Origin of the sequence: Facklamia sp. P13055 (genome assembly GCF_050409445.1) — a bacterium.
GTDB lineage: Bacteria > Bacillota > Bacilli > Lactobacillales > Aerococcaceae > Facklamia.
Map to the genome: position 1 here is coordinate 1 of NZ_JBNUPL010000012.1, position 52,491 is coordinate 52,491.

Annotated in this window: 53 protein-coding genes, 1 tRNA gene, 2 pseudogenes and 1 other annotated feature; of the genes and pseudogenes, 38 read left to right on the forward strand and 18 right to left on the reverse strand. The window is 36.7% G+C overall.

Annotated elements, in window-relative coordinates; translation table 11 throughout:
• The 3 genes from ACQV2O_RS05725 to ACQV2O_RS05735 all read left to right on the forward strand — a co-directional run.
• A partial coding sequence (locus ACQV2O_RS05725) for a transposase (RefSeq protein ID WP_428875223.1) occupies positions 1 to 191 on the forward strand: 191 nt, incomplete at its 5' end.
• Positions 192 to 727: 536 nt separating this feature from the next.
• The gene (gene tyrS, locus ACQV2O_RS05730) at positions 728 to 1,915 is read left to right on the forward strand and encodes a tyrosine--tRNA ligase (RefSeq protein WP_428875224.1); all 1,188 of its coding nucleotides are present in this window, start codon (positions 728 to 730) and stop codon (positions 1,913 to 1,915) included.
• A 41-nt stretch (positions 1,916 to 1,956) separates the two neighbouring features.
• Positions 1,957 to 2,649, forward strand: a complete 693-nt coding sequence (locus ACQV2O_RS05735) for an ABC transporter ATP-binding protein (RefSeq protein ID WP_428875225.1) — start codon at positions 1,957 to 1,959, stop codon at positions 2,647 to 2,649.
• Between the two features lie 249 nt (positions 2,650 to 2,898).
• Here the strand turns inward: ACQV2O_RS05735 and ACQV2O_RS05740 are convergent, their stop codons facing one another.
• From ACQV2O_RS05740 to sufC, 6 genes are all read right to left on the reverse strand, one after another.
• On the reverse strand, positions 2,899 to 3,099 hold the full coding sequence (locus tag ACQV2O_RS05740; protein ID WP_428873104.1) for a cold-shock protein: 201 nt from the start codon (positions 3,097 to 3,099) through the stop codon (positions 2,899 to 2,901).
• A gap of 197 nt (positions 3,100 to 3,296) precedes the next feature.
• Complete coding sequence (gene sufB / locus ACQV2O_RS05745; protein WP_428873105.1) at positions 3,297 to 4,691, reverse strand: Fe-S cluster assembly protein SufB; 1,395 nt, start codon at positions 4,689 to 4,691, stop codon at positions 3,297 to 3,299.
• Entirely contained in the window at positions 4,691 to 5,200 is a 510-nt protein-coding gene (sufU, locus tag ACQV2O_RS05750) for a Fe-S cluster assembly sulfur transfer protein SufU (protein ID WP_428875226.1), read from the reverse strand. Before sufU ends, sufB begins: the two co-directional genes overlap by 1 nt.
• Positions 5,190 to 6,428: an aminotransferase class V-fold PLP-dependent enzyme gene (locus tag ACQV2O_RS05755; protein ID WP_428875227.1), complete on the reverse strand. Its 1,239-nt coding sequence runs from the start codon at positions 6,426 to 6,428 to the stop codon at positions 5,190 to 5,192. The genes sufU and ACQV2O_RS05755 overlap by 11 nt, the downstream gene beginning before the upstream one ends.
• A complete protein-coding gene (locus ACQV2O_RS05760) occupies positions 6,421 to 7,590 on the reverse strand; it encodes a SufB/SufD family protein (RefSeq protein WP_428875228.1) in 1,170 nt (389 codons plus the stop codon). The genes ACQV2O_RS05755 and ACQV2O_RS05760 overlap by 8 nt, the downstream gene beginning before the upstream one ends.
• An 8-nt stretch (positions 7,591 to 7,598) precedes the next feature.
• The gene (gene sufC / locus ACQV2O_RS05765; protein ID WP_428873109.1) at positions 7,599 to 8,366 is read right to left on the reverse strand and encodes a Fe-S cluster assembly ATPase SufC; all 768 of its coding nucleotides are present in this window, start codon (positions 8,364 to 8,366) and stop codon (positions 7,599 to 7,601) included.
• 164 nt (positions 8,367 to 8,530) lie between these two features.
• Here sufC and dnaX point away from each other — a divergent pair, with 164 nt between their 5' ends.
• The 12 genes from dnaX (at position 8,531) to ACQV2O_RS05825 (ending at position 17,843) form a co-directional block, all read left to right on the forward strand.
• Positions 8,531 to 10,573, forward strand: a complete 2,043-nt coding sequence (dnaX, locus tag ACQV2O_RS05770) for a DNA polymerase III subunit gamma/tau (RefSeq protein ID WP_428875229.1) — start codon at positions 8,531 to 8,533, stop codon at positions 10,571 to 10,573.
• A gap of 316 nt (positions 10,574 to 10,889) precedes the next feature.
• On the forward strand, positions 10,890 to 11,195 hold the full coding sequence (locus ACQV2O_RS05775) for a YbaB/EbfC family nucleoid-associated protein (protein WP_428873163.1): 306 nt from the start codon (positions 10,890 to 10,892) through the stop codon (positions 11,193 to 11,195).
• Between the two features lie 27 nt (positions 11,196 to 11,222).
• Positions 11,223 to 11,819, forward strand: a complete 597-nt coding sequence (recR, locus tag ACQV2O_RS05780) for a recombination mediator RecR (protein WP_428873111.1) — start codon at positions 11,223 to 11,225, stop codon at positions 11,817 to 11,819.
• Positions 11,820 to 11,834: 15 nt separating this feature from the next.
• Complete coding sequence (gene tmk / locus ACQV2O_RS05785; RefSeq protein WP_428875230.1) at positions 11,835 to 12,470, forward strand: dTMP kinase; 636 nt, start codon at positions 11,835 to 11,837, stop codon at positions 12,468 to 12,470.
• Positions 12,471 to 12,491: 21 nt separating this feature from the next.
• On the forward strand, positions 12,492 to 12,821 hold the full coding sequence (locus ACQV2O_RS05790; protein ID WP_428873113.1) for a cyclic-di-AMP receptor: 330 nt from the start codon (positions 12,492 to 12,494) through the stop codon (positions 12,819 to 12,821).
• Positions 12,822 to 12,848: 27 nt separating this feature from the next.
• On the forward strand, positions 12,849 to 13,829 hold the full coding sequence (locus tag ACQV2O_RS05795; protein WP_428873114.1) for a DNA polymerase III subunit delta': 981 nt from the start codon (positions 12,849 to 12,851) through the stop codon (positions 13,827 to 13,829).
• 19 nt (positions 13,830 to 13,848) lie between these two features.
• A complete protein-coding gene (locus tag ACQV2O_RS05800; RefSeq protein WP_428873115.1) occupies positions 13,849 to 14,220 on the forward strand; it encodes an initiation control protein YabA in 372 nt (123 codons plus the stop codon).
• Complete coding sequence (locus tag ACQV2O_RS05805; RefSeq protein WP_428873116.1) at positions 14,221 to 15,009, forward strand: tRNA1(Val) (adenine(37)-N6)-methyltransferase; 789 nt, start codon at positions 14,221 to 14,223, stop codon at positions 15,007 to 15,009. It begins immediately after the preceding gene.
• Positions 14,996 to 15,370 (forward strand): GIY-YIG nuclease family protein, encoded by a 375-nt coding sequence (locus ACQV2O_RS05810; protein ID WP_428873117.1) that lies wholly within the window; start codon positions 14,996 to 14,998, stop codon positions 15,368 to 15,370. Before ACQV2O_RS05805 ends, ACQV2O_RS05810 begins: the two co-directional genes overlap by 14 nt.
• A complete protein-coding gene (rsmI, locus tag ACQV2O_RS05815) occupies positions 15,367 to 16,254 on the forward strand; it encodes a 16S rRNA (cytidine(1402)-2'-O)-methyltransferase (RefSeq protein ID WP_428875231.1) in 888 nt (295 codons plus the stop codon). The genes ACQV2O_RS05810 and rsmI overlap by 4 nt, the downstream gene beginning before the upstream one ends.
• Before the next feature lie 173 nt (positions 16,255 to 16,427).
• Entirely contained in the window at positions 16,428 to 17,279 is an 852-nt protein-coding gene (locus tag ACQV2O_RS05820) for a YdcF family protein (protein WP_428875232.1), read from the forward strand.
• Positions 17,280 to 17,288: 9 nt separating this feature from the next.
• The gene (locus tag ACQV2O_RS05825) at positions 17,289 to 17,843 is read left to right on the forward strand and encodes a DNA-3-methyladenine glycosylase I (RefSeq protein WP_428873120.1); all 555 of its coding nucleotides are present in this window, start codon (positions 17,289 to 17,291) and stop codon (positions 17,841 to 17,843) included.
• A 70-nt stretch (positions 17,844 to 17,913) separates the two neighbouring features.
• Here the strand turns inward: ACQV2O_RS05825 and ACQV2O_RS05830 are convergent, their stop codons facing one another.
• The 4 genes and pseudogenes from ACQV2O_RS05830 to ACQV2O_RS05845 all read right to left on the reverse strand — a co-directional run bounded on the left by ACQV2O_RS05830 (position 17,914) and on the right by ACQV2O_RS05845 (position 21,459).
• Positions 17,914 to 18,594: a PucR family transcriptional regulator gene (locus tag ACQV2O_RS05830; RefSeq protein ID WP_428875233.1), complete on the reverse strand. Its 681-nt coding sequence runs from the start codon at positions 18,592 to 18,594 to the stop codon at positions 17,914 to 17,916.
• 45 nt (positions 18,595 to 18,639) lie between these two features.
• A pseudogene (locus ACQV2O_RS05835) lies at positions 18,640 to 19,742 on the reverse strand (ABC transporter ATP-binding protein).
• Between the two features lie 128 nt (positions 19,743 to 19,870).
• A complete protein-coding gene (mscL, locus tag ACQV2O_RS05840) occupies positions 19,871 to 20,245 on the reverse strand; it encodes a large conductance mechanosensitive channel protein MscL (RefSeq protein WP_428873123.1) in 375 nt (124 codons plus the stop codon).
• Positions 20,246 to 20,331: 86 nt separating this feature from the next.
• A complete protein-coding gene (locus tag ACQV2O_RS05845) occupies positions 20,332 to 21,459 on the reverse strand; it encodes an NAD(P)/FAD-dependent oxidoreductase (RefSeq protein WP_428875234.1) in 1,128 nt (375 codons plus the stop codon).
• Between the two features lie 80 nt (positions 21,460 to 21,539).
• Here ACQV2O_RS05845 and ACQV2O_RS05850 point away from each other — a divergent pair, with 80 nt between their 5' ends.
• The 5 genes from ACQV2O_RS05850 (at position 21,540) to ACQV2O_RS05870 (ending at position 26,282) form a co-directional block, all read left to right on the forward strand.
• Positions 21,540 to 22,307: an NADPH-dependent oxidoreductase gene (locus ACQV2O_RS05850; RefSeq protein ID WP_428873125.1), complete on the forward strand. Its 768-nt coding sequence runs from the start codon at positions 21,540 to 21,542 to the stop codon at positions 22,305 to 22,307.
• Between the two features lie 176 nt (positions 22,308 to 22,483).
• Positions 22,484 to 22,742, forward strand: a binding site (T-box leader).
• A gap of 41 nt (positions 22,743 to 22,783) precedes the next feature.
• Entirely contained in the window at positions 22,784 to 23,839 is a 1,056-nt protein-coding gene (locus ACQV2O_RS05855) for a methionine ABC transporter ATP-binding protein (RefSeq protein ID WP_428873126.1), read from the forward strand.
• Between the two features lie 20 nt (positions 23,840 to 23,859).
• On the forward strand, positions 23,860 to 24,576 hold the full coding sequence (locus ACQV2O_RS05860) for a methionine ABC transporter permease (protein WP_428873164.1): 717 nt from the start codon (positions 23,860 to 23,862) through the stop codon (positions 24,574 to 24,576).
• Between the two features lie 15 nt (positions 24,577 to 24,591).
• Positions 24,592 to 25,419, forward strand: coding sequence for a MetQ/NlpA family ABC transporter substrate-binding protein (locus ACQV2O_RS05865; protein ID WP_428873127.1), 828 nt, complete (start codon positions 24,592 to 24,594; stop codon positions 25,417 to 25,419).
• A 125-nt stretch (positions 25,420 to 25,544) separates the two neighbouring features.
• Entirely contained in the window at positions 25,545 to 26,282 is a 738-nt protein-coding gene (locus tag ACQV2O_RS05870; protein ID WP_428873128.1) for a DUF3021 family protein, read from the forward strand.
• A 70-nt stretch (positions 26,283 to 26,352) separates the two neighbouring features.
• On the opposite strand, the gene ACQV2O_RS05875 is transcribed toward ACQV2O_RS05870, so the two are convergent.
• Genes ACQV2O_RS05875 through ACQV2O_RS05885 form a run of 3 tightly spaced genes read right to left on the reverse strand, consistent with a single transcriptional unit; the run spans position 26,353 to position 29,056 of the window.
• Positions 26,353 to 26,757 carry a bis(5'-nucleosyl)-tetraphosphatase gene (locus ACQV2O_RS05875; protein WP_428873129.1) on the reverse strand — a complete coding sequence of 135 codons (405 nt, stop codon included), beginning with the start codon at positions 26,755 to 26,757 and terminating at the stop codon, positions 26,353 to 26,355.
• 11 nt (positions 26,758 to 26,768) lie between these two features.
• A complete protein-coding gene (locus ACQV2O_RS05880) occupies positions 26,769 to 28,172 on the reverse strand; it encodes an HD domain-containing protein (protein ID WP_428873130.1) in 1,404 nt (467 codons plus the stop codon).
• Positions 28,173 to 28,195: 23 nt separating this feature from the next.
• Positions 28,196 to 29,056 (reverse strand): lipoate--protein ligase family protein, encoded by an 861-nt coding sequence (locus ACQV2O_RS05885; protein WP_428875235.1) that lies wholly within the window; start codon positions 29,054 to 29,056, stop codon positions 28,196 to 28,198.
• Between the two features lie 116 nt (positions 29,057 to 29,172).
• Between ACQV2O_RS05885 and ACQV2O_RS05890 the strand changes: the two genes are divergently transcribed.
• From ACQV2O_RS05890 to pcp, 10 genes and pseudogenes are all read left to right on the forward strand, one after another.
• Positions 29,173 to 29,245, forward strand: a tRNA-Arg gene (locus ACQV2O_RS05890).
• A 31-nt stretch (positions 29,246 to 29,276) separates the two neighbouring features.
• Positions 29,277 to 29,699 (forward strand): DUF1934 domain-containing protein, encoded by a 423-nt coding sequence (locus tag ACQV2O_RS05895; RefSeq protein ID WP_428873132.1) that lies wholly within the window; start codon positions 29,277 to 29,279, stop codon positions 29,697 to 29,699.
• A gap of 38 nt (positions 29,700 to 29,737) precedes the next feature.
• Positions 29,738 to 30,001 (forward strand): annotated as a pseudogene (gene rpoE / locus ACQV2O_RS05900) (DNA-directed RNA polymerase subunit delta); the annotation flags it as partial.
• 559 nt (positions 30,002 to 30,560) lie between these two features.
• Complete coding sequence (locus ACQV2O_RS05905; RefSeq protein WP_428873133.1) at positions 30,561 to 31,406, forward strand: hypothetical protein; 846 nt, start codon at positions 30,561 to 30,563, stop codon at positions 31,404 to 31,406.
• A gap of 32 nt (positions 31,407 to 31,438) precedes the next feature.
• Positions 31,439 to 32,698 carry a UDP-N-acetylglucosamine 1-carboxyvinyltransferase gene (locus ACQV2O_RS05910; RefSeq protein ID WP_428873134.1) on the forward strand — a complete coding sequence of 420 codons (1,260 nt, stop codon included), beginning with the start codon at positions 31,439 to 31,441 and terminating at the stop codon, positions 32,696 to 32,698.
• Between the two features lie 14 nt (positions 32,699 to 32,712).
• The gene (rho, locus tag ACQV2O_RS05915) at positions 32,713 to 33,978 is read left to right on the forward strand and encodes a transcription termination factor Rho (protein ID WP_428873135.1); all 1,266 of its coding nucleotides are present in this window, start codon (positions 32,713 to 32,715) and stop codon (positions 33,976 to 33,978) included.
• Between the two features lie 94 nt (positions 33,979 to 34,072).
• Positions 34,073 to 35,245 carry a zinc-ribbon domain-containing protein gene (locus ACQV2O_RS05920; protein WP_428875236.1) on the forward strand — a complete coding sequence of 391 codons (1,173 nt, stop codon included), beginning with the start codon at positions 34,073 to 34,075 and terminating at the stop codon, positions 35,243 to 35,245.
• A 142-nt stretch (positions 35,246 to 35,387) separates the two neighbouring features.
• A complete protein-coding gene (locus ACQV2O_RS05925) occupies positions 35,388 to 36,071 on the forward strand; it encodes a DUF969 domain-containing protein (protein WP_428873137.1) in 684 nt (227 codons plus the stop codon).
• Positions 36,072 to 36,154: 83 nt separating this feature from the next.
• Complete coding sequence (locus ACQV2O_RS05930) at positions 36,155 to 37,060, forward strand: DUF979 domain-containing protein (protein ID WP_428873165.1); 906 nt, start codon at positions 36,155 to 36,157, stop codon at positions 37,058 to 37,060.
• A gap of 32 nt (positions 37,061 to 37,092) precedes the next feature.
• Positions 37,093 to 37,740 carry a pyroglutamyl-peptidase I gene (gene pcp / locus ACQV2O_RS05935; RefSeq protein WP_428873138.1) on the forward strand — a complete coding sequence of 216 codons (648 nt, stop codon included), beginning with the start codon at positions 37,093 to 37,095 and terminating at the stop codon, positions 37,738 to 37,740.
• 76 nt (positions 37,741 to 37,816) lie between these two features.
• Here the strand turns inward: pcp and ACQV2O_RS05940 are convergent, their stop codons facing one another.
• The 4 genes from ACQV2O_RS05940 to ACQV2O_RS05955 form a co-directional block, all read right to left on the reverse strand.
• The gene (locus ACQV2O_RS05940) at positions 37,817 to 38,548 is read right to left on the reverse strand and encodes an amino acid ABC transporter ATP-binding protein (RefSeq protein ID WP_428875237.1); all 732 of its coding nucleotides are present in this window, start codon (positions 38,546 to 38,548) and stop codon (positions 37,817 to 37,819) included.
• 20 nt (positions 38,549 to 38,568) lie between these two features.
• Entirely contained in the window at positions 38,569 to 40,125 is a 1,557-nt protein-coding gene (locus tag ACQV2O_RS05945) for an ABC transporter substrate-binding protein/permease (protein WP_428873140.1), read from the reverse strand.
• A 167-nt stretch (positions 40,126 to 40,292) separates the two neighbouring features.
• Positions 40,293 to 41,870, reverse strand: a complete 1,578-nt coding sequence (locus ACQV2O_RS05950; RefSeq protein WP_428875238.1) for an AbgT family transporter — start codon at positions 41,868 to 41,870, stop codon at positions 40,293 to 40,295.
• A 193-nt stretch (positions 41,871 to 42,063) separates the two neighbouring features.
• Complete coding sequence (locus tag ACQV2O_RS05955) at positions 42,064 to 42,333, reverse strand: type B 50S ribosomal protein L31 (RefSeq protein ID WP_428873142.1); 270 nt, start codon at positions 42,331 to 42,333, stop codon at positions 42,064 to 42,066.
• Between the two features lie 200 nt (positions 42,334 to 42,533).
• On the opposite strand from ACQV2O_RS05955, the gene ACQV2O_RS05960 reads away from it, so the two are divergent.
• The 7 genes from ACQV2O_RS05960 to ypfJ all read left to right on the forward strand — a co-directional run bounded on the left by ACQV2O_RS05960 (position 42,534) and on the right by ypfJ (position 49,435).
• Positions 42,534 to 43,190 carry an NUDIX hydrolase gene (locus ACQV2O_RS05960; protein WP_428875239.1) on the forward strand — a complete coding sequence of 219 codons (657 nt, stop codon included), beginning with the start codon at positions 42,534 to 42,536 and terminating at the stop codon, positions 43,188 to 43,190.
• Positions 43,183 to 43,920: a peptidoglycan editing factor PgeF gene (gene pgeF, locus ACQV2O_RS05965; RefSeq protein ID WP_428875240.1), complete on the forward strand. Its 738-nt coding sequence runs from the start codon at positions 43,183 to 43,185 to the stop codon at positions 43,918 to 43,920. Before ACQV2O_RS05960 ends, pgeF begins: the two co-directional genes overlap by 8 nt.
• Positions 43,921 to 44,019: 99 nt before the next feature.
• Entirely contained in the window at positions 44,020 to 44,229 is a 210-nt protein-coding gene (locus tag ACQV2O_RS05970; RefSeq protein WP_428875241.1) for a hypothetical protein, read from the forward strand.
• A gap of 30 nt (positions 44,230 to 44,259) precedes the next feature.
• Entirely contained in the window at positions 44,260 to 44,823 is a 564-nt protein-coding gene (locus ACQV2O_RS05975) for a hydrolase (RefSeq protein ID WP_428875242.1), read from the forward strand.
• Positions 44,824 to 44,895: 72 nt separating this feature from the next.
• On the forward strand, positions 44,896 to 46,896 hold the full coding sequence (gene tkt / locus ACQV2O_RS05980; RefSeq protein ID WP_428873147.1) for a transketolase: 2,001 nt from the start codon (positions 44,896 to 44,898) through the stop codon (positions 46,894 to 46,896).
• A gap of 20 nt (positions 46,897 to 46,916) precedes the next feature.
• A complete protein-coding gene (gene cls, locus ACQV2O_RS05985; protein WP_428875243.1) occupies positions 46,917 to 48,476 on the forward strand; it encodes a cardiolipin synthase in 1,560 nt (519 codons plus the stop codon).
• Positions 48,477 to 48,493: 17 nt separating this feature from the next.
• Positions 48,494 to 49,435: a KPN_02809 family neutral zinc metallopeptidase gene (ypfJ, locus tag ACQV2O_RS05990; protein WP_428875244.1), complete on the forward strand. Its 942-nt coding sequence runs from the start codon at positions 48,494 to 48,496 to the stop codon at positions 49,433 to 49,435.
• A gap of 58 nt (positions 49,436 to 49,493) precedes the next feature.
• Here the strand turns inward: ypfJ and pepD are convergent, their stop codons facing one another.
• A complete protein-coding gene (gene pepD, locus ACQV2O_RS05995) occupies positions 49,494 to 50,909 on the reverse strand; it encodes a beta-Ala-His dipeptidase (RefSeq protein WP_428875245.1) in 1,416 nt (471 codons plus the stop codon).
• 242 nt (positions 50,910 to 51,151) lie between these two features.
• Here pepD and ACQV2O_RS06000 point away from each other — a divergent pair, with 242 nt between their 5' ends.
• Positions 51,152 to 52,429, forward strand: a complete 1,278-nt coding sequence (locus ACQV2O_RS06000) for an RNA polymerase subunit sigma-54 (protein WP_428875246.1) — start codon at positions 51,152 to 51,154, stop codon at positions 52,427 to 52,429.
• Positions 52,430 to 52,491: the final 62 nt, after the last annotated feature.

Genomic DNA, 52,491 nt, shown 5'->3' on the forward strand with positions numbered 1-52,491 from the left:
TCCAGACCTGGGGAGCGACTTATCCAAAGTTGGCTGAACAATTGAGACTAAAAAAGAATCTTTTTTCATTTATGCATTTTCCCAAGGAAATACGGACATCCTTTTATACCAACAAACAATCAGAAGCCGTCAATAAACAAATAAAGCGGATCACAACAATAAAAGAACAGTTTCCCCATGAAGCCACTTAGGGAAAAACAGTCTATTGTTCTATTAGCGAGTATAACGCAAAGTTTGGACATCGGAAACATAAAAACTTTGGTAAAGCAACCTTTGAACTTCAATCTCTTTTGGATCAAAACGACCAGTTAACGAGACGAAATTAAGAGAAGGTCTCACAAAGCCCCAGTATCTTAATGGAGTAAACTAGCACCCTTCGGTTGCTTCCCTCGCATTTTAGAGGAGCTATCGATCTCAAAGATACTAACAAATCTATAGGGCGGTCGAAAGCTCTTATAAAATGCGAGGTTATGAATGGAAATAGTTGAAAATTTGATATAACAATTACAATCTTAAAATGTAGGTTACACAATTTATTTGACACTACCGAATCAAATAAAGAAATTGACTTTAAAGAAAGTGATAGTAGAGAATTATCTATATGCTTGTTGATTCTCAAGGAAAAGCATATAAAACAGATTTAGAAAATAAGGTTTATGTTTTTGGAAATATAAAAAATTCTCTAACATGGAGAAATATTATCGAAAATTTATAAAGGAGAATGATTATGAATGGAAAAGAAATTTTAAATTCAATAAGAAGATACACGCATACAATTATTGGAGAAGAAAATTTGATAGATATGCTGGATAGTAAAAATATAACTGTAAAATTTGGTGCTGATCCTACAAGACCAGATTTACATCTAGGCCATTCTGTTATTTTAAAAGTAATGAAAATATTTCAAAACGCGGGCCATTCTGTTATTTTTGTGATAGGTGATTATACAGCAATGATAGGGGACCCATCTGGAAAATCTAAAACTAGGCCGTCATTAACGTTTAAAGAAACCCGGAATAATGCACAAAGTTATTTGGATCAAGTAAATAAAATATTGGATACATCTAAAACTAAAGTTTGTTATAATTCCGAATGGTTAGAAGACTTGTCATTTGAGAATATCATTTCGATGGCTAGTAAGTATACCGTATCTCAAATATTAGAAAGAGATGATTTTAATAATAGGTTTATAAATGAGAAACCTATCGGTATTCACGAAATATTATATCCGTTAGTACAAGGATATGATTCAGTTGCAATTAAATCAGATGTTGAACTGGGAGGAGTGGATCAAACTTTCAATTTATTAGTTGGTAGAGATATGCAAAAAGCGTATAATCAAAGTCCGCAGTGTATCATTACATTTCCTCTTTTAGTTGGTATAGATGGTAAAAATAAAATGAGTAAGTCTTTAGATAATTATATCGGGATTGACGAAGAACCAGGAATTATGTACGAAAAAGCAATGAAAATACCAGATAGTGTATTGGAAAATTATTTTAGATTAACAACAGATATTCCTGAAGAAGTATATTTAAAAATAATGAAAGAAGATATCGTTAAAGCTCATAAATTTTACTCCTATGAAATTGTTAGTATGTACCATAGTTCTGAAGAGGCTTTAAAGGCGCAAAATAGATATGAAAATATTGCTAAAGGACAGGTACCAGACGATATTTTAACTCTAAATATTAATAAAGATATATTGCCCGAAACAGTTATAAATATATTATTTTTAAACAAAATAATTTCGTCAAAATCGGAAGGAAAACGTCTAATTAATCAGAATGGAGTATCAATAAATGGAAGAAAAGTAACTGATGTTGATGAAACCGTGGAAAGTAATAAATTTAAAGACAGAACATTTATAATTAAAATTGGTAAGAATAGATATTTTAAATTTATAATTGATTAGATTGAAGTTATTATGTCAGAAAAAATTTTTCTGTTGAAGGGATGACAAGGATTTTTAAAGATAAAGAATTTTGTGCAGTTAATAATAATTTTTTTGATATATTTAAGGGGGAAATCTTCGGTTTGTTGGGTCCGAATGGTGCGGGCAAATCAACTACTATAAAAATATTATCAACTATGCTTGCTCCTACTGTTGGAGAAGCAAAGATATTAAACTATGATACATTTAAAGAGGCAAAATTAGTTAGAAAACATATAAATTTTGTTTTTGGGGGAGAACGTGGATTATATTGGCGTTTAACAGGTGAAGAAAATTTAATATATTTTTCTGATATATATAAAATATCAATAAAAGAGCAAACCAAGTTAATACCAAAATTGCTAGAGATGGTAGGACTATATGAATTTAAGGATAGACGAGTTGAATCTTATTCAAAAGGAATGAAACAAAGGCTCCAAATAGCAAGATCTCTTTTAAATGATCCTGAAATAATTTTTTTCGATGAATCTAGTATTGGCTTAGATCCTGAAGGAGCAAATAAATTAAGAGATGTAATAAAAGAGTTATCTTACAGAGGGAAAACTATTTTGCTAACAACACATTATATGTCTGAAGCACAAGAATTATGTGATAGAATTGCGATCATTAATCATGGGGAAATAATAACTGTCGGAACGGTTGAAGAATTAGAAAATAAAATACCCAGAGAAAGAGTAGAAGAAATTATAAAATAAAAAAGAAAAGATAGGTCATCTTTCAGACTGTAGACAAAGCCCTCTAAATCACTATTTCTTAGTGGTTTAGAGGGCTTTTTTATGTATAATAATGGTTCTATAATAAATAGGGTTGAAGGAAGAATTTTTCTTCCATCAACCCTATTTAACATAGAGCCAAATAAAGACAAACCCTTATTTGAGATTAACTCAAGCAGGGTTTGTCTTCAATCTGGGGCATCCACTAAGGGATGCCTTTGATAAGGTTAATTATAGTTTAACAATATTAGTAGCTTGGTTGCCACGTGGGCCAGCTTCTACGTCATATGTTACTGTTTGACCTTCGTCTAAAGATTTAAAGCCATCACCTTGGATGTTAGAGAAATGTGCAAAAACATCATTTCCGTCTTGACCTTCGATGAACCCAAAACCTTTATCTGCATTAAACCATTTTACTGTACCTGTGTTCATAATGTAAATCCTCCTGTGTGCCTCTTAAGCACTTTGTATTGCAATAACTAAATAATTAAAAAGAAGATTTTACATGGTTGAATGAAAATGTCTTAATGAACTTATTTCTTTATTACAAGACACAGTATGTTCCTTATTGGATGAATTGTCAACACTTATTTTAAAATAAATAACAATTTAAATCATTTAATAGAGATTTAACCCACGCTACCTTCCATCTCATAAGCAATCAGACGATTCAACTCGACAGCATATTCCAATGGCAATTCCTTGGCAAAAGGTTCGACAAAGCCCATGATGATCATTTCAGTCGCTTTTTCTTCGCTAATACCACGACTCATTAAGTAAAAGAGCTGTTCTTCAGAAATACGCGACACTTTCGCTTCATGTTCTAATGAGACATTAGAATTATGGACTTCATTAAAAGGAATGGTATCTGATTTTGATTTGTCATCCATGATAATGGTGTCACACTCTACGTGGGATTTAGCCCCATCTGCTTCAGGGCCAAAGTACAACTGCCCCATATAATCGACATTTCCCCCATCTTTAGCAATCGATTTGGAAACAATGGTTGAGGAAGTGTTTGGAGCATTGTGATAGATTTTAGCTCCAGAATGTTGATGTTGTCCTTCACCGGCAAAGGCAATCGATAAAACAGTACCTCTTGCACCCTCGCCATTTAAACGACATGAAGGGTACTTCATGGTCTTATAAGAGCCTAAGTTGCCGTCCACCCATTCCAAGGTGCCACCTTCTGCAACGGTTCCCCGTTGGGTAACTAAGTTATAAACGTTGTTAGACCAGTTTTGGATGGTCGTATACCGGCAAGTAGCATTTTTCTTAACTACGATTTCCACCACCCCAGTATGCATGGAAGTAGCGGAATAAGTTGGAGCAGTACAACCTTCCACATAATGCACGCTGGCTCCTTCATCCACAATAATTAAGGTGCGTTCAAATTGTGCCACACTCGAATTGTTTAAACGGAAATAGGCTTGTAGCGGCATATCAACTTTAACGCCTTTAGGAATATAGATAAAAGATCCACCACTCCAACAAGCTGAGTTTAAGGCTGTTTGAAAGTTTTCATTGGGATGAATGACTGAGGCAAAATGTTCTCTAAAAAGTTCGGGATGGTCTTTTAAAGCAGAGTCGGTATCGGTAAAGATTATGCCTAATTTATCCACTTCGTCTTTCATTCGCGAATATACGGTTTCTGATTCATACTGAACACTGGTTCCAGCTAAGAAAGCCCGTTCGGCTTCTGGCACACCTAGACGTTCAAAAGTTTCTTTAATTTTGTCTGGCACCTCATCCCATGTACGAACAGGTTGGTCGGTTGCTTTTAGATAGTAGATATAATCGTCGAAATTTAAATCAGATAAATCAACGCCCCAGGTAGAGACTTTTTTATTGCGGAAAGTTTCATAAGCTTTTAACCGGAAGTCAAGCATCCACTCGGGTTCATCTTTTTCTTTTGAAATCGTACGGATGACTTGCTCATTAAGTCCTTTTCCAGTCGAAAAGAGGATTTTAGCATCGTCTTTAAAACCGTATTCGTATTCACCTAATACAGGAACTTCTGACATTATTCATCTTCCTTTCTTTCAATGCCATCTTGATGGAGCAATTGTTCATTGCGGTTTTGATCGAGTCCGTACTCGACGGCTCGCCAAGAAAGAATGGCACATTTATAACGGGCTGGAAAATTTTTGACGCCAGCCAAAATAGCTGCATCTTTTAATTGTTTGCGTAATTCAGCTTCATCTTTTTCTTCTTCATCATCACCGATTGTTCCACCTACTAATTGATTGAAGTCATGCACTAATTGGATGGCTTCATCAACCGTTTTACCAATCATTAAATCGGTCATCATACTGGCTGAGGAAATAGAAATGGTGCAACCTTCACCATTAAAAGCAATTTGTTCAATCTGATTATCTTTAACAATCATATCCACAGTAATGGCATCACCACAAGTTGGGTTGAGTAATTGCATTTGATGGGTAGGTTTTTCTAAATGCCCTCGATGATGAGGGTTTGAAGAATGGTCAAGTACAATCGTACGATAGAGTTGGTCTAATCGACTAAGTGCCATAAGTGAAAAACTCCTTTATTTCTTTGGTAGCTTCTATAAAACGGTCGACTTCTTCAAGGGTATTATAAACCATCAGGCTGGCTCTTAAAGTCGCTGGAGTTTCTAGCAGACGCATCAAGGGTTGAGCACAGTGGTGTCCTGCTCGGACTGCGATCCCTAATTGATCATAACCTGTTGCAGCATCATGCGGATGGACTCCCTGAATATTAAAAGAAAGAATACCATGACTTTTAGCCGATTCAGGAGTATAAAGAACGACGTCCTCTAACTCTTTCATTCCTTGATAAAGTCTATCGCCTAATAATTTCTCTTGGGCTTGAATTTGATCAAAGCCAATAGCTTCAATCCACTGAATTGCTTGAGTCAACCCAACCACTTGAGCGATTGCCTGGGTGCCGGCTTCAAACTTCCATGGAGCTTGTTTGTAGTTGGATTGAGTATCTTCTACTAGGTGAATCATCTCACCACCGAAGCTAACCGGTAAGCAGCTTTCATGATGTTCTTTAGCTAAATAGGTGATCCCCAATCCCATCGGACCATACATTTTATGGCTTGAGAATGCATAGGCATCAACTTCCCATTCCTTCAAATGTAAACGAATATGTGGACTGGCTTGAGCGCCATCAACAATCAAAAGGGCACCTTGTTGGTGGGCCCATTGACTGAGAGCGTGAATGGGTTGCTGTACACCTAACACATTTGAAAAGTGTTGAATAACAATTGCTTTGACTGGCTGATCTTTATACTTACGTGATAAAGCTTCTACATCCACTTGATAATCAGCAGTTAGGTCCATAAATTTGAGCTTAGCTTCGGTGCGTTTACATACTTCTTGCCAAGGCACTAGGTTGGAATGGTGCTCTAAGCGCGTTGTGAGTATGATATCTCTATCTTGAAGGCGTGGTTCGATGAGTCCACGAGCAATTTTGTTGATGCTATCGGTTGTCCCTGAGCTAAATGAGATGCAGGCACTGGCTTCTGCCCCGACAAAAGCCGCAATTTTTTCACGACCTTTTTCAAAGGCTTGGGTAGCGCGCTCACTTAGGGTATGTACGCCACGGTGAACATTGGCATTATCCTGTTGATAATAGGCAACAATTGCCTCGACCACTGATTGAGGGGTCTGGGAAGTCGCCGCATTATCAAAGTAAATAAGTGGCTCATCATTAACGATTTGATCGAGTATAGGAAATTCTTGACGAACTTTTAAAAGATTTTGTCTAGTCAAGGCTATCACCTGAATTTATGCTTTCTAATTTTAGGTCTAAAGCATCAATCATCATTTGTCTTCTCTCAGGATCTTTAATTTGATTTAAAGTTTGCATTAAGAAGCCACGGATGACTAGATATTCTGCTTTAGTGCGATTTACTCCACGAGTCATTAAATACCATAATTGACTGTCATCCACCTTGGATACGGAGGCAGCGTGTCCTGCAGTCACTTCAAATTCATCAATTAAAAGAATGGGGTTAGCATCACCACGGGCTTGATCAGAGAGCATGAGTAAACGGTTTTCTTGTTGAGCATCCGCGTTTTTAGCATTTTTGAAAATTTTGCCAATACCATTCATTGTCAGGACTGCTTGGTCTAAGACAACACCTCTTTGGTTAATGTGTCCAATGGAATGGTTGCCATAATTACTGATTTTGGTGTCTAAAATTTGTTTAAAGTTTTGATTAGAAATAGCCACTTCGGATAAATGAGCGTGTGAACCTTTACCTTTTAAATTAGAAGCTAAATCGACAATCGTTGCTCCATCATTAAATGAACCAATTGACCATTGAATATGAGCGTCGTTCTTAGCCAAAGCATGGCGACGAATATAGCTAGCTTGGTCGGTTTTCGTTTGATCAATAGCCATATAATGCAAGTTTGCTCCATCTTCGAGGATGATTTCTACTGTGTAGCTTTGACTATGGTTAGCCACTTGATTTTGTTTTAGTTTTTCAAAAAAAGTAAACTGACTGTTTTTGCCAACGGCAAGTAGTAGATATTGATGGGCTCCATCATCGAAATTTTGCTCCCATTCAAAGGTTTCATTGCCTTGATAGTTATCAGGAACATAAATCAAGGTGCCGTGATTTAAATGAGCTAATTGGAAAGCAGAAACTTTATCTTGATTAGCAGGAACTGCTTGGAATAAATACTTTTTTAAAAGTTCTTCGTGATCAGTTTGAGCGCTTTGCCAATCAGCAATGATAAGGTCCGGATGAGTAGCTAATTTTCTTTCAGCTGCTGAAGGCCTACTTTGAGCTTCAACAAATAAAGGCCAGGTTTCGATCTTCGCTCGTTCGATGGTGGGAAGTCTTGTATTCTCGAATGCTTGTTGACTTTGGTCAAAGATATCCTTAAGCCAGTTGACAGTTGGTGCGAATAATTGTTGAGTCATCTTTTCACCTACTCTTCATTTAATTCAATGCCGTTTTCGAGAGCTATCTCTTTATACCCTTTGGCTTCTAATTCTAGGGCTAACTCAGATCCACCTGATTTCACGATGCGTCCATCCATCATAATATGAACAAAATCTGGCTCAACATAGTTCAAAAGGCGTTGATAGTGGGTAATAATTAAAGCGCCAAAATCTTCACCACGTAAAGAGTTGATGCCTTTGGATACAACTTGTAAAGCGTCAATATCTAAGCCAGAATCAATCTCGTCTAAGAGAGCAAAACGAGGTTCGATCATTAACATTTGAAGGATTTCATTGCGTTTTTTTTCGCCCCCTGAGAATCCTTCATTCACATAACGTTCAACCATTTCATCAGACATATCTAAAAGCGCCATTTTTGCATCTAATTTGTCTAAGAATTCAAAAATAGGCATCTGATCATCTTCTTTACGGCGTGAGTTGATGGCTTCACGCATAAGAGTGGCATTAGTAACACCTGAAATCTCACTTGGGTATTGAACGGCCATAAACAGACCGGCTCTAGCACGCTCATCGACTTCCATTTCTAAGAGGTCAACACCATCAAGTAGAACCTGACCTTGTGTAACTGTATAGTCAGGGTGCCCCATGATAGCTTGTGAAAGAGTAGACTTACCTGTTCCGTTTGGTCCCATAATAGCATGCACTTCATTAGTGTTAATTGTTAAATTAACACCTTTTAATATTTTTTTATCTTCAATTTCTACGTGTAGATTTTTGATTTCTAGTGTGGACATAAACTCGCTCCTTCTAATCATTTTCACAAGCTATATTCTACCATAAATTGTGAAGATTAAAATCTTGAATTTTAGAGTATCTATTTAGGCAGATTTTAAAAGCATTCGCCAAGCAGTGACAAATTCGATATAATAAGTTTACTAAATGGAGGAGGCTATAAATAATGAGTTATCAGGCATTATACCGTGTTTGGCGACCGCAATCTTTTAATGAATTAGTCGGGCAAGAAATGATCGCCCAAACTTTGAGGAATGCGATTGCTAAACAGCAATTAAGCCACGCCTATCTCTTTTCAGGTCCAAGAGGAACGGGTAAAACTTCTGTTGCTAAGATACTTGCAAAAGCGGTCAATTGTCCTAATTCAACGGATGGAAATCCTTGTAATGAATGTTCTATTTGTCAAGGGATTACTTCAGGAGAGATTAGTGATGTGATTGAGATTGATGCGGCATCGAATAACGGAGTTGATGAAATTCGTGACCTGAGAGACCGTGTTCGCTATGCTCCTACACGTGCCAAGAATAAAGTATATATTATTGATGAGGTTCATATGTTAACAACTGGTGCCTTTAATGCACTCTTAAAAACATTAGAAGAGCCTCCTGCCAATGTAATTTTTATACTTGCGACGACGGAGCCTCATAAAATACCGGCCACTATTTTATCAAGAACTCAGCGCTTTGACTTTCAACGGATTAAAGACCTTGATTTGATTAGAAGGATGCAATATATTTTGGACCATGACCAACAAGACTATGATCTTGAAGCGTTGAAAGTTATTGCTCGAGCAGCTAACGGTGGAATGCGGGATGCTCTAGGTCTACTAGACCAAGCGCTTTCTTATGGGCAAGATCACCTAGAACTTGAAACGGCTTTGTTAGTATCCGGTTCTTTTGCTCAAACCGTTTATGTTCAATATATTCAAGCGCTTGCTCAATCACGAGTAGAAGAAGCCTTGCAGATCTTGGAAGAACAATTACAAGAGGGAAAACAGGCTGGGCGATTTATTGAAGAACTGATTTTATTTGCTAGAGATGTCCTTTTAAGTTTATTTTCAATTAAGAACCATACACTGCTAACTGACCAAGAATTACAGCCATTGAAAGAAAATGTTGAGCCAGCATTCTTTTATCAGTTAATTGACTTTTTGAATCAAGCGCAAAATAAGATGCGTTTTTCTACACAACCAGAAGTTTATTTAGAAGTTATGACGGTTCAATTAGCACAATTAGGGCAGGACCTACTTCTAAGAGAAGAAGTAGAGCAAGTAGAGCCTCAAATGTCTGGACAGATAGAAAGTCAGATTAGACTGTTACAAGAGGAACTAGAAAAACAAAAAAAATTACTTGCTGAACTTATAAATAATCAAAAAAGTACTACTCAAGGAGTTAATAATCAAACGGAATTAACTCCGCGTAAAAAGCCTGATTTTGCTCAAAAAGATTATGTGGTCGACTTACATGCGATTTATAATGTTTTGAATCAAGCAACTAAAGAAGATATTAACCATTTAAAAAAAGAGTGGTCAGCTATTTTAGCTGAACTAGCTCCTAACCAAAGAGTTCGCTTGAATAATACTAGACCGTTAGCGGCAGGGCCAGGCTGCGCTTTGATTTCCTTCGAAGACCAAAATTTATGCGCGATTGTTCAACATGATAGTCATTTAATGGATCAGGTGAATAATATAGCGAGTCAGCGTTTAGGTAAGGCGATTCACTTCACTTATTTGTGGCAGGCTGATTGGTCTGGTATTCGAAGGGATTACAAAATCTTGTTTGAACAAAATGGTAGAAAGCCGATAGAACTAGCTAAAAAGTTATCAAAAGTTCAAGAAAGTATAACTCCGTCAGAAGGAACTATTGATTCGCTACAAAATGATCAGACAGATTCGCAGGACAATCCCCCAGGTCACATTAATCAGGATAATTTATCAGAAATTGATCAAACTGAAAAAAATAGGCCTCAAAATGAAGAGTTAGAATCAATTGAAGCTCAATTACCTGAGCCGGCAGAAGATGTAGCAGCTTTATTCCAACGGAGTCAAATTCACCATATTGAAGAGGGAGAAAGTTCAAGTATTCAACCGGCGGATGGGCAAACGGGATTTTTTGATATAGAGGATACTCAGGAGCAAGAGAATCCAGCGGTCCAAAAAGCCATCGAACTCTTTGGTGAAGAAAATATCACTATTTACAATGATCGTTAAGAAAATTAGTTGGTGATGAATTTAATTAATTCTTTAAGTATCACTTTTACTGCTGAAATAATATGAATTACAATTGATCGTTAGTCAATAGAGAATCCAAGTGTTTAAGCGCTTGGATTCTTTTGGTTTATTAATACTTTACGAATGGTATGAGGTGGAGTATGAGTTGAGGTGAATTTGAATTATTTAATTTGATTATAAAAGACTTCTTTTGTAGTCGAAAGAAGTTATTGCCGTATGCTATAATTGAAGCGTAGTCGAAATAAAAGACAAATTTTACAATAATAGTGAAACAATGGAAGGAAGATGCAAAATGATGCCAAATATGAACAATATGATGAAGCAAGTTCAGAAGATGCAAAAAGAGATGGAGAAAACACAAAAAGAACTAGAAGCTAAAGAATTTATGGTGGAGGATGCACAACAATTAGTTAAAGTGGTTATGACTGGTAAAAAAGAAATCAAAGAATTAACCATTAAACCAGAACTAGTTGATCCAGAAGATATCGAAATGTTGCAGGACGTAGTTTTAGCAACCATTAACCATGCGATTCAAGAAGTTGAACAAACAACACAAGATCAAATGGGCCAATTCACCAAAGGGCTAAACTTGCCTTTCTAGTAGTAAGAAAAGAAAGGGGGAGTTGGAATGGATTATCCATCACCCATTGCCAAATTAATAAATAGCTTCACTAAATTACCAGGTATCGGAAGTAAAACAGCCGCTCGTCTAGCTTTTTATGTTTTAGAAATGTCTGAAGCAGATGTTTCTTACTTTGCTCAGGCCTTGATAAACGCTAAGCGTGATCTTAAATATTGTTCGGTTTGTGGGAACATTACTGATACAGACCCATGTATGATTTGTAGTGATTCGTCAAGAGATCGATCGATTATTTTAGTTGTTGAAGATAGTCGTGATGTGATGTCGATGGAAAAAATGCAAGAATTTCACGGATGCTATCACGTCCTGCAAGGTGTACTCTCGCCTATGGAAGGCACAGGACCTGAGGATTTAAATATTGCCTCACTAATAAAGAGACTTCAAGATGAAGAAGTTAAAGAAGTTATTGTGGCAACTAATGCCACTGCTGAAGGTGAAGCGACAGCCATTTATTTATCAAGGTTGATTAAGCCGGCCGGCATAAAAGTAACGCGTCTCGCTCATGGATTATCAGTGGGATCCGATATCGAATACGCAGATGAAATGACCCTCTTTCGTGCCATTGAAGGCCGAAGAGAGTTATAAATAAAGGAGTATCAAATGCCAAAAGGGAAGTTTATTGCGTTTGAAGGACCAGATGGATCAGGGAAAACCTCGATTATCAAAGTTTTAGGTCCAATGCTTGAAAAAGAAGGTGTAGAAGCAGTATTTACTAGAGAGCCAGGGGGCAGCCCGATAGCTGAGCAAATTCGCGAACTCATTTTAGATATTGATAATACAGCTATGGACTATCGAACAGAGGCCTTACTATATGCAGCAAGTCGTCGGCAACACTTGAGTGAAACAATTTTACCCAATGTTCAAGCGGGGAAAATGGTGATTAGTGACCGTTTTGTGCTGTCTTCATTAGTCTATCAGGGCGTTGCAAGAGCAATCGGTTTAGAGGCCGTTTGGCAGATTAACCAGTTCGCCATTGAAGACCACTTACCAGACCTTACCATTTTAATAGATGTTCCTGCTGACATAGGTTTGGAGAGGATCGAGAAAGCTCGTGGTAGTAGACAGTATGATCGCCTCGATCGGGAGGCACTTGCCTTTCATCAACGAGTCAGACAAACCTATCTCGACTTGATACCTCAATGGGAAAATATTGTGGTAATTGATGGTAATCAAAGTGTAGAACAAGTTAGCTTGGAGTGCTTCGAAACTCTAAAAAAACGTGGTATGATTAAGTAATAATACATCAGGAGGGATAATATGAAATTACTAGTAGCGATCGTGCAAGATCAAGACCAACAAGTTTTGGGGAAGGCTTTATTAGAAAATGATATCCGTGCGACAAAATTATCTTCAACTGGAGGTTTTCTTCGTTCGGGTAATACAACATTCTTATTAGGAGTAGAAGATGAGCGAATTGAGGAAGTGCTTGAAGTTATTAAAGCTTCATGTCAGTCTCGTGAGCAATATATTTCAACACCTATCCATCTAGATATGAATTTGGAAGTTTCAAATACTTACCCATTAAAAGTTGAAGTTGGTGGAGCGACTGTTTTTGTTCTACCTATTGAAAGTTTCTTCCATTTCTAAGAGACAAGCATTTGAAAGAGGGAGTCTATGCGGTTAGAAGCTGCCAAAAAGCATTTTAATCTATTGATACAACATAAGCGACTCGCTCACGCTTATTTATTTACTGGCGAATTAAACCCAGCAAAAAAAGAATTAGTGGATACAATTACTCAAGCCCTTGTTTGTAAGCATTTTGATGCAGAAGGAAGGGCTTGTTTAAATTGCATGGACTGTCAGAGAATTACTAGGGGTCAGTTTGCAGATTATATGACTATTGAACCCGATGGGCGTAGCATCAAAGTGGATCAGATCCGAGGGCTAAAAGAATGGTTAGGAACGAGTCCGATTGAGGCTGATTTTAAAATTGCTACGATTGAGCAGGCAGATTTAATGGGCCCAGCAGCAGCCAATGCTCTTTTACTTTTTTTGGAAGAACCAAGTCCTAATGTTTATATCTTTTTATTTAGTCGTCAGGCTGAACAATTACTACCGACTATTCAATCGAGAGTTCAGGAAGTGATCTTGGAAGATGATAAAGAACACTCTCAAATTGATCAGATGGTGCAAGCAGGTATTCGTGATCAGCATGCAAGAGTAATGTTAAAGCTATCAGCCAATCGCTTGGAGAATTTAATGGATGACTATGAGGCGGAGTCTTTCGAAGCTTGGCTAAAAGCCATAGAATATTTTTATCAGTTATTGATACAAGAAAACCCTTATGCTTTTGTCGCTATTCAGCAACATTTAAAACCCTATCTTAATTATAATCAAGGCCAAGATGGTCTCGATTATTTAAATTGGTTGAATGCCCAATTGTTATTGAGTCACTATCCATCTAAAGAAAACCACTTAGGAAGTTTACAAAAGAGGGTAAATAGAATTAAAGAGAGAATCGATCATCAAATGAGTCAAACAAGCTATCATAGAATGAATGAGCTCTTAATGGATAGTAAAAAACTCCTTTTGTTTAATGTCACACCACAGTTGGCCTATGAGCGCTTAGCGATTAAAATGTGTGAATGGAAGTAATATGAAGAGAGGTGTTAGCATGTCTGAAATAAAAATTGAAGAACTTCTTATGCAAGTTAACCAAGAGCTGAATCAATTGTTCGAAACGGTTAACACCTTGTCGGAAGAAGTGACACGGTTAACTAATGAAAACAATCGGTTAAGGATGCAGCAGTACCAAGCAGTTGAGCAAATAGAAATTAAGCCATTAAAAGATGAGGAAAATCAAAAAAATCAAGTTATTGATAAATCAGAGCAAACGCTTGAGCATCGTCAAAGTGGGCAAGCTCGTCTTCAAGCCTTCTATAATGATGGTATTCATATTTGTCATCATTATTTTGGTAGTAAGCGTGAAACCAATGAAGAATGTATCTTTTGTCAAGACATTATTGACTCTTTAGGAGAGCAATAGATGACAAAAGAACTGTTTATGCCAAAACTGACTGATGAACAAATACGATTGGTGAAAGATGAAGAACGACTTGATTTTCTGATTCGAGAAAACCGTTATGTAATACAAAATCCAAATTACTTTCCTTTTTCTGTGGATGCCGTTTTGCTGGCGAATTTTATCACATTCAATCAGCGGTCCTCTTCCTCAAGGATAATGGATTTTTGTACAGGCGGTGGCATCATTCCTCTACTCTTATCGCATCGGACAGATGCTAAAATTCAAGCTATTGAGTTGCAAGCAGATATTGCAGATATGGCAAAACGATCGGTTCGATTAAACGGTTTAGAAGAACAAATTGAAATCATCCAGGGGGATTTAAGGCAATTAAAAGCAAATAATCAGCGATTAGATGTTATCAGCTGTAATCCTCCTTATTTTTCGCTCAATGAGGCAGCTAAATTACATTCTAATCCTTATCATGCTATTGCTCGTCATGAAATTCACTTAACTTTAGATGAATGGGTGAGCAAAGCGAGCCAATTACTTAAGCAAAAAGGCAGGCTATTTATTGTTTATCGCCCAAATAGATTAGACGATCTAATGATGAGTTTATTAAATCATCACTTTGCTATCAAACGCCTTTGCTTTGTCCATCCAAAACAAGCTGAAAATGCCAATAGTGTCTTGGTAGAGGCCATTGCCAGGGGAGGAAGACAAGGCGTTCGAGTTGAACCTGCAATTATCGTACATCAAGAAGATGGATCCTATACCCCTATGATGCAGGAGATCTACTATGGAAATCATTAATGATGAAGGGTTCTACTTTTATGTTTTATACTGTCATGACAAAACACTTTATGGAGGATTTACAACCAATCTTAGGCAAAGGTTAGAAGCTCATAATAAGGGCAAAGGAGCGAAGTATACTCGCGTTAAAAAGCGGCAGCCTTTAAAACTAATCTATGTTGAAAAGTGGCCGAATAAGTCTTTAGCGATGTCTGCGGAGTACCATTTCAAACAGTTAAATCGTCCCAAAAAAGAATATTACTTGGCTAAAAACGGTATGGCTAATTTTGATAAGGGTGTTTATATTATTAAAGATTACAGTCAGCATTTGATTTGTCATTTACAAAGAGATTTAAGCTTAAAGGAAGTGAGTGCATTTTGAATATTCAAAAGAGTTATCAAACAGAAAGCTCTTGTCTCTACTTGGTTCCTACTCCAATAGGTAATTTAGAAGATATGACTTTTCGAGCGGTTAGAATTCTTCAAGAAGTCGATCTAATCTTGGCTGAAGATACGCGAAAAACAGGAATTTTGTTGAAGCATTATGATATTAAAACAAGAATGTTTTCTTTCCACGACCACTCGAATCAATCGGAAGTAGATAAGTGGACGGCTTATATTGGAGAGGGACATACGGTTGCCCTAGTCTCAGATGCTGGTATGCCACTAATCAACGATCCTGGCCATCCTCTAGTACAATCCCTACTGGCTAATTCATTAGCCGTAATAAGCCTTCCAGGAGCGAGTGCCGCCATTACTTCTTTGGTTGCTTCAGGATTACCTGCAAACACCTTTACTTATTATGGCTTTTTTCCAAGAAGTAAAAATGAGCAAGTTGAGTTACTAACAGATATCGGAAGGCGAAAAGAAACGGCTATTTTTTACGAGTCGCCCTATCGATTAAAGCAATCCATTCAGCAAATTAATCAGCTGTTAGGAACGGATACAAAAGTGGTTGTAGCTCGTGAAATCAGTAAAAAGTTTGAGGAATATCTTAGAGGCACAAGCCAAGAACTAATCAATCATTTTGAGGAGCATTCTTTAAAAGGTGAATGTGTCCTTTTGTTGCAGTCTATGGGTCAATTAGATCAAAGGCAAACGCTGCTCAATCCAGACTTAAGCTATAAAGACCAGGTTCAATCTTTAATGGATAAAGAGAAACTTTCAGCCAAAGCAGCCATTAAACAGGTTGCCCAAGCACAAAATGTCAAAAAACAAGAAATTTATGCGGCTTATCATGAATTGGATCTCGACAGAAAGGACTGAGCGGTTTGTTGTATTTTCTGTCTTTCATTTTATTTGTCTCATCCGTTTTGGTCTACGTTTTTAAATGGCGCAAAGTCTCATTAATTGCTTTGCTTTATTTTTCACTCCTGATAGTTTTTTTTGCGATACTTAATGAATCACGATGGTATCTATTATCACTTATGCGCTATTTATTGTATTTTTCAAGTTCAGGAATTGCTATCATTATTCCCTTTTTTCTTTTGTTGTTAGCCTATTTAATGTTAAGTCGAATAGAAGATGACCGTTCGCTATCAGGCATGCGTATTTTTTTTAATTTGACGATCTCTTTTACTTTTGTTGGGATTGTTATTTTTACAGCATGGGTTGTTATACAAAGAAACTATTATATGAGTCGGTTCTTAGCTATTTATACCTTAGTGGCTATGTACTTAATTATTAATTTTTTTCTTTTTATTGTTCTCAACCTTCTCTTGTTACTATTTAAGTTTAAAATGCGATCTAATGATATTTTATTAGTTCTTGGCGCCCAATTAACAGCGAACGGTGAGATGGACAAGACTTTAATTTATCGATTAAAAAGGGCATTAAAAATTTTTAAACAAAGTAGAGCAAAAGGTCAAAAGCTGCATTTAATTGTCAGTGGGGGAAATAGTCACGAAAATATTGCTTCAGAAGCTGAAAAAATGGCGAAATTTTTAATTGCTAATGGTATTGACCATCACTTCATTACTATTGAAGATCAGGCTCGAACGACTAGAGAAAATCTCATTAATATTCAAGAGCTTTTAAATGATTGTTTTCCTGAACGTGGGAAGACGCTCATTGTAACAAGTTACTTTCACCTTTTAAGGACTTATCTTTATGCTTGGCGCTTCGGTTTTGATTTAAGAGTCGTCGGGGTAAGAACCCAATTTGGTCATGGTTTTTTTGCTATTTTAAGAGAATACCTTGCTTTTTTTGTATTAACTAAAGAATTAAATTATTTTTTTATGATTGGATTATTAATTTATGGTATTCGTCAAGTGCTTATGATTTTCCAGTAGGAGGTAAAAATGCAAAGATGCCAATGGGTAGCGAATAAGCCTGATTATTATATTCAGTATCATGATAAAATATGGGGAAAACCAGAACATGATGATTTACTTTTGTTTAAATGGTTGGTGTTAGAAACGTTTCATATCGGCTTGTCGTGGCAACTAATTTTATCTAAAGAACAAGCTTTTGAACAAGCTTTTGATCAGTTTGACTACCGAAAGATAGCCAATTATCAAGAAGATAAAGTTGAGGCTTTATTAAAAAACGAAAAGATTATTCGTCATCGCGGTAAGATAGAAGCTACAATAACCAACGCTCAAGCTTTTATCAAAATTCAGCAAGATTTTGGTAGTTTTGATAATTATATCTGGCATTTCACCAACAGACAGCTAGTATTAAGACCAAAAAGTCAGAAAGAACCTAAGACAGCTTCAAAGTTAAGTGATGAAGTCGCTCGTTCCCTAAAAAATTATGGTCTTAAATTTGTAGGTTCAGTAACTATATATTCCTACTTACAAGCTATTGGTGTTATTAATGATCATGATGCCGATTGTACCTTTCGTTTAAAATAGTAAAAGCCCAATTACTTCCAGTAACTGGGCTTTTCATGTGTAATGTGTTTAAAATAATCGGTTATTCAAATTAGCAAATCAGTAAATATAAGAGAGTCAAGTCTGATATTAAGCGTAAATTCAAGCCGCTTGACTTATTTAAACGGTCAATTCGATAATTAAGCGTGTTGCGATGTAAGTACAAATCCTGGGCGGTTTTACTAATATTCCCCCCATTTAGAAAGAGTTGGCGTATCAACGCACGATCTTGATCATCTGAAATCGTTTGACCATAGTTAGCAAATTGGGCGAGATGACTTTCTTGTAAGTTCCTACCAACTTGTTGTAAAAGCAAATGGCTCATGCGATTAATGGTGTTTTTCTTAAGTAACCTCTGATGACTTTCTATCTGAGCCACGTCAAAAGAAATTTGATCTTCAACACTTTCTATACCAGTATAAGGAGACCCTATGATGACAAGCGCTGATTGTCCAAAGTCATCATTAAGCATTTTTAGAATTCCTTCCATCATTTGGGATCCTTGGTTAGCCCAAAAAGAATTGTGGATGACATAAACAAAGTGATGTGAATTTCGTTTTATATAATCAATAATGTTTTGACTGCTTGATCTGAGAGTAGATAACCACAAGGATTGATCAAAGTCTGTTTGCAAATGCTCAAAAAAGATATGAAACAGACAATAACCTTCTTTATGAGAGCCCTCTAAATCAAGAAGAGAGTGAGGAATTTGAATGACTCCATTTGCTTTCATTGTAAGACCTCCTCGTAAATAAACGGTTTAAAGATTATACTTAATTTAGCGAATAACTTTTTCGCTTTCTTTATCGAAGAAATGAATTTTTTCCATATCGAAGGCTAATTCAATAGATTCTCCTGGAGTATATACTTCTTGTGCGTTTACTCTAGCAATGAACTCATCTGATCCAATCGTTAGATACAGCATGGATTCGGACCCCAGCAACTCTGCTACAGAAATCTTAGCATTAACAAGCGAGTCTTTAGATTTCGCAACAATGCTTGTTTCCGCGTGAATATCTTCCGGACGAATGCCAAGAATAATTTCTTTTCCTAAATAACCCTTATCTGATAACAACTTTTTGTGATGAGGGCTTAATGGCAAGTTAATACCTTGATTATTGGTTAAGGTATTACTTTCAATAGTAACAGTAAAGAAGTTCATAGCTGGTGAGCCGATAAAGCTTGCCACAAAAACATTATTGGGTTTATTATAAACTTCCTGAGGGCTACCTATTTGTTGAATATAGCCGTCTTTCATAATAACGATTCGACTGGCCATTGTCATAGCTTCAGTTTGGTCATGGGTTACATAGATAGTAGTTGTTTTTAATTGCTGATGCAGTTTGGCAATTTCTGCCCGCATTTGTACGCGCAATTTAGCGTCAAGATTTGATAAAGGCTCATCCATTAAAAAGACTTTGGCATCACGAACAATCGCTCGACCTAAAGCGACTCTTTGTCTTTGACCACCGGACAGAGCGGCTGGTTTGCGGTTTAAAAATTCAGTTAAGCCGAGTAAGTCAGCGGCATGATTGACACGTCGGGTAATTTCACTTTTATCATACTTACGCAGCTTTAAACCAAAAGCCATGTTGTCGTAGACAGTCATGTGCGGGTAAAGGGCATAATTTTGAAAGACCATAGCGATGTTTCGATCCTTAGGTGCTACGTCGTTCATCAATTTACCATCTATAATCAGTTCGCCTGCTGTTATTTCTTCTAAACCAGCAATCATTCTTAAGGTGGTTAATTTCCACAGCCGGAAGGTCCAACAAAGACGATGAACTCTTGATCAGCTACATCTAAATTAAAATCAGTTACTGAATTGGTTTTTGCGCCTTCATATCTTTTATTAATCGACTTTAAGTTTATTTCAACCATTTTAATCCTTCTTTCTTACATAATAATTCTAGCTTAACTGAAATTTGTGGATTATACGATAGGCAATGTGCACAAGAAAAGGGAAATCCCAGAAAAGCTGGGCTTGTCTGGGTATTAAAATTAATTAATTATTTACTTTTTAATTCTGAGAGTATATCTTGTAATAGTTCGACTTCTGAAGGGCTTGCTGGCTCTTCTTCTGGAGAAATAATTTTTTTGTTTTGTGCTTTTTCTAAAGCTTTAAGTGTGATAAATAAGAAGCTACCAATTAAAAGAAAATTAATAATTGCTTGGATAAATGCTCCATAAACAATTTCAGTCTTACCAACTGTCAGAACAAGACCTGAAACATCTGCTTGACCTGTAATGGCTATAATGAGTGGCATAAAAATATTATCGACTAAAGAAGTAACAATTGCTGTAAAAGCTGACCCTAAAATAATCCCAGTTGCCATAGTAACAACATTTTTATTTGCAATAAAACCTTTAAATTCTTTCCACATAAAAATTAATTCCTCCGTAACAATTCATTTAATACTTATAGAGTACCATGAATTCGAAATAAATCAATGTCGAAATTTTTCATTTGCTATATTTTATGAACAAGTTGGTGACTGGAAATAATTTCTTCGGGAAGATCCCAATAATTATTGATGATTTTATGGACCCATTGATAAGCTAGATAGGGTCCACTTGTTAAGCCGGAAGACCCTAAGCCAGAAATTGTCCATAGATTGGATAAATCAGGGATGGATCCGATTAAGATATCGCCATTGTCAGTGAAGGCTCGAGTACCTACTTTTACTCGATAAAGAGGATAGTTAAAAACATCCGGAAAAATTTGCTCAGCCTTTGTTTTTAGCTCTTTGATAACCATGGGATTAATGGTTAAGTCTTTTGCTTGGTCATCTTCATGACTTGCGCCAATTACTATCTCACCATTATCAAAGGGAAGGATATCAATGCCACCCGGTGACATAATAACAGGCCAGTTGTTATCGACCCATTGTGGGTGGTAGATAGAAAATAGCTGGCCTTTTTGAGGGCGTAAGTTACAATCAAACCGCAAGGAGCTTAGAAGTTCTTTGACAGCGGGTCCTGCTGCCAAAAGGACCTGATCTGCAGTAAATGAGTCTTGATCAGACTGAATCAAAAAGCTCTTTCCTTCTTTAAGCAACTGAACTTCTTTTTTAACTATTTTCCCCCCTTTTGTTAGAATCGCTTTATGTAATAAAGCAACCAATGCCTGTCCATCTACTCGGCCACCCCCTTTAATTAAAGAGCCAGGCCAAGGGCTATCAATAAGAGGAAACAAATCATGAATTGCTTCTTGTGTTAGTGTTGAAACTTTTCCGATAGAAGGAGATTGCTCTCTTTTTGAATCTGCGTTTTCAAGATCTCTGTGTAAGTCTTTTTCATTTTTACGTAGAATCAAAGTCCCAGTTTCCTTAAAAAGACTGGAAGCATCAAATCCGTCTTCAGTTAAATCTTGAATAAATTGACGGTAGAATTCTGCACCATGAACGACAAGGTGATACCATTTTTTATTTCTTCTTTTGGAAAACCAAGGACAAATAATTCCAGCCGCCGCCTGGCTGGCTTGACCAACTTCTTTATCGAGAAGAATTACTGGATAGCCAGAACGAGTCAGATAATAGGCAGCTGTCGATCCAACAATACCACCGCCAACAATGATAAAAGGAAAATGTTTTTTCAAAAATATCCTACCTTTCATTAATAGAAATTAAAATCAGTAAATGCTAAATTAGAGACATCAAATTAAAAGGAGACCTTTTTATGGAAGAAACACTCAGACAGATTCAAAATCACCGTAGTATTCGCTTTTATAAAGATCGCCCAGTTGCAGTGGAAACTCGTCAGCAACTAATGGAAACTATGAATGCCAGTCCGACTTCAAATGGGTTGCAGGCCGTTTCAGTTGTCCGTATTACTGATCGTATTTTACGCGAAGAATTAGCCAAGGTTGCAAAACAAGCCTATCTTGCCGAGGTGCCTGAACTATTGATTTTTCTTGTGGATTGGCATCGCAATGCTGAAATAGCTAAGGCTAAAGGCTATCAAGGAGAAAAATATCGCTCAATGGATTATTTCTTTCAGGGAGTGGCTGATGTTTATATTCAAGCTCAAAGCTTAGTGATCGCTGCTGAATCTTTAGGATTAGGAACGGTTTATTTTGGATCGATTTTAAACGATTCAGCTAGAGTCATTGAACTATTAAAACTACCTGACTTGACTTTTCCTTTAGTAGGGGTTGGGTATGGCTATCCGGACGATCAACCCCCATTGAAACCACGAATGCCAATCGAATTTAAATTATCTGAAAATTATTATCGCGCAAATCCAGATTATCTTCAAATGTTGGCAGACTATGACAAGGAAATGACACAATACTATGACACTAGAAATAGCAACCAAAGAGTGGATAGCTTTACTAATCAAGTTAAAAATAAAATTGCTATTGGCGAAAAGAAAAGAGCCCAGTTAATGCAAGTTGTTAGTAAACAAGGCTTTAATGTAATGCTAGAAGATGGAATGGATTATTAAAAATTAGAAAATAATATTTTTGATGAGAAAAGAGTGAGGGATTTAATCTAGCGATTCCTTAAATATAACTAGCTATATGCTTATTGCTAAGGTAGTTATCCTTCAATAAAAATTTTTTGTAGATTAATGGTTGACAGGATTGTTTTTTTTGATTAGAATACTTCTAACAAATCGAATGAAACACGTAGATGTGGAAAGTAGATCGTCAGACTATTTTAAAGAGAGCTTGAGTAGGGTGAAATCAAGCAGTAGGAAGCGATTGAAAATGGCCATGGAGTGGTTATCCTGAATGCATAGCAATAAGGATAAACGGCTGCAACCGTTAGTAAGCCTCAGTATAACAAGTGATACTCACTTGCGTACTGGCAGAGGTAACCTTAGTGATGAGGTTACAAATTAAGGTGGTACCACGAAGTATTAACTCTCGTCCTTTATTGGAGGAGAGTTTTTTGTGTTTTATTGAAAGGAGTGAATACTTGATTGAATTAAAAAATGTATCTGTCACTTTTGAAAAAGAAAATAAAAAAATCCAAGCGGTTTCAGGTGTAAGCTTACAGATACAAGCGGGGGAAATCTTTGGCATTGTGGGTTATTCTGGTGCCGGCAAATCCACTTTAGTTCGAACAATCAATCTTTTACAAAGACCTTCTAGCGGGCAAGTGATAATAAATGGAGTTGATTTGATGCAACTGTCAGCGTCTGAATTGAGAAAATCTCGCAAGAAGATAGGGATGATCTTTCAGCACTTTAATTTGATGAATTCAAGAACGGTGGCAGAGAATGTTGCTTTCCCACTTAAAGATTTAAAATTATCTACTGCTGAAAAAGAAGCGAAAGTGTCTGCTTTGTTAGAAATGGTTGGCATATTAGATAAAGCTCAAGCCTATCCTGAACAGTTATCAGGTGGGCAGAAGCAAAGAGTAGCGATTGCTAGAGCCTTAGCTACAGACCCTTCAATTTTATTGTGTGACGAGGCAACCTCTGCTTTGGATCCTAAAACCACACATTCTATTCTTGATTTGCTAAGGCAGTTAAATCAAGAATTGGGCTTATCGATTATAATGATTACTCACGATATGAATGTTGTTAAAAACCTCTGTCATCGAGTGGCTGTAATGGCTGAAGGGCAAGTGATTGAAGAGAATGGCATTGTCGAAATGTTTACCCAACCTCAAAACCCATTGACGCAAGAGTTTATAAATATGGCTACCCACTTTGATTGGGACTATGAATTAGTGCTTAAAGAAATGCGAGGAGCTAACTCTTCAGAAGATTATTTCATCGCTCGCTTATCCTTTGTCGGTCAAGAGGTGACGGAGCCCTTTATTGCACAGTTAGCCAGAGACTATCAGGTACATTGTAATATTTTATATGGTAATATTGAAGCTTTAAGAGGATCATTTGTAGGTAATCTTGTTGTCACGGTTGAATCAAAGTCGCAAGATTGGGAACGAGCTTTAGTCTTTCTGGAAAAACATAAAGTAAATGTCGAGATTTTAACCGATAGGGAGGGTGTTAAGTGGATGAATTAGAAGTAAATGTATATTCCTTTATTAATGACCAATTCCCCAATTTATCATCTTTTTTAGAAAAATGGTTACCCAATGCTTGGCCCATTCTCGACGAATTTATTGTTGCAACTATCGAAACCTTATATATGCTGATACTGACCATCCTTTTTGCAGGTTTATTAGGTTTAATGCTTGGCGTAGTTATTGTTGTAACAGGACCAAAAGGTATTTTAAAAAACCAATGGATTTATCAAGTCTTAGACAGTTTTATTAATATTTTTAGATCCATTCCTTTTATTATTCTTTTGGCTTTATTAGTCCCTTTTACACGTATGCTTGTAAATACTTCCATTGGCCCGACGGCGGCTGCCATTCCTATCATTGTAGGAACGATTCCCTTCTTTGCTAGGCAGGTGGAGATTGCTTTGTTAGAGGTAGATGAAGGGATTGTTGAAGCGGCTCAGGCCATGGGGTCTTCACCGTGGGACATCATATGGCGTGTCTATATTCGAGAGGGCTTAGGATCTTTATTAAGAGTATCTGCTTCGACTGTTATTAATGTTATTGGCTTGACAGCTATGGCGGGTGTAGTAGCTGGAGGTGGCTTAGGAACCGTTGCGATCGCTAGAGGCTATCAAAGAAGTCGTTTTGACGTTGTCATAGTAGCAACCTTATTGATTTTATTAATTGTTTTGATCAGTCAATTGCTATTTAATTGGTTGATTCGAAAGGCAGAAAAACATAAAAGAAAGTATTAGAAAAGGAGAATTATGATGAAAAAATTTTTAAAAGTATTATTAGTGGGTTCTTTATTAGGGGGGGTTACTCTCAATAATGTCTTCGCTGAAGATAAAGAAGATTTTTCAGGTCAGAGTGTTTCAGTGGGTGTCGCTTCAGAATATGAAGAAGATGTTTGGCAAAGTGTTGCTGATATCGCAGAAGAGGAGGAAGGAATAAAAATCAAACTGGTTCTATTCAATGACTATGTTCAGCCAAATATATCTTTGTCTGATGGATCGATTGATTTAAATGCCTTCCAGCATGTTGAGTTTTTAAATGATTGGAACCAAGCTAATGACGGAGATTTAGTATCGATAGGTTATACATATGTTGCACCTTTGAAAGTTTACTCTGAAAAAATTGATTCTCTCGATCAATTAAAAGAAGGAGATAAGATTGCTATTCCAAATGATGCGACAAATGGGGGGCGTGCTTTACTAGCTCTTGAACAAGCAGGCGTGATTGAAGTGGATGATGAAGCGGGTGTGTTAGCTGAAGTAAGTGATATCACCAAAAATGAATTGAATTTAAAGTTTGAAGAATTAGATGCTGCACAATTAGTGTCGGCTTTACCCGATGTAGCAGCTGCGGTTATTAATAATAATTTTGCCAATGATGCAGAACTCGAAGAAGATCTCGTTATTTTTAACGATGCGGCGGATATTGAAAAGCTACCAGATTCATATAAAAATATTATTGCTAGTCGTAAGGAAGATAGTAAAAACCCACTATTTTTAAAAATTGTAGAACTTTATCAAAGTGAACAAACAGCTAAAAAAATAGAAGAAGTTTCAAAGGGTTCGGATCAACCTGCTTGGTAATAATAGTGATACGACATGTTGAGCATTGTTTTTCGACTGTATAAAAATACAATTCGTTTAGACGGCTTATTGTCTCAAATATGGTATAATTGAACCATCAGTACAGACATAGAGGAGGAATTTCAATGTTCAAGCGTGCCGGATCATTTGTGCAATATGGTTTATTAGTTACTTTACTAACTTATGGATTATTAACCAGTTTGGGAGGACCTCAAATTTATACTTTCTTATCCATTGTAATTTTAGGAATTATTTTAGGTCTATTGTTCCTAATCTATTACACAAAATCACTAACTTTTGGTCAAAAGTTAGCGAGTCATATTGGGGCTTCAGCCTTAGTGATAATTGCTGTTGCTTTATTCAATGGTTGGATGCAAGTCGATTGGGATAAGGTTCTTGCAGGAATACTTATCTTATCTGTTTTATGTTTGTTTGTTTATTTTGGCTATCACTATCTAATGAACAAGCGTCAAAAACCGCAAGCTACTATTGAGCCTGAGGTCACTGATAAAGTGGCTCCGAGGTCGGATTTTGATCCTAGGACAGGTGAAGTCCTTCATCAAGAGTCGGTATCAAAAGAAAAAGACACTCATAAAGCCGACTTTGTAAAAGAGGAAGCAAAAGACATTGACCCAAGACAAACAAAGGAAGTTGAAGTTGCCGAGCCAATGGATTTTGAGGTAACAGAGCCCAACCAATTTGAGGAAGTTGAAACTTATGAAGTAGTTGAGCCTTCTGATGAAGCAGAAGAAGTTGTTGCTGTTAACACAGATCTAGAAGGGGATCTCGTTCTGGAAGAAGAGGTAAAGTCAGACGAAAGCTATGAAACTCTCAATAAGTCAGAAGACCAAGAAAAGATTTAAAATGAAAAAAGATTAACCCATTAACTATGAGCAGTGTTTATCTCACCGCTTCATAGGTTAATGGGTTTTCTTAATGAAGAAAGTTCTGAGCTTTGACTAATAAGTCTTTATCATTCGAATAAGTAATTTTATCTAGAGCTTCTTGGTAAGGAAGCCATATGAATTGACTCACTTCTTCTAATTGACGAGTGACTTTATTTGAGTTTGTCTTTGCTATAAAATAGACGACTTCTTTCATAACATCTTTTTTAGGAGAAAAGAGAGTAGTCTCTCTGAATTGATTATTCAATTCAACTTCGAGACCTGTTTCCTCTTTAATTTCTCGAAGGGCTGTTTCTTCTTCCGTTTCACCTTTTTCAATATGTCCTTTAGGAAATGCCCAGTGGCCACCATTTTCATGTTGGATGAGGAGAAAAAGAAAGTCTTGATTATCTTTATAGTAGATAACTGCTCCACATGATTTTTCTTTTTTCATAGATTTCCTTTCTAGAATAAGCGTTCTTGAATATTGTGGGTAACATCGTGGCGTTCATTGGTATAAGCATCTAAAATTTTCTTTTGACTATCAGTGAGACTTTCTTGAGGCAAATTGTATAAATCAGCAATAAACTCTCTAGGAAAGAAAATACGATGGTCTCCTCTGACTTGACCTGTTAAGGAATGAACTAAACTTGAAACTTGAGAAAGTTCGACAACTTGATTGGTTTTAGTGACTAAGTCAATTTGTACTTTTTGACTTGAGTGATAAGGTCGATAATAATCGTAAGGAAGGTCAAAGCTGGAATCTTCATTAATATAATAGTTAGGGTCAAATCCGACTTTACTTAATTCATTGAAGATGGCAGTACGTAGCTCTTCTCTTTCATTGTCATTTGTAATGACTGATTTAAAAGGCTTACGATTAATAAAACGGTAGGCCAAATCAGCAAGAATGGGATCTTTTTCATCTGCCCATTGGATAAAATAAGCGTTCATTATATGATCATCTAACTTGAGATAATCATCAAGGGTCCAATTGTTTTTTAAAAAAGGTTCGAGTAAGTGGATAGGAGCCTCAATTTTTTGACAGTTGTCACGTTCAAGATAACAATCTTTAGCACGAGCTAAAAGTCCCTTGAGGACTTGTTCCATTCCTCTAGAAACTGGGTGGAAATAAACTTGCATATACATTTGATAGCGACTCATAATATAATCTTCTACCGCATGCATACCAGAAAAATCAAAAACGATTCTTTTATCAAACGGTCGGATGACACGCGAAATGCGAGTTAAGTCAAATTCACCATAGGATACCCCTGCATAAAAGGCATCTCTTCTTAAATAATCCATACGGTCGGCATCAATTTGACTGGAGATTAATTGAACAACTTGTTGATTAGGATAGGTTTTATTGATGACGGACGCTACCTTTTCAGGGAAGTCATCACCTAATCTTCTTAAAACTTGGTTAACTTCCGTTTGCTTAGAAGTGATAATTAATTGAGTTAAGGCCTCATGGTCAGTATTAAAAATAGCTTCAAAAGTATGTGAGAAAGGACCATGTCCAATATCATGTAAAAGGGCTGCGCAAATAGCAACCATTCGTTCATCATTATTCCATAACCCATCGCCATCCGTTTTAGAGCGATAATTACGGTCAAATTGGCTGATAATGCGACGGGTAATTTCGTAAACACCTAGCGAATGGTTAAAACGAGAGTGTTCTGCACCGTGAAAAGTATAAGAAGAAGTTCCTAATTGTTTGATGCGGCGCAAGCGTTGAAACTCTCTGGTGTCAATTAAATCAATGATGATACGGTCACGAATATGAATATAATCATGAACAGGATCACGGAAAACTTTTTCACGTTCAAGTTTTTGATTGGCAATAATATTTTGGAATTCAGACACCTATTTCACTCCTTTAGACTTTTCTATGTTAGTGGTTGAATTTTTTGACTACGTTGATAGGCTTTTTCAAATAGCGGTTGATAGATAGAAATTAATTCAGGGTCTTTATAATTTCCTTGATCAATCGCTGTTTTTTGAGAGAGGTAGTTTATAAAATGTTTTTGATAATCAGATAAGGAAAGATCTTGGCCAAGAATTTCAGATAGCGTTGACATAGAACGAGGTTCAATAGTAGGAAAGCGTTGATCGGATTGACTAAGTGAGTAAAATTGCTTCATTAGTTGGCCACGAGCAAATTGGTTACCATTGACACCAATATAAGCAGCAGTAGTAACAGCATCTTTATAGCGACGCTGTGCAATTCCACCTACCTTTTTTTGGTTAATGACCACATCATATTTACCTGGACAGTAAGAATCAGCAATTTCATAAGCCTCTACTGTTAAACCGTAATGATTTAAAGTCGCTTGAATTACTGCAATGGAAAAGCTAAAAGCTTGATCAATTGATAAGTTGATTGAACGATTGTCTGTTACAATTGCAAAATTTAGGATGCCTGCATCTTCAACCACTCCCAATCCACCATGTGGTCTTACAGATACTTGATAGCCTGCTTCTTTTAAATAGCTAACACCCTTGGGTAAGTTTTTTAAAAGTTTATCTTTAGCTCCTAAGAAGACACTCGGTTTAAAAATAGGATAAAAATGAAAAATACCATAAGCTTTATCTTTTTTTTGAAGGTCATTTTTTTGTTGGAGATATCTAAGAAAACTATCTTGATAAGCTAAGGCTACATCTCTTTGATCTTTCAGTGGGTTTTCTTGTTCTTGAAAAACTAACCATTTATGTTGTGATAGAATAGATAATAGATTTGAATCAGTCATTGACGAATACTCCTCAAATTGTTAAATTTTAAAGGCTATTAACACTTTGATTATAGCAAATTTTGTTTTATAATAACATGAAAGCTTTAAAGTAAAACTACTTATTAATCAATTAAGCACCAGTAGCTCAGCTGGATAGAGCACTCGCCTCCTAAGCGAAAGATGATGGTTCGAGTCCGTCCTGGTGTATCAGTGACGACATAAGGATGAGAGGAGAAAGATGGAAAAACAAGCAGTCGATGTTTATGTCGAGCAAAAAATAAATTATGCACAAACGAAACATTCAGACCGATGGGAGCACTCCTGTCAAGGTCATACTTATATTCTTTCTACCTATCAAAAACTAATTTATCATGATCAATTAGAAAGAAAAATTGAAGTAAAATGGCAACTGGATGATTCAAAACAAAAGATTAACAAAGTGAAGGTAGATCAAGGAAAGCAGACTTTAGTTTTTAATATAAATCATGCAACCACCACTCTATATGAAAGTGATCAAGGTATCTTATTATTAGAAATCAAAACGGATAGAATTGACTATAGTAAGACAGCTGACGGTCAAATGATACAAATTCACTATCAAATGCATACGAACGATCAATCACTAGGTGATTATTTCTATCAATTGAAATTTACATCATAAATTAGCAATTCCTAGTGAGAATTTTAAGGAGGATAAAAATGGAATTAAAGAAATTTGAAGGCCAAATAAAGGAAGAATTATCGTTAATTGAAGTGGCATATGCTATTTTAGAAGAAAATGGTGAGGCTATTGATTTTACTCAACTGCTTTTAGATATACAAAGTTATCTAAAAGTTTCAGATGAGTTTATTGAAGCCAAAATGATTCGCTTTTATACAGATTTAAATATTGATGGGCGTTTTATCTCAGTAGGTGACAACCGTTGGGGATTAAGATCATGGTACGCAGTGGATGAAATTGATGAGGAAATCATTACCTCTTCTGAAGAAGAAGCTTCAAAACGCCGTAAGAAGAAGTCAGGAAAAGTGAATGCTTTCGCTGACAATGAAGAAGATATGATTGATTACAATGATGATGACCCTGAAGATAGCGATGATGGGTATGTTTATGATGAAGACGAAGATGAAGAAGACGAAGAGGACGAAGAAGATGAACCAATCGAAATCCTAGTTGCTGACGTTGAGGAAGATGAGCCAGATGAAGATGAAGAGCTGAATGAGTATGCAACGGATTTATCTGAATTAGGTGACGAAGAAATCGACCTCGATGAAGATGAAGATTTTGACGAAGAGGACGATGATTTAGAAGAATTAGAAGAAGACTAAAAATAAAAAAGTTAGAGAGACCGGTTCATTTGAATGGGTCTCCTTTTTATTCCAGATAAGATAATTGTAGTTAGCTAAGTTAAAAAATCTATTTTAATGCTATCACGATTTGATGACAATTTGCTGCTTCGTTCGAAATTTAAGCTTCAATATGATAAAATACGCCTATATTATAAGAAATTAGGATGTGGATTCATTGTCACATAATAGTATTCACAATAATCAGACTCAATTTGCTTTGCTGAAACAGTTACTTTATCATCAGCATTATCAAACAATGCTCAAATTTTTAGAAGACAATCCTTCTTGGGAAAGTCAAGAATTATCTAAACTTTTGCAATTAGGTCATGCTTATATTCATACAGATTTGAAAACGATCGAAGAATTATCTGGGCAAGTTGAAATGGACTATCTTACAAAGCCTAGTCTTTTAGAGCGTCGTGTCTATTCTTATATTCAAGGCTTAGCCATTAAATTGGAAATTAAAGAATATGATGATTATTTAAGAGCAATTACACCTTTATTGGTAGATGTATTAAGGCTAACTTTAGAAAACACGGTATTCCCCGACCTTGAACGTTATTTGGTTGAGGTAATGAAAGAAACTGATGAAGGGATCCCTATTTATCGCGGTTTACAGTGGAACCAGTCTTTAATCGAAGCTGATAAAAATGGCAAAATTAATAGAACTTGGGAACGCTACTATGGGAAACATTTTAATTATTCGCACTATGTTTCTTCTAGTCACTTATTAAAGTTAGTAGAAGACTATGTAAAAGACCCGAAAATTTTAAAGTTAGCTGTTCAAATGCGACATATTGAAAAATACGCGAGAAATATTGTGGCCCATGAATTAATCTATGTAGATGATGCTTGGTTAAAACATCGTCTAAAAATTGAAGCTAAGGAAGTTCATCAGCAAATTATTAATATGATAAATGCTGCAGGGTTAAGAGATCCTCAGCAGTGGCAAGGCTTAGCTAGTATTCAAGCCGCTATTGAAAAAGAATTAGAAAAAAATTATACGAAAATGTCGAAATAACGACTAATCTTGATAAAAAGGAGTCATTATCTATGAAAAAATTGATCATCCGTGGAGGCAAAGCACTAAATGGTGAAATTAATATTAATGGAGCAAAAAATTCTACCGTTGCCTTAATTCCAGCAGCCATTTTAGCCGATTCGGAGGTTATCTTAGAAGGAGTGCCAGATATTCAAGATGTCCACTCTCTACTTGAAATTTTGGATGAGTTCCACGTCAAGACTTCTTTTGAAAATAATATATTAAAAATTGACCCTTCTCATATGCAGTCAATCCCTATGCCAACAGGTAAAATTCAGAGTTTGCGAGCTTCTTATTACTTTATGGGAGCAACCTTATCAAAATTTGGGGAGGGCGTAATAGGGTTACCAGGAGGTTGTTTTTTAGGACCTCGTCCCATTGATCAGCACGTAAAAGCCTTCCGAGCTTTGGGTGCGGTGGTTGAGGATGAATACGGGGTAATTACCCTCTCAACTCCCGAAGGGCTTAATGGAAACCGAATCTATATGGACGTGGTTTCAGTTGGAGCAACTATCAACACTATTTTAGCCTCAGTTAGAGCTGAGGGGAAGACGATTATTGAGAATGCCGCACGTGAACCAGAAATTATTGATTTAGTGACTCTATTAAATAAAATGGGGGCAAAAATTCGTGGAGCTGGAACTTCAGTTATACGAATCGAAGGTGTCGACCGTCTAAAAGGAACCACTCATACAATTATTCCCGATCGAATTGAGGCAGGAACCTATATTTCAGTTGCAGTAGCAATGGGAAATGAAATTAAAATTAATAATGTAATTTTTGAGCATATTGAAAGTTTTATCGCCAAACTAAATGAGATGGGTGCTAAGATGGAAATTGGAGAAGATAGTATTCTCGTTCATCGCTCGGATGATTTAAAAATGGTTTCATTAAAAACTCAACCTTATCCAGGATTTGCAACGGATCTACAGCAGCCATTAACTTCTGTATTAATTAAAGCAAATGGAAAGGGAACGATTACGGATACCATATACCCTCAAAGAGTTAAGCATATTCCTGAATTAAATCGTATGGGAGCTAATATTAAGGTGGATGGCGATATTATTCGTGTGGAGGGCCCGGCTAAATTGACTGGTGCTCCAGTTCGTGCCAGTGACTTAAGAGCAGGAGCCTGTTTAGTTATTGCTGGTTTAATGGCAGAGGGTCAAACAGAGATTACAGGTGTTGATAATATCTTAAGAGGTTATTCAAATATTGTTGAAAAACTGCAAGAAGTCGGAGCTGATATCCAAATGGTTGAGGATGAATAGAAAGGAAGTACCCAGTGAGTGATGCATTTTCCTTAGAGAATTTATTAAATAAAGAAGTAAAAGACTTATATGCTTATGCTAGGGAATTAAAAATCCCTGATTTTAGTCAACTGTCTAAAAAAGAATTAGCTTTAGCTGTGATGCGAACACAAAAGGAAAAGCAAGGTTTTTTCCAAGTGGAAGGTATCTTAGATATTCCTAATGATGAAGGCCTAGCCTTTATTCGTCCGATTAATTTCTCTCCTAGTAGGGAAGATGTTTATATTTCAGATTCACAAATCCGCCGGTTTTCCTTGAGAAATGGTGATCGAGTAGGAGGACCTGCTCGACCGCCTAAGGACTCAGAACGTTATTATGGTTTGATGCAGATATCGAGCGTCAATGGGAGAGATCCTGAAGAAACGCTTAATCGAGATGCTTTTGCCAGTCTAACACCCATTTATCCAGACCGGCAGATAAAATTGGAATATAAACAAAATGTTTTATCAAACCGCCTGATTGATGTGATTGCACCAATTGGGTTCGGTCAAAGGGGATTGATTGTTGCACCACCTAAGGCTGGTAAAACAACTATTATAAAAGAGATAGCACGAGGGATTGCCAGTAATTATCCTGATAGTAAACTCTTTATTCTCTTAATTGATGAGCGTCCTGAGGAGGTAACTGATATTGAGCGTTCAGTCAAGGCAGAGGTTGTTTCATCAACTTTTGATGAAAGACCGCAAAACCATGTGCGTTTGGCAGATTTACTACTTTCTCATGCACGTCGCTTGGTGGAAGATGGACAAGATGTTGTTGTCCTTTTGGATTCAATCACACGGTTAGCACGAGCTTATAATTTGGTGGTGCGACCGAGTGGAAGAACATTGAGCGGAGGATTCGATCCTGCAGCTTTTTATTTTCCTAAGCGGTTCTTTGGTTCAGCTAGAAACATTGAAAATGGCGGGTCTTTAACGATTTTAGCTACTGCTCTAGTAGATACTGGATCAAGAATGGATGACATTATTTATGAAGAGTTTAAAGGCACGGGCAATATGGAACTTCATTTGTCCAGAGAATTAGGCCAAAGACGTATCTTCCCAGCTATTGATATTAAAAAATCTTCTACCCGTAAAGAAGAATTATTAATTGAGGAAAACTATTTAAGTCAAATCTGGGACTTGCGCAATTTAATGACTTCTAACGGTTTAGAATATACCGAACAATTAATACAATTGATGCGTCAGACAGATAATAATCAAGACTTTTTTGCACAGTTATCCAAACTTTCAAGTAAATAAATAAGAAATACCCTTACTAAGTGAGGGGTTCTTTTTTGAGAAAAATATATATTTCTTATAGATATGGTTGAATATAGTAAGAAGGAGAATACTTATGAAATGTTTGAATTGTGGTTATGAAAATCTGCCAGATGCTAAATATTGCTCAGAGTGTGGCTTGCCGTTAAACAATGATCATTTATATAAAGAAAATGATAGTGCATCCTTTGATGGAAGAGTAAATCTATTAGAAAATGAAAAGAGTCCAAAAGTTTCTGTCCTGTCCCAAAGTAGAATGGATTTATATCATGGACAAGATGAAAGAAACTTGTCAACAGACCAGGAGGATAATAAATCTGAGACTACACAATTAGATCATAAAGACCACAGGGTACTAACTAAGCGAGAAGGCTTTGATTGGAAAAAGCTTGTTGGTTTTAGCCTGATTTTTTTAGGAGTAATTAGTTTTGTCATGATTTATCGCTTAAATTTTTCTAAAGCAGCAGTTGAAGAGCAATTCACTAAGGCTATTAAAAAGAAAGATTATTTAAAGGCAGCAGCGGTAGTAAAAACACCTATTACTGAAGCGCCCTGGACAGATTTAGATGTCAAACGAACAATTGAACATTATCAAGAAGCTGATATTGATTTTCCACAATTATTGCTAAATGGTAATTTATCAACAGGTATTGAATGGCAAGGAAGTAAGTTGGCGAAAACAGAAAAAACGGGAAGCTTTCTGTTGATATTTCCTAAATATGCGATTAATCTTTATCCCTTACCAGTCCAACTCTCTCTTTCTAATGAATATCGTGACCTAAAAATATTGAGTGAAGACCAAACTACTCAGTCTATTAACTCAAAAGGAGGCATTTTAATTGAGCCTCGAATACAAAATGTGATGATTCAATATACTTATCAAGGAAAAACCGAAGAGGTTTGGTTTGATTTAGATTATAGTCAATTAGAAACACTCCGACATAAGCTGTCCTTAGTACCAGTGACTAACACTTTAATGGTGGATAAAGCTCTATTAGGAGTAAGACTTGATCTACCTTTTCAAGTAATTTCATTTAATATTGATGGTCAGGAGTATTCACAGAATCAGATTCAATTGTCAGGCTTTGTTGGTCAAATTTTTGAAGTGAGCTTAAAGGCTAATTATAATGGCCACGAATTACAGACAGAAACCATTCCAGTCAAACTAGTCAATAAAACAAAAACCACTTTAGACTATTCCCAAGATCAAAACCTCAAAGCGCAGATCCAACAAGCGGAGTTAAAATAAAAAAAAGAAGGCTCGTTTTGAAGCCTTCTTTTTCAATAAATAAACTATCCATATTAGCAAAAGATTATAATAATAAAACGAACTTGTTATAGAGTTAGCTCTATGGTACTATTAGAATCTAACATAAAAAAGGAGGTTACTTATGGAATGGATTAAATTAATTGGAATTATTATTATCGTTCTTGGTTTTTATTTTAAGCTAGATACCTTAGCAACTGTTATACTGGCAGGATTAGCTACAGCTTTAGTTTCAGGGATTTCCCTGGCTGAATTTTTCACAATTTTGGGAGAAACTTATACTAAACAGCGAGTTGTATCTTTATTCTTTTTATCTTTACCAATGATTGGATTATCAGAAGCTTATGGTTTGAAACAGCAAGCTGTTAAACTGATTGGAAAACTAAAGGGGTTAACCACTGGTTGGCTATACTCTCTTTATATGTTGATTCGTATAATTGCAGGATTTTTATCAATTCGTTTGGGAGGACACCCACAATTTGTGCGTCCATTAATCTACCCAATGGGTGAAGCAGCAACTAAGTTAAAAGTAGGCGACGATCTTAATGAAGAAGAAACCGAATTGATTAAAGGGCGTGCGGCGGCTAATGAGAACTTCGGAAACTTTTTTGGACAAAATACTTTCATAGGTTCAGCTGGAGTCCTCTTGATTGCTGGGACTTTAAAAGAGTTAGGTTATGAAGGAACGACGGCTAATGTAGCCGTTGCTTCAATGCCAATTGCTATCATTGCTTTAATTGTAGTAGTCGTTTACAACTTATTATTGGATGTCAAAATTAGACGTCATCATAAAGGGGAGGTTAAATAATGCAACTCTTAAGTAATTATGCTGGGTTTCTAGCGATAACTTTCCTTGAAAGCTTAAATGCCGCACTTGAACCTTATGTGCCAATGCTTTTGGAAATCACTTTTATTCTTATTGGTTTGCAACTTCTCCACACGGCATGGCGAGCTTTTACAGACGAAACGAATCCTAATCGAGTTGGAACAGCCATGTTTTGGGGTTTATCTGGTCTCACTTTTTTAGGTGGACAATTTATCCCCCCTATGATTATCGGAATTATCATCTGTGTCATGGGTGCTTTATCACTCTTTAAACAAGTTAAAGTGGGAACTTTACCAATAGTTGATGAAGATAAAGCAGAAGCTCGTTCTGAAAGAGTCGGTAATAAAATCTTTATCCCTGTATTAACACTTGGGATAGTGGCTTTAATTATTGGATTTACGATTCAAAGCTTTAATGTAGTCGGGATCGCAATGGGTGCAGTTTTAGCCACCGTTATAGTGTTCATCGTTTCAAAAGCTAAACCCTATGAGTTTCTTGATGAAAATAGTCGAATGGTACAACAAGTTTCTACTACAGGTATTTTACCTCAGCTACTAGCCGCTTTAGGAGCAGTCTTTACAGCGGCAGGTGTTGGTGATGTCATTGCCAGTTTGATTGGTGGCGTCGTTCCTGCTGATAGCCGTTTCTTTGGAGTGGTTGCTTACGTAATGGGAATGGTAATCTTCACTGCCATTATGGGCAATGCTTTCGCAGCCTTCACCGTTATTACTGCAGGAATAGGAATACCTTTTGTATTTGCCTTAGGGGCAGATCCTTTTGTGGCAGGAGCCTTAGCCATGACTGCTGGTTATTGTGGAACTTTGATAACGCCGATGGCTGGAAATTTTAATGCTTTGCCAGCAGCTCTATTACAAATGAAGAATGAGTATGGCGTCATTAAACAGCAGATTCCAGTTGCAGTGGTAATGATTGTAGTCCATATTGTATTAATGTATTTCTTTGCTTTTTAATTGTAAAATAGAAGTGAATAGGGAGGAATTTGATGAAAATTTTAGTAACAGGCTTTGATCCCTTTGGTGGCGAAGACGTAAATCCAGCCATTGAAGCAGTAAGAATGTTGCCTGATGAGATTGCAGGAGCAGAAATCATAAAATTAGAAATACCGACTGTTTTTCATAAATCAGCGGAAGTTGTTCGTGAAAAAGCCTTGGAAGTAAAACCGGATGTTATTTTAAACATCGGTCAAGCAGGGGGGCGTGCGGAGTTAACACCTGAGCGTGTGGCCATTAACCAAGATGATGCGCGTATCCCAGATAATGAAGGCAATCAACCGATTGACGTTTCTATTCAAAAAGACGGAGAACCTGCGTATTTTGCTAGCTTACCGGTTAAAGCAATGGTAGAAGCTATTCGTAAAGCCGGTCTACCCGCAAGCGTTTCGAATACTGCTGGGACTTTCGTTTGTAATCATATTATGTATCAGTCACTTTATTTTGCGGCAAAAGAGATGCCGAATACTAAAGCAGGCTTTATGCATATTCCTTTTATGACCCAACAAGTGGTTGATAAGCCAAACGTTCCTTCAATGTCATTGAAGGATATTGCTAAGGGAATTGAAAAAGCAATTGAAGCGATTGTTGAGTATAATGAAAAAGAAGATATCAAAGCTGTTGGTGGCGCTACTCATTAATCTTAGAATTAAAAAAAGAAATTAAAACAGCACTCTCTTTGATGGGGATTAATCCATCAAAGAGAGCGTTATTTATTTAGGAAATACTTTCAATAAAAGCTTGTGTTCGTTGATGTCGTGGATTATTAAAAACATCGTAGCTGTTTCCTTCTTCTAAAAGGATACCTTTGTCTAAAAATACGACTCGGTCTGATACTTGTTGGGCAAATTTCATTTCGTGAGTTACAAGGATTAAGGACATATGCTGGTGGGCAATTTTTTGAATAAGGTCTAAAACGCCTCCAACCAGTTCAGGGTCCAAAGCAGAAGTGGGTTCATCTAATAGGATAACTTTGGGTTCAATCGCTAAAGCCCTAGCAATTCCAACTCTTTGCTGTTGTCCGCCTGATAGCTGGTGAGGGTAGTCATCTAGATGGTCCCCCATACCAACTTGCTGTAGGAAGGGGATGGCCCTTTCCTTTGCTTGAGATTTAGAAAGTTTTTTCACCATTAAAAGATGTTCCATCACATTCTCCAGCGCAGTCTTTTTAGAAAACAATGCATAATTTTGAAATACCATAGCTGTTTGTCTACGGAGGTTAAGAACATCAGTTTGAGAGACCGTTTCAACATTCAGTGTTAACTGATCCAAACGAATAGTTCCCTCGTCAGCAGGTTCAATAAAGTTAATTGTTCGTAGTAGAGTCGATTTGCCCGATCCAGAGGGTCCGATAATAGTCAGGACTTGTCCAGCCTCAACTTTTAAATGGATATCTTGAATAGCTTTTTTATTTTGAAATGACTTTGACCAATGATTTAGTTCTAACATTTTAAGTTCCTTTCTAAAAATCAGCCCACTTGGTAATAGCTTTCCAGTTTTTTAATCAACCATTCTAATAGAATGCATAAGAGCCAGTATATCAATGAAATAGCAATATAAGCTTCAAAAAAGCGTAAATTAGAGCCAGCAGTTATTTTGGCTTGTCCCATCATATCAACGACCGTAATGGTAAAGGCTAGGGATGTCCCTTTTAATAAGCGAATAAGACTGTTTCCTAGGTTAGGTATGGCATTAATCATAGCTGAAGGTAAGATAATTCTCCACATGGTTTGACTAGCATTTAAGCCAATAGAATAGGCAGCTTCAATCTCCTTATGATCGACAGAAAGAATGGCTGAGCGAATCGTTTCAGAGTTATAGGCAGATTCATTTAGTCCCATGGCTAAGAAAGCGTAAAGAATGGCAGGGACTTGATTCACATCCCAATCAGTACCAATTGATCGATTAAGCCATTGTAGAAAGATGGGTAAGCCGTAATAAGCAAGAAATAGCTGAACAAGCAAGGGGGTTCCACGCATAAAAGAAACAAAAAGATTGACGAACCCTCTTAGACCTTTGATCTTTTTGAGTTTGATGATAGCTAAAATAAATCCAAGTATTAAGCCGATTATCCCAGCAATAAGAGTAATTAATAAGGTAATCGGAAGTTTTTCAAGAATCCGTGGGAAAGCGATTTTAATGGCATTTAATGAAATAAGTTGACTGTTTGTTTGTTCTTTAAGTCTTTGGGATTCAAAGCTCTGATTGCGCTGAATAATTGTTTCATTTAGCAGAGTATCATCTTGACCTAAATATTTCAGTGAAATTTCACTCAGACTACCATCTTGTCGCATAGCTTGTAGGGTTCGATCAACCACTTGCCGCAATTCAACTTCATCTTTGCGGAAAATAAAATAAGAGCCAGGAATTCTAATTTCTTCTTCGTTAGCTATCGGATGCATTTTTAATTGGATGCCGTAAGTATCCTCAACATCCTTTAGATAGGTTGTGGCGTAAATAGTCGCGTCGATTCGACCGTTATAAACATCACGTATTAAAGAGGCTGGGTCAGACTCTGCATATTGGATAACAACTGCCTTATCAGGGTGAGTCTCATTCCAAGCTTCTAGGTAGATAGATTGTGGGGAAGAAGGAACGACACCAAAAGATTTGCCTGCCATTTGTTCAATGGTGAGGCCTTCCCTACTATCATTAGCTGTAATTAATACATTGTGAGTGATGACATATGGGTAGAGGGAAAATAAAAATTTTTCACGTCGTTCGGGATTTTCACCCAAATTATTGGCGACTAGATCGAACTGACCAGAATCCAGTCCTGCGAAGAGGGAAGAAAACTCAGTAATTTCAAATTTGAACTCAATATCTTCATTACGTCGATCAATTTCTTGCAGGATTTCAATTTCAATTCCTACTAATTGACCCTTATCATCAAAATAGTTGAGTGGTTTGGTCTGACCGGAAGTTCCAATCGTATACTCTTGTTTAGCTAATATGGAAGGATGAGTTAAAATTAAACTTATGGAAATAAGCAGTAAAGTAAAGATCAATTTATAAAGATTTTTCATGGAATTCTCCTAAGCACAATAGAATATGATTATTTTATCAAAAAAATGAATAGATAGATAGATTATGTGAATAAGAAAACAAGCAAAAAACAATCCCACCTATACGCTGATTAGGTAGGATTGTTTTTGTAGCAATTAAGAAACACCTGTTTTGACTATATGAAATCTTATAAAAGCCCTAATAGAGGTTGAATCATTGAAACTTGTACGGGTGCGCCAGGTCCTAATGGAAGGTTGAGACTGTACCATACAATTAATAAGATTGACCAGAAGATTAAGAAAGCAATAGAGTATGGTAGCATAGTTGAAATAAGGGTCCCAATTCCACTCTTCTTATCATATCGTTGCATAAACACAAGAATCATTGCAAAATAGTTCATCAATGGTGAAATAATATTAGTGGATGAATCAGCCACACGATAAGCCATTTGGGTCATCTCTGGGGACAAGTTAATGGCAATAAACATTGGAACAAAGATAGGAGCTAAGATTGCCCACTTGGCAGAAGCTGAACCAATAAACAAGTTGATAAAAGCTGCAAAGAAAATAAAAGCAAGGATTAAAGGAATTCCTGAAATCTTTTGACTTTTTAAGAAATCTGCACCTGTTGAAGCTAAAATAATTCCCAAATTAGACTCGGTAAAGTAAGCAATCAGTTGGGAAGCAAAGAAAGCCATTACGATGAAACCTGCCATTGATCGCATAGCCTCAATCATTGATTCCACGAAGTCGTTAGAATTTTGAATTTTGCCAGTTGTACGACCATATACATAGCCTGGTATACCAAATAATAAGAAAACCATAAATATTAAGCCGGTATTCATAAAGGGTTGTAAAGTCTTTAGACCGGTCTCAGGGTCGATTGATTGGAAGGGACCAAACCAAGGGTTCATTAGTAGAAAAGCCGCGACTAATGAAACTAACAATGCGATCCCGGCATTCTTTAGACCTTTTTCTTCCTTAAGGGATAGCTCGCTAGTTTCATGTTTATCAAAGTCGCCATGGTATGAACCAAGATGTGGTTCAACAATTTTTTCGGTTATTAAAGTACCAATAATGGTTAAGAAAACAGTAGAGACGATTAAGAAATACCAGTTACCACTAATGGAAACTTCATAATCAATGCCACTGGCATTTAAAGCGACGTTAGTGATCCCTCCTAATAAGGCATCAGTTGGTCCAAACATAAGGTTGGCTGAAAATCCGCCCGATACCCCAGCAAAGGCAGCAGCTAGACCAGCAATTGGGTGACGCTTAGCACCAGCAAACATAATAGCGCCAAGTGGCACAACCACTACGTAACCAGCATCAGAGGCAATATTTGAGATAATACCGGCAAAAACAATCACCATGGTTAAGAGTGAATTAGGTACCTTCATGATTAACTTAGTCAAGGCAGAGCCGATTAAGCCTGACCATTCTGCAATTCCAACACCCAACATGGTGACGAGAACAGTTCCTAAAGGAGCAAAGCTAGTAAAGTTTGAAACCGCCGATTCAAATATATAGCGTAAGCCATCACTGTTTAAGAGTGAGACGGCTGCTATAGTACTGGTTTCATCTGCTTTCGCATCAAAGAACTCTACTGAAACGCCTGAGCGGTAAACCAAGTCAGAGATTAAAATAGTGATAGCCGACAAGATGATAAAAATTACTACTGGGTGCGGCATCTTATTACCGACTTTTTCCACCCAATCTAGTGAACGCTGTACAAAACTTTTTTTATTCTTTCCATTTGATTCCATACTACTATTAATTATTCCTCCTATAACAATATTTTAAATCATTATAATAATAAATCTTATTAAATTATTTAAAGAGATGCAAGGCCTTTTCAAAACAATAGAAAGTCATCAATGAGTCTCTAAAAACAAATGCAAATAAAAACCGACCGGAGCGCTTTTAAGCACCTGGGTCGGCTTTTTGAGCTGTTTAAAATTAGTCTTCTTTTTTTGCGTTTTTGTCCACAAATCCGAACTTTTTGTTGAACTTGTCGACGCGTCCATCGGCTTGTGTAAATTTCTGACGTCCAGTATAGAATGGATGTGAATCAGATGAAATTTCAATCCGGATTAAAGGGTAAGTGTTTCCATCTTCCCATTCAACTGTCTCTGAAGAAGACTTAGTTGATCCTGATAAAAATTTATAACCTGTCGAAGTATCCATAAACACAACTGGATGATATTCTGGATGAATGCCTGCTTTCATGTGTATACTTCCTTTCTGCCGTAAATTATTTGCTAATCTACAGTTATTCTTTGCACAGGGTGCAACATAAGAATAATAACAAAATTTTATAGTGCTGACAATCTTTTTTTGGAATATAATGAACTATCCCATCTCTTTTATTTCGAAAACGAGATAAAAAGTGCTATAATTTATGAAAATACTTTAGAGGGGGGAAGAAGTTGAAACGTGAAGAAGAACAGATTAGACAATCGCTTGCTAATTATCGGCCGAATCAATTTAAAGATAAGACACATTATGCTGTTTTAATTCCTCTTATTCAAAGAGAAAATGAATGGCACCTCCTTTATGAAGTAAGAAGCTCCTTAATTTCTCAGCCGGGCGATACTTCTTTTCCGGGAGGAAAGGTGGAAGTGGGTGAAACTTTTGAAGCAGCGGCAGTTAGGGAAACGATGGAAGAATTAAATATCAGTCGTAAACACATAGAAGTTATTGGAGAGTTAGATGGATTGATTCATGATGCAACAATGATTCATTCTTATGTAGCTTTGATTAAAGATATTACTTTTGATAATATAAGTCCGAATGCCAAAGAAGTCGCTTATTTGTTTACCCTTCCCTTAGACTATGTCTTAAATAATAATCCAACTTATTACGATGCATCTGTATTGACGGAAGTAGGGGAAGATTTCCCCTTCCACTTAATGGCTCATGGTGCATCTTATCAATTTAGAGTGGTAAAACGTAAAATTCCGTTTTATAATTTACCTAGTGGAGAGTATCTATGGGGCTTTACTGCCAGTATGACACAATGTTTTGCAGAGGTCATTCGTAATCATTATGATATCAATGTTCAGGAGGAAAAAATTAATGAATAATTTTTTTCAGCCATTCGAAAAAATGGGTCTACAAGTATTTTTAGCAGGAGCAGAATATAATTTTAGAGTCGCTAAAATAGGTGAAGCAGCGGTAAGCCAACAAATTACAAAAGCGCTTGAAAAAGGAGGTTTTGACTTCCAAAGTTTCTATACTGGAGAACAAGTTCATGGTCCCAAGGTTGCATTTCCTCAAGAAGAAATTAGCAATCCGTTTGCAATTGGGCATATAGTGCCTCAATCGGATGGTTTGTTAACTAATCAACCTCAGCAAGTTTTAATGATAAAGTTTGCGGACTGTACTCCTGTCATTATTTTTGATGCCAACCAAAAAGTTTTTGCAATTGTTCATTCAGGCTGGAGAAGCACGGTACAAAAAATCAGTCAATTGGCTGTTAAAAAGATGCAAGAGAAATTTGCTTGTAAATTAGAAGATCTTTGGGTCTATATTGGTCCTTCCATTGACCAAGATCATTATGAAGTGGGCGAGGAAGTCTATCAAGCTTTTGCCGAGTGGGATAATCATGCTTTATATATAAAACCAGGTCAAAAAGAGGGCAAGTATCAATTGAGTATGACTGATGCTAACATGAAGTTAATTCAAGATTTGGGGATCCCTCAAGAAAGAATAATGGTAGATAGGCGTTCTACTTATCTATCTTCCGAGCTTCACTCTGCGCGCAAAGAAGGCAGTGACTATCAATTGAATGGTCTTTTTGCCATGATTAAGTAAAAAAACGAACCGAGCTTTTGCTTGGTTCTTTATATTTTTCTAGCTTTTAGTTAAGGATTGTTTAGAATAAAGGATATTAAAAGGAATTGGAGATTTTATATGGCAGAGGATAAGTTTAATAAAGAGGACTTCATGGCCCATTATAAAGGGCGAGGCTATTCTTACGAATCCATTCAAACAGAGATAGATAGTGAAAATAACAGTCGGGTTGTCATCAAAGAGCTGGAGGCGCAAGTATCAAAACAAGTTCCGGAATTTTCATCTAAATTACGCCATCGCTTAGTTGAGATGCCGGACGAAATCTATTAAGCTTCTGGAATTCGGATTTTTGGTCATCGAATGAAGAGTTTATTATTTTCGCCAGATGTGGCCCTTATTCGAAACTCAAATGCCCATGCTGTTATGTCAGTTTATCCTTTCACACCACAAATGGCTATTAATCAGTCATTGATTAATGTCTCATCCGTACCAGTTTTTACTGGAGAAGGAGGAGGAACGACCAGTGGCGAGCGCAGTATTCAACTAGCCTTTCAATCTGAGCAAGCGAGAGTCTTTGGAGTAGTCGTTAATTCACCAATGGAAAATGAGCTAATCCGTCAGATTGCCCAGGTGGTTGATGTTCCTGTAGTGGCAACTGTTTCAAGTGAGCATGATGATGATATTGGGAAATTAAATGCAGGGGCTAATATGTTAAATGTTTCTGGAGGTGCTAGAACCGCTCAGTTAGTGGCAGAAATTCGTCAACAAGTGGGTGACGTTGTACCTATCATAGCTACAGGAGGTCCAACAGGCCCCAGCATCTTAGAGACTCTTGAAGTAGGTGCTAATACCATTACCTATAGCCCACCTGCTTCTGCAGATATCTTCGCTGAATTGATGGCTAAATATCGTAAAAAAAAATAAAATAAGACGGGATATAAAAACTAAGCAGAAAGATGGTATAATAAATTTAAAATAAGTATAAGGGAGTTCAATATGTTTTCTAAAAAAGATCAAATTGCTGTAAATACGATTCGTGCTTTAAGTGTTGACCAAATAGAAGCGGCCAACTCAGGACATCCAGGATTACCACTTGGAGCAGCGCCAATGGCCTATGCTTTGTGGTCGAGTCATTTGAATATTAATCCTAAAGATAGTCAATGGATTAATAGAGACCGTTTTGTGCTATCTGCTGGACATGGTTCAGCCATGCTATATAGTCTATTACATTTATCTGGCTTCAAAGTTACAATGGAAGATTTAAAACAATTCCGTCAATTAGGTTCTATAACACCAGGGCATCCTGAATATCGTCATACTGATGGAGTTGAAGCGACTACGGGACCGCTTGGTCAAGGAATTGCGCAAGCAGTTGGAATGGCTATGGCAGAACAACATACGGCTGCTTTATATAATACGGACCAACATCAAGTTATTAATCATTACACCTATGTATTAGTGGGTGATGGCGACTTAATGGAAGGTATTTCTTATGAAGCTTGCTCTTATGCTGGCCGTCAAAAATTAGGCAAATTAGTGGTTCTCTATGATTCAAACGATATTTCTTTAGATGGTGACTTAGACTTATCATTTGTGGAAGATATTAAAAAACGTTTTGAGAGTCAAAATTGGCATTATCAAAGAGTAGAAGATGGTAATGACCTAGAGGCTATTTCTCAAGCAATCGAAGTTGCTAAAGAAGTAAGCGACCAACCTTCAATTATTGAAGTAAAAACAGTGATTGGTTTTGGGTCACCGAATGAGGGAACTTCTAAAGTTCACGGAGCGCCATTGGGAGCAGACGCTTGGTCACAAACTAAAGCTAAATATGGATATGATTATCCAGCCTTTACTGTGCCCGAAGAGACTAAATCTGTTTTTAATGAAAAAATAGTGGAACGTGGAAAAAAAGCTCAAGATGAATGGCAAAATTTATTTGAACAATATCAAGAAGCTAATCCTGAATTAGCAAAAGAATTAAAAGCAGCTTTTGCAAATGAATTACCTGAAGATTATGCAGCTGACCTTAAATTTCTCGATGTGAATGCTAAAGCTGAAGCGACAAGAAGCTCTTCTGGAACAGCCATTCAAGGCCTAAAAGCTAGAGTTTCATATTTATGGGGAGGCTCTGCTGACCTTTCTGGTTCAAACAAGACCATGATTAAAGAGACAGAAGACTTTATGCCAGGAAGTCGACAAGGACAAAACATTTGGTTTGGTGTTAGAGAATTTGCCATGGCTGCCATGATGAATGGAGCTGCTTTGCATGGTGGAAATAAAATTTATGGTGGGACATTCTTTGTATTCTCAGATTACTTAAAAGCGGCCATTCGTTTGTCAGCTTTATCTCAATTACCCGTTACTTATGTTTTAACACATGATTCAGTTGCTGTAGGTGAAGATGGTCCAACACATGAACCGATTGAACATTTAGCAGCTTTTCGTGCCATGCCAAATCTTAATGTCATCCGACCGGCAGATGCAAACGAGACAATGGTGGCTTGGAAGATTGCCGTGGAATCTCAAACAACACCTACTTTATTAGTTCTTAGCCGTCAAAACTTACCGGTTATCAACAACTCTAATGAATTAGCAGAAGAAGGTGTTCGTAAAGGTGCTTATATCATCTCACCTGCCAAGGAAGACGCACAAGGTGTTTTAATTGCTACAGGATCTGAAGTTTCAGTAGCCATTGAAACTCAAGCACTATTGGCTGAAAAAGAAGTTTATGTAAATGTTATTTCGATGCCTGCTCAAAATATTTTTGATCAACAAAGTGACGAGTATAAAGAAATGATACTACCTAAACAGCTTGACAAACGAGCTTCTATAGAGATGGGATCTAGCTTTGGATGGCATAAATATATTGGTATGGATGGCTTAACCATTAGTATTGATGAATTTGGTACCTCAGCTCCAGGCCACCAAGCCATTGAACACTTTGGTTTTTCAGCAGAAAAAATCGCTCAAGCTTATCTTAAACACTTTGAATTATAAAATTAAAAGGGGGAGAAGGTATGGGGAAAAGAACAAATGAGACAAAGCCTCTAATTGTTCGTTTATTAATTATCGCTGCCTTAACTATTCTCCAGATTATATGGATAGTTGTATTGGTCAAAGATCTAATTGCCTATTCTGTTTGGCTAAACCTCTTTATGACTATTGTATCTTTTGGGATCATCATTTATTTGCTAGATAAGAACGAAAGTCCTGCTTATCGCTTATCATGGATTGTGTTATTAGCAGTTTTACCTATCATAGGCTCTTTGTTTTATCTCTATGCTGGTAACAAACGACCTTTGGCAGATATGACAGAACGACTTAATCGTCAGAATCGCTATCATTTAAGGGACTTAAAAAAGGTGCCCAATGCCTTAGGGTCGCTAGCACAAGATAATCCACGGATTGCAGGCATTGCAAAGTATGTCAATGATTACGCAAAAATGCCTGTTTCTGCGGGGGTAGACGTTAAGTATTTTGCGAATGGCGAATCAATGATGGAACCACTTATTCAAGACCTAGAGTCAGCACACTCACATATTTTTCTTGAATTCTTCATTATTGAACAAGGTCAAATGTTTGATCAAATCTTTGACGTGCTTAAAAGAAAAGCTCAAGAAGGTGTAGAAGTACGTTTAATATATGATGATTTCGGTTGTCTTTTAAGACTTCCTAAAGACTTTGTCGAACAAATGGAGGCATTTAATATTAAGGCCCTTAAATTTAACCCAGTGCGGCCAATTGTTTCTCTTGTTTACAATACTCGAGATCACCGCAAGTATATTGTTATCGATGATAAGATTGCTTATACAGGGGGTCTAAACATTGCAGATGAGTATATTAATGCGGTGGAGCGATTTGGCTATTGGAAAGACACTATGATTCGTATTAAAGGTGCTGCTGTATGGAACATCTCACAAATGTTTTTAACTATGTGGAATGCCTACGTAACTGAAGATTCAGATGACAAAAAATTTACTGACCAAGCCAGTTTAGATGAAAGTTTAAGTATTATCGAAGGTAATGAGTCCAGCGGCTATGTCCAACCCTTTAGTGATACACCTTTAGATAGTGAAGTAATAGGTGAAAATGTCTATCGTGAGATTCTCAACACCGCAGAGCGTTATGTTTATATTTTTACTCCCTATTTAATTATTTCCTATGAGTTACAAACGGCTATGACTTTAGCAGCTAAAAGGGGTGTGGACGTGCGCTTGATGACACCAGGAATTCCTGATAAAAAATTAGTTTATCGAATTACTAGGTCTTTCTATCGTCCTTTGATAGAAGGTGGAGTAAAAATTTATGAATATACTCCCGGTTTTCTACATGCTAAGTCATTCGTTTCAGATGATCGGGTGGCGATAGTCGGTACCCTTAATTTAGATTATCGTTCACTATATCTTCATTTTGAAACGGCTACCTTGCTATACTATCATCCAGAAATAAAAGCGATTAAAGATGACTTTATTCAGGCACAGAGTGTGGCTGAATTAATTCGGATGAAGCACCTAAGACGTTCGATTGCTGGAAGGATTATCGACGCATTGTTGAGATTGTTAGCTCCATTCGTCTAGTATTAAGGAGGCCGAAAATGAGGTGGGAAGATTTAAGACGAAGTAAAAATGTTGAAGACCGTCGAAGCCAAGGCGGAAGTTCTTTTGGCGGAGGAATGGGCTCAGGCCGTTCGGGTGGTATGAGTGGTAATCTCCTAATGATGTTATTGATGTCAAAAGGGAAATTTAAATGGATTTTGATAGGAATCTTGCTTATTTCCTTTTTTACAGGAGGATCTTCTTTGTTAGGAGGCGGGCAACCAACGAATCACAACTACGGTGATTCAGGTGTCGTTTTTGAAGATGCTAGTGAAAAGTCCGACTCTAACAATCAAATAACTGATGAAGAAGGAGAGTTTCTTTCAGTAGTATTAGCTAATACCGAAGATTTTTGGACTGAAAAGTTCGCTGAATATGATTTAACTTATAAAAGACCAAAATTAGTCCTTTACACAGAAGGAACAAATACTGGTGGATGTGGATTTGGCCAAAGTTCTGCAGGCCCTTTCTACTGTCCAGGTGACCAAGCTATCTATATAGATGTTAGTTTTTATCGTGAATTAGCTAATAAATATGGCGCTCCAGGAGACTTTGCGATGGCTTATGTTCTGGCTCATGAAGTGGGGCATCATGTCCAACAACAGCTAGGGACAATGGATGATTATCAGAAACTGGCTCAACAAAATCCAGGCGTTAAGAATGAATTAACGGTTCGCTTAGAATTGCAAGCAGATTATTATGCAGGAGCTTGGGCACGCTATGCTGATGAGCAAGGTATCTTAGATGAAGGAGACATTGAAGAAGCACTTCAAGCAGCCTTTTCAGTAGGGGATGATACTTTACAAAAAGAAACGATGGGGTATGTAGTTCCTGATTCCTTTACTCATGGAACATCTAAGCAAAGACAAGAATGGTTTGCTAGAGGCTATAAATATGCTGGTGATTTCCAAGAAGCAGATACCTTTAATGGTGATATTTAACAAAAAAGAACGCTTTATGAATTTTCATAAAGCGTTCTTTTTGTTCTAAAGCTTTTCTCTAAAGCTTTTCAAGCAATTTGTTGATAAATTTAAAGGTTCTTTCAGTTGAAGAAATCGAAAGTCTTTCATTAGGGCTATGCACGTCTTTCATCGTAGGGCCTACTGCAATCATTTCCATTTCAGGGAAAGTATCTGTAAAAACAGCCGGTTCAAGAGCAGCATGGACAACCTCAACTTTCATTTCTTTATTAAAAGTCTCTTTAAATGCTTCTAGGGCAGTCTCTCTAAGACTAGACTCTTTTGCAAATTCCCAAGCTTGATAATAATCTGCTTCAATCACATCAAATCCATTTTTTTGATAGATTTTTGTCACATTTTCAGTATGTTTATCAAAAGATTCAGGATTCGAACTTCTAAGGGAAATAGTGACTTTTAATTGACGATCTTGAATATCAAAGATAGCGAGATTGTTAGAACACTCAACAATATCAGGATATTCTTCCATCATACTATAGACACCGTGTGGGACTTCAGCGATAAATTGCTCAATATTTTCTTGGCTTTGTGCCGATAAGACCTCATCTATATTATCAATTTTTTTAATGGTTACTTGCATGTCTTTATCAAGAGGATATTTAGCGATTAAGTTTGTAAAATCAATGGAATAATCTTCTTCATCTGATGCAAATACTACTCTTGCATCGCGGGGTATCGCGTTATGTTTTGATCCGCCGACAATCGACACTAATTCATAGTCGGACACCTCTTTAATTAAGTTCATAGCCTGTAAGGCAAATTTAATGGCGTTTCCTCTTTTTTGGTGGATTTCCATTCCTGAATGTCCACCTAACATATTATTAATGGTTAATTCAAAAGTGTTTTTTAACTGGCGAGCTTGATATTTAAGTTTTTGCTTACCAATAAGGTTATGGCCACCAGAACAACCGGCCAGTAAGATGCCTTCTTCTTCTGCATCAATGTTAATTAATTTTTTGCCACGAATATTTTCTTTTTTTACAGCTCGTGCACCAGACATGGTGGTTTCCTCATCCGTAGTAACCAGCAATTCAAGAGCAGGGTGTTTAGCTTCTTTGTCTTCAATGATTGCTAGACCCATAGCTACTGCAATTCCATCATCTGCTCCTAAGGTTGTCCCTTTGGTTTTAACCCAATCCCCTTCTACTGCCAATGGAATAGGGTCTTTGGCAAAGTCGTGTTTTATGCCTTCTGCCTTTTCAGCCACCATATCCATATGTCCTTGAATGATGATTGGTTCATGATCCATATAGTCGGGATGGGCTGGCTTTCTAATAATAATATTATTAGCTTCATCTTGAATAGTTTCATAACCCAATTCTTTTCCTAAATGATACAGGTAGTCGCTAACTGCTTGTTCATTACCAGATTCTCTAGGTATTTTGGTTAACTCTTCAAAGTAGTGGAAGACTCGATTAGGTTGTAGATTTTCTAACAATTTAATTTCTCCTTTCATCTTAAGCGTCGACAAAATCAAACGCTATCAAATGGCTTCTAAGTTGATTATAAAACTAAAAAAAAGCAGATACAAAGGTTTTCAAAATTATTTTTAAAATTTTAGTCTTTTTAAATAATTTAAGCACATTAAATTGTGCTAGTACAAGAATTATGATTAGACGAAATTCTAAGCATTAGCTATAATAGAGAGAGAATGATAAAAGTCAGAAAGAAGGTGATTAGATGTCAGAAGAAGTAAAAATTTTTCGATCGCTTACACAAGAAGAAGTCACACAAAATCCATTACTTTTAGAAATTTTAGACTTAAATGGCGAACAGCTAACCTATTATTTTGAAGAAAAGTTTTTGGATAATCCGTTTATAGAGTTTGAATACCCTATTGAGCATAAGGTTTCCCAGATTTTACAAGAAAGAAGGCCTGCAGCTGATCCAGATATCGATATTCAAAGTCCAAGCTCTCCTCAAACATTAGAAACCTTCCTTTTCGAGCAGATTATGTTATATAGGCAAACACCGATTAGAGATGCTATGGTGCAAATGGTTCCCTTTTTAGATGAACGTGGCTATTTACCTTATAAATATGGAGAACTTGCAAAAAAACTACAAATAGACCCTATGATTGCCTTAGATGCTATTACTCTTTTTCAACAATTAGAGCCGACTGGGATTGGGGCTTATGATTTGAAAGAATGTCTAATGTTGCAAACAGACCAAGACCAACATTCGCCAAATCATGCCTATTTTTTATTAGAAAATTATTTTGCTGAATTATTAGAAGAAGATTATGCAGAGATTATGGAGCGTACAAACTTAACGCTAGCTGAAATCCAACAAATTGTTAATTATTACCATACATTGCGGACACGCCCATCTTCATTATATGAACGAATTGAGCGAATTAATTTGATTCCAGATGTTGAACTGCAACTCATGGGAGAAGAAATACAAATTCACATTAACCGTCAGTATTATCCACGGCTAATTTTTGATCAAGATTATTATGATGAAATGGAAGCTAAAAATAATACTGAGCTTCAAGAATATATCCAACCGCATAAGGAATTCTACCAGCAAATGTTATCAAGTATTCGCTCTAGAGAGAAATTGTTAATTGCAGTGACTAAGATTATCGTTCAATCTCAGCTGCAATATCTCAAAGGAGAAGACAAAAGCCCAACGCCTTTATTAATTAAAGACATTGCTCATCAGCTGCGCTTATCTGAGTCTATTGTCAGTCGCATCATTATCAATAAGAACCTCGCTTATGGAGAGAATGTGTCTCCACTTTCGGATTTTATTAATGTTTCAGCAAAAGTCGGACGTAGTGGGTTGTCTGCTCTAAATATTCAAGCTTTTATTCAAGATGTTATAACAAAGCATGGCCAAGATGTTTCTGATCAAGAAATTATCGATCAACTGGCAGATAAAAAAATCATTATCAGTCATCGTTTAGTAGAGCGCTATCGTCAAAACATTCTAAAAAAGCAAGCAAAAGGATAAAGCATAAGGGGGCTGTATCATAAGTCCATTTTTGCTATAACCTTTAAAATAAGACCCGAGAT

Bases quoted from the DNA above. Each gene is read 5' to 3' on its own strand.
- ACQV2O_RS05895 (WP_428873132.1), top strand. From the start codon at position 29,277: ATGGAAAAACAAGCAGTCGATGTTTATGTCGAGCAAAAAATAAATTAT.
- ACQV2O_RS05940 (WP_428875237.1), bottom strand. From the start codon at position 38,548: ATGTTAGAACTAAATCATTGGTCAAAGTCATTTCAAAATAAAAAAGCT.
- ACQV2O_RS05790 (WP_428873113.1), top strand. From the start codon at position 12,492: ATGAAATTACTAGTAGCGATCGTGCAAGATCAAGACCAACAAGTTTTG.
- ACQV2O_RS05830 (WP_428875233.1), bottom strand. From the start codon at position 18,594: ATGAAAGCAAATGGAGTCATTCAAATTCCTCACTCTCTTCTTGATTTA.
- ACQV2O_RS05975 (WP_428875242.1), top strand. From the start codon at position 44,260: ATGAAGAGTTTATTATTTTCGCCAGATGTGGCCCTTATTCGAAACTCA.
- cls (WP_428875243.1), top strand. From the start codon at position 46,917: ATGGGGAAAAGAACAAATGAGACAAAGCCTCTAATTGTTCGTTTATTA.
- sufU (WP_428875226.1), bottom strand. From the start codon at position 5,200: ATGGCACTTAGTCGATTAGACCAACTCTATCGTACGATTGTACTTGAC.
- ACQV2O_RS05910 (WP_428873134.1), top strand. From the start codon at position 31,439: ATGAAAAAATTGATCATCCGTGGAGGCAAAGCACTAAATGGTGAAATT.
- ACQV2O_RS06000 (WP_428875246.1), top strand. From the start codon at position 51,152: ATGTCAGAAGAAGTAAAAATTTTTCGATCGCTTACACAAGAAGAAGTC.
- ACQV2O_RS05735 (WP_428875225.1), top strand. From the start codon at position 1,957: ATGACAAGGATTTTTAAAGATAAAGAATTTTGTGCAGTTAATAATAAT.
- ypfJ (WP_428875244.1), top strand. From the start codon at position 48,494: ATGAGGTGGGAAGATTTAAGACGAAGTAAAAATGTTGAAGACCGTCGA.
- ACQV2O_RS05760 (WP_428875228.1), bottom strand. From the start codon at position 7,590: ATGACTCAACAATTATTCGCACCAACTGTCAACTGGCTTAAGGATATC.
- ACQV2O_RS05870 (WP_428873128.1), top strand. From the start codon at position 25,545: ATGTTCAAGCGTGCCGGATCATTTGTGCAATATGGTTTATTAGTTACT.
- ACQV2O_RS05925 (WP_428873137.1), top strand. From the start codon at position 35,388: ATGGAATGGATTAAATTAATTGGAATTATTATTATCGTTCTTGGTTTT.
- ACQV2O_RS05795 (WP_428873114.1), top strand. From the start codon at position 12,849: ATGCGGTTAGAAGCTGCCAAAAAGCATTTTAATCTATTGATACAACAT.
- pcp (WP_428873138.1), top strand. From the start codon at position 37,093: ATGAAAATTTTAGTAACAGGCTTTGATCCCTTTGGTGGCGAAGACGTA.
- tyrS (WP_428875224.1), top strand. From the start codon at position 728: ATGAATGGAAAAGAAATTTTAAATTCAATAAGAAGATACACGCATACA.
- mscL (WP_428873123.1), bottom strand. From the start codon at position 20,245: ATGTGGAAAGAATTTAAAGGTTTTATTGCAAATAAAAATGTTGTTACT.
- ACQV2O_RS05885 (WP_428875235.1), bottom strand. From the start codon at position 29,056: ATGACTGATTCAAATCTATTATCTATTCTATCACAACATAAATGGTTA.
- sufC (WP_428873109.1), bottom strand. From the start codon at position 8,366: ATGTCCACACTAGAAATCAAAAATCTACACGTAGAAATTGAAGATAAA.
- ACQV2O_RS05950 (WP_428875238.1), bottom strand. From the start codon at position 41,870: ATGGAATCAAATGGAAAGAATAAAAAAAGTTTTGTACAGCGTTCACTA.
- ACQV2O_RS05775 (WP_428873163.1), top strand. From the start codon at position 10,890: ATGCCAAATATGAACAATATGATGAAGCAAGTTCAGAAGATGCAAAAA.
- ACQV2O_RS05865 (WP_428873127.1), top strand. From the start codon at position 24,592: ATGAAAAAATTTTTAAAAGTATTATTAGTGGGTTCTTTATTAGGGGGG.
- ACQV2O_RS05800 (WP_428873115.1), top strand. From the start codon at position 13,849: ATGTCTGAAATAAAAATTGAAGAACTTCTTATGCAAGTTAACCAAGAG.
- ACQV2O_RS05850 (WP_428873125.1), top strand. From the start codon at position 21,540: ATGGAAGAAACACTCAGACAGATTCAAAATCACCGTAGTATTCGCTTT.
- tkt (WP_428873147.1), top strand. From the start codon at position 44,896: ATGTTTTCTAAAAAAGATCAAATTGCTGTAAATACGATTCGTGCTTTA.
- tmk (WP_428875230.1), top strand. From the start codon at position 11,835: ATGCCAAAAGGGAAGTTTATTGCGTTTGAAGGACCAGATGGATCAGGG.
- sufB (WP_428873105.1), bottom strand. From the start codon at position 4,691: ATGTCAGAAGTTCCTGTATTAGGTGAATACGAATACGGTTTTAAAGAC.
- ACQV2O_RS05955 (WP_428873142.1), bottom strand. From the start codon at position 42,333: ATGAAAGCAGGCATTCATCCAGAATATCATCCAGTTGTGTTTATGGAT.
- recR (WP_428873111.1), top strand. From the start codon at position 11,223: ATGGATTATCCATCACCCATTGCCAAATTAATAAATAGCTTCACTAAA.
- ACQV2O_RS05805 (WP_428873116.1), top strand. From the start codon at position 14,221: ATGACAAAAGAACTGTTTATGCCAAAACTGACTGATGAACAAATACGA.
- pgeF (WP_428875240.1), top strand. From the start codon at position 43,183: ATGAATAATTTTTTTCAGCCATTCGAAAAAATGGGTCTACAAGTATTT.
- ACQV2O_RS05810 (WP_428873117.1), top strand. From the start codon at position 14,996: ATGGAAATCATTAATGATGAAGGGTTCTACTTTTATGTTTTATACTGT.
- ACQV2O_RS05825 (WP_428873120.1), top strand. From the start codon at position 17,289: ATGCAAAGATGCCAATGGGTAGCGAATAAGCCTGATTATTATATTCAG.
- ACQV2O_RS05875 (WP_428873129.1), bottom strand. From the start codon at position 26,757: ATGAAAAAAGAAAAATCATGTGGAGCAGTTATCTACTATAAAGATAAT.
- dnaX (WP_428875229.1), top strand. From the start codon at position 8,531: ATGAGTTATCAGGCATTATACCGTGTTTGGCGACCGCAATCTTTTAAT.
- ACQV2O_RS05945 (WP_428873140.1), bottom strand. From the start codon at position 40,125: ATGAAAAATCTTTATAAATTGATCTTTACTTTACTGCTTATTTCCATA.
- ACQV2O_RS05920 (WP_428875236.1), top strand. From the start codon at position 34,073: ATGAAATGTTTGAATTGTGGTTATGAAAATCTGCCAGATGCTAAATAT.
- ACQV2O_RS05930 (WP_428873165.1), top strand. From the start codon at position 36,155: ATGCTTTTGGAAATCACTTTTATTCTTATTGGTTTGCAACTTCTCCAC.
- ACQV2O_RS05970 (WP_428875241.1), top strand. From the start codon at position 44,020: ATGGCAGAGGATAAGTTTAATAAAGAGGACTTCATGGCCCATTATAAA.
- ACQV2O_RS05740 (WP_428873104.1), bottom strand. From the start codon at position 3,099: ATGAACACAGGTACAGTAAAATGGTTTAATGCAGATAAAGGTTTTGGG.